The sequence below is a fragment of the Paenibacillus sp. OAE614 genome, assembly GCF_040546645.1.
Classification (GTDB): Bacteria; Bacillota; Bacilli; order Paenibacillales; family Paenibacillaceae; genus Paenibacillus_AQ; species Paenibacillus_AQ favisporus.
In genome coordinates this window covers 6,785,684-6,843,354 of the sequence record NZ_JBEPOD010000001.1, presented here as the reverse complement: position 1 = coordinate 6,843,354, position 57,671 = coordinate 6,785,684, and the positions used below count along the sequence as shown (strand labels likewise).

52 protein-coding genes, 1 tRNA gene, 3 rRNA genes and 2 riboswitches (2 of these 58 running past the window's edge) are annotated in these 57,671 nt (G+C 52.7%); of the genes, 44 read left to right on the top strand and 12 right to left on the bottom strand.

The features are described from left to right. The 23 genes from spoIIE to lysS all read left to right on the top strand — a co-directional run. Positions 1-1,373: the 3' portion of a stage II sporulation protein E gene (spoIIE, locus tag ABIE48_RS31365; RefSeq protein WP_397342889.1), read on the top strand. The gene continues 1,066 nt to the left of window position 1, outside the view; 1,373 of the gene's 2,439 nt are visible here — the last part of the coding sequence; its start codon lies off the left edge, out of view; its stop codon occupies positions 1,371-1,373. Between the two features lie 166 nt (positions 1,374-1,539). Next, positions 1,540-2,277: a vWA domain-containing protein gene (locus ABIE48_RS31360; protein ID WP_145029936.1), complete on the top strand. Its 738-nt coding sequence runs from the start codon at positions 1,540-1,542 to the stop codon at positions 2,275-2,277. Then, on the top strand, positions 2,261-3,208 hold the full coding sequence (locus tag ABIE48_RS31355) for a serine/threonine protein kinase (protein WP_145029934.1): 948 nt from the start codon (positions 2,261-2,263) through the stop codon (positions 3,206-3,208). Before ABIE48_RS31360 ends, ABIE48_RS31355 begins: the two co-directional genes overlap by 17 nt. Before the next feature lie 75 nt (positions 3,209-3,283). After that, entirely contained in the window at positions 3,284-4,729 is a 1,446-nt protein-coding gene (gene tilS, locus ABIE48_RS31350) for a tRNA lysidine(34) synthetase TilS (RefSeq protein ID WP_192717538.1), read from the top strand. A 52-nt stretch (positions 4,730-4,781) separates the two neighbouring features. Next, positions 4,782-5,321 carry a hypoxanthine phosphoribosyltransferase gene (gene hpt / locus ABIE48_RS31345; protein ID WP_076176679.1) on the top strand — a complete coding sequence of 180 codons (540 nt, stop codon included), beginning with the start codon at positions 4,782-4,784 and terminating at the stop codon, positions 5,319-5,321. A 113-nt stretch (positions 5,322-5,434) separates the two neighbouring features. Further along, entirely contained in the window at positions 5,435-7,549 is a 2,115-nt protein-coding gene (gene ftsH, locus ABIE48_RS31340; protein WP_145029930.1) for an ATP-dependent zinc metalloprotease FtsH, read from the top strand. Between the two features lie 442 nt (positions 7,550-7,991). Continuing rightward, on the top strand, positions 7,992-8,930 hold the full coding sequence (gene nadA, locus ABIE48_RS31335; protein WP_076176681.1) for a quinolinate synthase NadA: 939 nt from the start codon (positions 7,992-7,994) through the stop codon (positions 8,928-8,930). Positions 8,931-8,969: 39 nt separating this feature from the next. Next, entirely contained in the window at positions 8,970-10,586 is a 1,617-nt protein-coding gene (gene nadB / locus ABIE48_RS31330) for an L-aspartate oxidase (protein ID WP_192717539.1), read from the top strand. Further along, entirely contained in the window at positions 10,576-11,442 is an 867-nt protein-coding gene (nadC, locus tag ABIE48_RS31325) for a carboxylating nicotinate-nucleotide diphosphorylase (protein WP_192717540.1), read from the top strand. The genes nadB and nadC overlap by 11 nt, the downstream gene beginning before the upstream one ends. Positions 11,443-11,447: 5 nt before the next feature. After that, complete coding sequence (locus tag ABIE48_RS31320; RefSeq protein WP_192717541.1) at positions 11,448-12,215, top strand: type III pantothenate kinase; 768 nt, start codon at positions 11,448-11,450, stop codon at positions 12,213-12,215. Between the two features lie 108 nt (positions 12,216-12,323). Then, positions 12,324-13,208, top strand: coding sequence for an Hsp33 family molecular chaperone HslO (gene hslO / locus ABIE48_RS31315; RefSeq protein ID WP_192717542.1), 885 nt, complete (start codon positions 12,324-12,326; stop codon positions 13,206-13,208). Positions 13,209-13,225: 17 nt separating this feature from the next. Then, positions 13,226-14,182 (top strand): peptidylprolyl isomerase, encoded by a 957-nt coding sequence (locus ABIE48_RS31310; RefSeq protein ID WP_192717543.1) that lies wholly within the window; start codon positions 13,226-13,228, stop codon positions 14,180-14,182. A 250-nt stretch (positions 14,183-14,432) separates the two neighbouring features. Next, on the top strand, positions 14,433-15,371 hold the full coding sequence (gene cysK / locus ABIE48_RS31305) for a cysteine synthase A (protein WP_192717544.1): 939 nt from the start codon (positions 14,433-14,435) through the stop codon (positions 15,369-15,371). 192 nt (positions 15,372-15,563) lie between these two features. Then, complete coding sequence (locus ABIE48_RS31300; RefSeq protein ID WP_192717545.1) at positions 15,564-17,162, top strand: anthranilate synthase component I family protein; 1,599 nt, start codon at positions 15,564-15,566, stop codon at positions 17,160-17,162. Between the two features lie 4 nt (positions 17,163-17,166). Continuing rightward, on the top strand, positions 17,167-17,748 hold the full coding sequence (gene pabA, locus ABIE48_RS31295; protein ID WP_116234450.1) for an aminodeoxychorismate/anthranilate synthase component II: 582 nt from the start codon (positions 17,167-17,169) through the stop codon (positions 17,746-17,748). Next, positions 17,745-18,632 (top strand): aminotransferase class IV, encoded by an 888-nt coding sequence (locus tag ABIE48_RS31290; protein WP_192717546.1) that lies wholly within the window; start codon positions 17,745-17,747, stop codon positions 18,630-18,632. Before pabA ends, ABIE48_RS31290 begins: the two co-directional genes overlap by 4 nt. 35 nt (positions 18,633-18,667) lie before the next feature. Then, positions 18,668-19,492 (top strand): dihydropteroate synthase, encoded by an 825-nt coding sequence (gene folP, locus ABIE48_RS31285; protein WP_192717550.1) that lies wholly within the window; start codon positions 18,668-18,670, stop codon positions 19,490-19,492. Between the two features lie 59 nt (positions 19,493-19,551). Then, positions 19,552-19,914 (top strand): dihydroneopterin aldolase, encoded by a 363-nt coding sequence (gene folB, locus ABIE48_RS31280; protein ID WP_076176691.1) that lies wholly within the window; start codon positions 19,552-19,554, stop codon positions 19,912-19,914. A 9-nt stretch (positions 19,915-19,923) separates the two neighbouring features. Beyond that, positions 19,924-20,472 (top strand): 2-amino-4-hydroxy-6-hydroxymethyldihydropteridine diphosphokinase, encoded by a 549-nt coding sequence (gene folK, locus ABIE48_RS31275; protein WP_076176692.1) that lies wholly within the window; start codon positions 19,924-19,926, stop codon positions 20,470-20,472. Beyond that, a complete protein-coding gene (locus ABIE48_RS31270; protein ID WP_105442414.1) occupies positions 20,424-20,627 on the top strand; it encodes a helix-turn-helix domain-containing protein in 204 nt (67 codons plus the stop codon). The genes folK and ABIE48_RS31270 overlap by 49 nt, the downstream gene beginning before the upstream one ends. Positions 20,628-20,691: 64 nt before the next feature. Next, positions 20,692-21,714 (top strand): tRNA dihydrouridine synthase DusB, encoded by a 1,023-nt coding sequence (gene dusB / locus ABIE48_RS31265; protein WP_089549449.1) that lies wholly within the window; start codon positions 20,692-20,694, stop codon positions 21,712-21,714. Between the two features lie 269 nt (positions 21,715-21,983). Further along, positions 21,984-22,460 carry a transcription elongation factor GreA gene (greA, locus tag ABIE48_RS31260; RefSeq protein ID WP_076176695.1) on the top strand — a complete coding sequence of 159 codons (477 nt, stop codon included), beginning with the start codon at positions 21,984-21,986 and terminating at the stop codon, positions 22,458-22,460. A 200-nt stretch (positions 22,461-22,660) separates the two neighbouring features. Then, positions 22,661-24,175, top strand: coding sequence for a lysine--tRNA ligase (gene lysS, locus ABIE48_RS31255; protein ID WP_192717547.1), 1,515 nt, complete (start codon positions 22,661-22,663; stop codon positions 24,173-24,175). A 46-nt stretch (positions 24,176-24,221) separates the two neighbouring features. Here the strand turns inward: lysS and ABIE48_RS31250 are convergent, their stop codons facing one another. Then, positions 24,222-24,878, bottom strand: a complete 657-nt coding sequence (locus ABIE48_RS31250) for a TetR/AcrR family transcriptional regulator (RefSeq protein WP_192717548.1) — start codon at positions 24,876-24,878, stop codon at positions 24,222-24,224. A gap of 90 nt (positions 24,879-24,968) precedes the next feature. Between ABIE48_RS31250 and ABIE48_RS31245 the strand changes: the two genes are divergently transcribed. The 14 genes from ABIE48_RS31245 (at position 24,969) to ABIE48_RS31180 (ending at position 39,585) form a co-directional block, all read left to right on the top strand. Beyond that, the gene (locus tag ABIE48_RS31245) at positions 24,969-25,508 is read left to right on the top strand and encodes a hypothetical protein (RefSeq protein WP_192717549.1); all 540 of its coding nucleotides are present in this window, start codon (positions 24,969-24,971) and stop codon (positions 25,506-25,508) included. Positions 25,509-25,901: 393 nt separating this feature from the next. Continuing rightward, positions 25,902-27,454 (top strand): 16S ribosomal RNA (locus ABIE48_RS31240). A gap of 200 nt (positions 27,455-27,654) precedes the next feature. Continuing rightward, a 23S ribosomal RNA gene (locus tag ABIE48_RS31235) occupies positions 27,655-30,582 on the top strand. Positions 30,583-30,708: 126 nt separating this feature from the next. After that, positions 30,709-30,825: ribosomal RNA gene (gene rrf, locus ABIE48_RS31230) — 5S ribosomal RNA — on the top strand. Together the 16S, 23S and 5S rRNA genes form the textbook arrangement of a ribosomal RNA operon. A 382-nt stretch (positions 30,826-31,207) precedes the next feature. Continuing rightward, complete coding sequence (gene guaB, locus ABIE48_RS31225; protein ID WP_076176925.1) at positions 31,208-32,665, top strand: IMP dehydrogenase; 1,458 nt, start codon at positions 31,208-31,210, stop codon at positions 32,663-32,665. A gap of 223 nt (positions 32,666-32,888) precedes the next feature. Further along, the gene (locus tag ABIE48_RS31220) at positions 32,889-34,211 is read left to right on the top strand and encodes a D-alanyl-D-alanine carboxypeptidase family protein (RefSeq protein ID WP_145030096.1); all 1,323 of its coding nucleotides are present in this window, start codon (positions 32,889-32,891) and stop codon (positions 34,209-34,211) included. A gap of 117 nt (positions 34,212-34,328) precedes the next feature. Further along, on the top strand, positions 34,329-35,210 hold the full coding sequence (gene pdxS / locus ABIE48_RS31215; RefSeq protein WP_145030090.1) for a pyridoxal 5'-phosphate synthase lyase subunit PdxS: 882 nt from the start codon (positions 34,329-34,331) through the stop codon (positions 35,208-35,210). 19 nt (positions 35,211-35,229) lie between these two features. Next, positions 35,230-35,808, top strand: coding sequence for a pyridoxal 5'-phosphate synthase glutaminase subunit PdxT (pdxT, locus tag ABIE48_RS31210; protein ID WP_145030088.1), 579 nt, complete (start codon positions 35,230-35,232; stop codon positions 35,806-35,808). A gap of 224 nt (positions 35,809-36,032) precedes the next feature. Beyond that, entirely contained in the window at positions 36,033-37,322 is a 1,290-nt protein-coding gene (gene serS, locus ABIE48_RS31205; RefSeq protein WP_145030086.1) for a serine--tRNA ligase, read from the top strand. 67 nt (positions 37,323-37,389) lie between these two features. Then, positions 37,390-37,478, top strand: a tRNA-Ser gene (locus ABIE48_RS31200). Between the two features lie 131 nt (positions 37,479-37,609). Continuing rightward, entirely contained in the window at positions 37,610-37,954 is a 345-nt protein-coding gene (locus ABIE48_RS31195) for a hypothetical protein (RefSeq protein ID WP_076176929.1), read from the top strand. 16 nt (positions 37,955-37,970) lie between these two features. After that, positions 37,971-38,147, top strand: a complete 177-nt coding sequence (locus tag ABIE48_RS31190) for a hypothetical protein (RefSeq protein WP_186326194.1) — start codon at positions 37,971-37,973, stop codon at positions 38,145-38,147. 30 nt (positions 38,148-38,177) lie between these two features. Then, entirely contained in the window at positions 38,178-38,333 is a 156-nt protein-coding gene (locus ABIE48_RS31185; RefSeq protein WP_076176930.1) for a small acid-soluble spore protein P, read from the top strand. A 169-nt stretch (positions 38,334-38,502) separates the two neighbouring features. Next, complete coding sequence (locus ABIE48_RS31180; RefSeq protein ID WP_192717573.1) at positions 38,503-39,585, top strand: hypothetical protein; 1,083 nt, start codon at positions 38,503-38,505, stop codon at positions 39,583-39,585. 61 nt (positions 39,586-39,646) lie between these two features. Here the strand turns inward: ABIE48_RS31180 and tadA are convergent, their stop codons facing one another. Further along, the gene (tadA, locus tag ABIE48_RS31175; RefSeq protein ID WP_256993036.1) at positions 39,647-40,153 is read right to left on the bottom strand and encodes a tRNA adenosine(34) deaminase TadA; all 507 of its coding nucleotides are present in this window, start codon (positions 40,151-40,153) and stop codon (positions 39,647-39,649) included. 286 nt (positions 40,154-40,439) lie between these two features. On the opposite strand from tadA, the gene ABIE48_RS31170 reads away from it, so the two are divergent. Both ABIE48_RS31170 and rluF read left to right on the top strand, forming a co-directional pair. Next, on the top strand, positions 40,440-42,740 hold the full coding sequence (locus tag ABIE48_RS31170) for an ATP-binding protein (RefSeq protein ID WP_354520341.1): 2,301 nt from the start codon (positions 40,440-40,442) through the stop codon (positions 42,738-42,740). A gap of 48 nt (positions 42,741-42,788) precedes the next feature. Beyond that, positions 42,789-43,493, top strand: coding sequence for a 23S rRNA pseudouridine(2604) synthase RluF (gene rluF, locus ABIE48_RS31165; RefSeq protein ID WP_192717571.1), 705 nt, complete (start codon positions 42,789-42,791; stop codon positions 43,491-43,493). Positions 43,494-43,639: 146 nt separating this feature from the next. Here the strand turns inward: rluF and motB are convergent, their stop codons facing one another. Together motB and motA are read right to left on the bottom strand one after the other, a co-directional pair. Further along, positions 43,640-44,455 carry a flagellar motor protein MotB gene (motB, locus tag ABIE48_RS31160; protein ID WP_076176934.1) on the bottom strand — a complete coding sequence of 272 codons (816 nt, stop codon included), beginning with the start codon at positions 44,453-44,455 and terminating at the stop codon, positions 43,640-43,642. After that, positions 44,439-45,239, bottom strand: coding sequence for a flagellar motor stator protein MotA (gene motA / locus ABIE48_RS31155; RefSeq protein WP_076176935.1), 801 nt, complete (start codon positions 45,237-45,239; stop codon positions 44,439-44,441). The genes motB and motA overlap by 17 nt, the downstream gene beginning before the upstream one ends. Before the next feature lie 345 nt (positions 45,240-45,584). Between motA and ABIE48_RS31150 the strand changes: the two genes are divergently transcribed. Beyond that, positions 45,585-45,878, top strand: a complete 294-nt coding sequence (locus ABIE48_RS31150) for a hypothetical protein (protein WP_145030078.1) — start codon at positions 45,585-45,587, stop codon at positions 45,876-45,878. A 186-nt stretch (positions 45,879-46,064) separates the two neighbouring features. Further along, positions 46,065-46,370, top strand: coding sequence for a 4a-hydroxytetrahydrobiopterin dehydratase (locus ABIE48_RS31145; protein WP_076176937.1), 306 nt, complete (start codon positions 46,065-46,067; stop codon positions 46,368-46,370). A gap of 83 nt (positions 46,371-46,453) precedes the next feature. Here ABIE48_RS31145 and ABIE48_RS31140 read toward each other — a convergent pair whose 3' ends face one another. From ABIE48_RS31140 to ABIE48_RS31115, 6 genes are all read right to left on the bottom strand, one after another. Continuing rightward, a complete protein-coding gene (locus ABIE48_RS31140) occupies positions 46,454-46,813 on the bottom strand; it encodes a c-type cytochrome (RefSeq protein WP_089549441.1) in 360 nt (119 codons plus the stop codon). 164 nt (positions 46,814-46,977) lie between these two features. Continuing rightward, positions 46,978-47,466: a GNAT family N-acetyltransferase gene (locus ABIE48_RS31135; protein WP_192717570.1), complete on the bottom strand. Its 489-nt coding sequence runs from the start codon at positions 47,464-47,466 to the stop codon at positions 46,978-46,980. A 221-nt stretch (positions 47,467-47,687) separates the two neighbouring features. Then, positions 47,688-48,179: a C40 family peptidase gene (locus ABIE48_RS31130; protein ID WP_373309650.1), complete on the bottom strand. Its 492-nt coding sequence runs from the start codon at positions 48,177-48,179 to the stop codon at positions 47,688-47,690. Positions 48,180-48,182: 3 nt separating this feature from the next. Continuing rightward, positions 48,183-48,322, bottom strand: a riboswitch (cyclic di-AMP (ydaO/yuaA leader). A gap of 377 nt (positions 48,323-48,699) precedes the next feature. After that, positions 48,700-49,167: a C40 family peptidase gene (locus tag ABIE48_RS31125; RefSeq protein ID WP_116234514.1), complete on the bottom strand. Its 468-nt coding sequence runs from the start codon at positions 49,165-49,167 to the stop codon at positions 48,700-48,702. A gap of 4 nt (positions 49,168-49,171) precedes the next feature. Continuing rightward, positions 49,172-49,309, bottom strand: a riboswitch (cyclic di-AMP (ydaO/yuaA leader). Between the two features lie 273 nt (positions 49,310-49,582). After that, a complete protein-coding gene (locus ABIE48_RS31120; protein ID WP_089549438.1) occupies positions 49,583-50,425 on the bottom strand; it encodes a hypothetical protein in 843 nt (280 codons plus the stop codon). Positions 50,426-50,435: 10 nt separating this feature from the next. Beyond that, positions 50,436-52,424: a M1 family metallopeptidase gene (locus ABIE48_RS31115; protein ID WP_192717569.1), complete on the bottom strand. Its 1,989-nt coding sequence runs from the start codon at positions 52,422-52,424 to the stop codon at positions 50,436-50,438. A gap of 152 nt (positions 52,425-52,576) precedes the next feature. On the opposite strand from ABIE48_RS31115, the gene ABIE48_RS31110 reads away from it, so the two are divergent. Next, complete coding sequence (locus ABIE48_RS31110) at positions 52,577-53,086, top strand: YwhD family protein (protein ID WP_145030068.1); 510 nt, start codon at positions 52,577-52,579, stop codon at positions 53,084-53,086. Positions 53,087-53,216: 130 nt separating this feature from the next. Here the strand turns inward: ABIE48_RS31110 and ABIE48_RS31105 are convergent, their stop codons facing one another. Both ABIE48_RS31105 and ABIE48_RS31100 read right to left on the bottom strand, forming a co-directional pair. Continuing rightward, a complete protein-coding gene (locus tag ABIE48_RS31105; protein WP_192717568.1) occupies positions 53,217-53,882 on the bottom strand; it encodes a DNA-3-methyladenine glycosylase in 666 nt (221 codons plus the stop codon). A gap of 256 nt (positions 53,883-54,138) precedes the next feature. After that, positions 54,139-56,187, bottom strand: coding sequence for a PBP1A family penicillin-binding protein (locus tag ABIE48_RS31100; RefSeq protein WP_192717567.1), 2,049 nt, complete (start codon positions 56,185-56,187; stop codon positions 54,139-54,141). A 399-nt stretch (positions 56,188-56,586) separates the two neighbouring features. Between ABIE48_RS31100 and speE the strand changes: the two genes are divergently transcribed. Then, positions 56,587-57,414 (top strand): polyamine aminopropyltransferase, encoded by an 828-nt coding sequence (speE, locus tag ABIE48_RS31095; protein WP_076176946.1) that lies wholly within the window; start codon positions 56,587-56,589, stop codon positions 57,412-57,414. A 14-nt stretch (positions 57,415-57,428) separates the two neighbouring features. Beyond that, positions 57,429-57,671, top strand: the start of a protein-coding gene (speB, locus tag ABIE48_RS31090) for an agmatinase (RefSeq protein ID WP_089549432.1). The gene runs 627 nt beyond the window's last position; 243 of the gene's 870 nt are visible here — the first part of the coding sequence; it begins with the start codon at positions 57,429-57,431; its stop codon lies off the right edge, out of view.

Genomic DNA, 57,671 nt, shown 5'->3' with positions numbered 1-57,671 from the left:
TGTCCGGCACGGAGGAGGTGAGCAAGCGGAACGAAGAAATGGACCATTTTATGAATGCAGTGACGGAAGGGGCGTGTGCGAACTGCTTCAAGAAAAACCATTGCTGGGACGCGAAGTTCTATCAAACCTATAAATATATGACCGACGTGATGACTTCGGTGGAGGAGAATCCGGAGATGTCGGCTGAGGACGTTCCGGAGGAATGGAAGAGAATGTGCGCCAAAACCGGCGACGTTGTGGATGTCATGAAGCAGCAGTATCATCTCTACCAACATGATATGCAGTGGAAACGGCAAATATACGACAGCCGTCAATTGGTCGCCGAGCAATTATCGGGCGTATCCCAGGTGATGGAGGACCTGGCTAAGGAAATTCAGCGGGAAGGACAAGCGATGTACCGGCAGGAGGAGCAAATTCGGGACGCTTTGGAGAAGCTGGGACTGTCGATCCAGGGGATCGAAATCATCAGTCTGGATCCCGGACATGTGGAAATCGAAATTGTGCATGCGTATACAAGGGGGTACGATGAATGCCGTAAAATTATTGCGCCGCTGCTGTCCGATATATTGGACGAGCATGTAGCCGTGCTGAATGAAACGTTCAGCAGCACCAAAGACGGGCTTGCGACCGTGATGTTCGGGTCGGCCAAAACGTTTGAAATTACGACGGGGGTGGCCGGGGCCGCCAAAGGAGGAGATCTGCTGTCAGGCGACAGCTTCAGTACGGTCGAGTTGGGCAACGGCACTTTCGCTGTGGCGCTGAGCGACGGAATGGGCAACGGAGAGCGGGCAAGGCTGGAGAGCAGCACCGCGCTGAACATTTTGGAGCAGCTGCTGCAGTCGGGCATGGATGAGAAACTGGCGATCAAATCGGTGAACTCCATTCTGATGCTGAGATCCCCGGAGGAGATTTATGCGACAGTGGATATGGCGTTGATTGATCAATATACAGCGGAAACGACGTTTATGAAAATCGGCTCCGCCCCAAGCTTTATCAAACGGGGCAATGAAGTGATTCCCGTCTCGGCCAGCAACCTGCCGATCGGCATTATTCAGGATATTGAGGTGGATCTGGTCACCTTGAAGCTGCAAGCAGGGGACATCGTTATCATGATGACGGACGGCATCTATGATGCGCCGGGTTACGCCGTGAACAAGGAATTGTGGATGAAGCGGATGCTGCAGGAGATCGAAAGTAACGACCCGCAGCATATTGCCGACTGCCTGCTCGAGAAAGTGATTCGTTACCAGCAAAATCAAATTCATGACGACATGACCGTCGTTGTCGGAAAGGTGGAGCATTATCAGCCGGAGTGGGCTACCCTGCATGTGCCGGGCGTCGACCGCATGGAGCGGCCGCGCACGGTCAGCTGACCGCAATGCCGGATCACGATCGGAGGTGAATATGTAAAACTAGTTGTTATCCGTCCCATTGCCCGGGAAATGGGATGGAGGGGCCGGGCAGCCGTTTGAATCTCTCAAAAGTGGAAATACTAGAACCTAAAGGGTGATAGACACTTTTGGGAGGAATGATGCCATCATGAAACAAATTTTATTAATTACGGACGGTTGTTCCAATGTCGGGGCAAGCCCGGTCATGGCCGCGGCTCATGCGCTGCAGGAGGGAATTACGGTAAACGTCGCCGGTGTGATCGATTACGGAACGATTGGGGAGCTTGGCAGCTTGGAAATTGCTGAAATTGCCAAGGCCGGCGGGGGGGTGAGCCGCATCGTGGGGACCAGGCAGCTGGCCCAAACGATGCAGATGATGACGCGCAAAACGGTGGTTCAGACAATACAGCAGGCGGTTAATAAGGAGTTAAAGACGATTTTGGGGGACGGATCCCTGGAGGAGCTTCCGCCCCAGCAGCGGTCTCAGGTAGTTCAAGTCGTGGATGAGCTGACCGAAACGACACCGCTTCAAGTCGCCCTGTTGATTGATGCCAGTGCCAGTATGAAGCCGAAGCTGGCTGCGGTCGAGGACGCCATTCGGGATTTGATGCTCAGCCTGCAGGCCAGGGAAGGCATAAGTGAACTGGCTGTATTCCATTTTCCCGGACGGAACAGCGGAGAGGACGCCGTCATGGACTCCGACTGGATCCAGGATCTTGGCGGAGTGCGTAACTTGTTCCAACGAATCCAAATGAAAGGTGCAACGCCAACCGGACCGGCGATTCTGAAGGTGATTGATTTCTTCCGTTATGGTACACTAGACGGACAAACCTGGCGGGGAAATGACGGAGAAGGAGAAGGGATGCTCGGTGACTACGTCGTCTAGACCGGCATATCCGGCCGGAACGGTAATTACGGGAAAATGGCATAATAACCGCTTTGTGATCCGGCGAGTGCTTGGACAGGGCGGCAATGGCATCGTGTACCTCGTTCACAAGGCCGGATACCGGAATTTGTACGCGCTGAAAATGGGGTATGACACGCTGGATCTGCAGTCGGAGATCAATGTGCTGACCTCATTGCAGTCACAGAGCAGGCGCCAGGACGGGCTGAAGGGGAGCTTCAAAACTCCGTTTCTGCTGGAAGTGGATGATTTTACGGGGATGGGTAAAGAAGTGCCATTCTACGTGATGCGTTATATTGAGGGGAATCCGATCCATCATTTTATCCGCCGGCGGGGCGAGGAATGGGTTGGAATTACAGGGCTGCGGCTGCTCGAAAAGCTGACCGGCTTGCATCGGCTCGGGTTTATATTCGGAGACCTTAAGCCCGACAATGTCATGGTATCGGATTATGGGCAGGTGGAATTGATCGATTACGGCGGCGTCAGTAAAATCGGACGCAGCGTCAAGCAGTTCACAGAGTGGTATGACCGGGGTTACTGGAATGCCGGCAGCCGCAGCAGCGATGAAGCTTACGACTTGTTCGCTTTTGCCGTGCTGATGATCCAGCTTCTGAATGAAGAGGGACTGAAGGCGGCCTGCGCCCAGCTGCTTCCGCAGACGCGGAACCGCTCGGAGCTGCTCACCCTGATTAGCCGGAGCCCGAGGCTGAAGCCGTATGCCCAATGGCTGCGCAAAGCTATCCAAGGTGAATTTTCGGGGTCCAGGGAGGCGCTGGCCGCGTGGAAACAGCAAATTTATGCACCGGCCATTTCCGGCAGAGCCCCGGGCAAGACGCCGAGGTGGCTGATCAATACGTTTGCCTTCTCAGTCATTATGCTGGGAGCTGCGGTGTACTTTGTATTTTTTAAATGAGCAACACCAGATCGGTGAGCTGTATAATAGAAGATATTGATACATAGGCATGAATGCGAAAAAAGGAGAACATGGATGGAGAGCAGGCAGAAGTTCAGCACAATTAAAGAGCAAGTGCTCCGCACGGCGGAAGAGCACCGCTTATGGTCTCCCCATGACACCCTCGTAGTCGCAGTATCCGGAGGTCCGGACTCTGTGGCTCTTTTGCATGTTCTGAAGGACATTTCCGAAACGGCGGTCCCCCTTAACCTCATTTGTGCCCACGCTCACCATGGGCTGCGGCCGGAAGCGGATGAGGAAGCCGAACTGGTCCGGCGGCTGGCCGCGGAATTAGGCATCCAGTTTGAGATGGCCAGAGTAGACGTACCCTCTTATATGAAGGAGAGCGGCAAGGGGGTGGAGGAGGCGGCCCGGTTCAAGCGCTATGAATTTTTGTTTGAAACGGCGCAGGCCTGCGGCGCCAACACTATCGCTTTGGCCCATCACGCCGACGATCAGGCGGAGACGGTGCTGATGCATTTGCTGCGCGGAAGCGGGCCGGGGGGGCTCCGGGGAATCCGGTTCAAAAGACGGGAAAAAAATGTGGAACTTATCCGTCCTTTCTTACGTATATACAAAACAGACCTCGTGGATATGTGTGAGCAGAATGGTTATCCTTATGCTGTCGACCAGACCAACTTCCAGATCGAGTACAGACGGAATGCAATCCGTCTGGATGTCCTGCCTTATTTAGGGCAATATAATAGTCGGATTGTTCAATCGATCAATCAGATGGCTGACATTATCGGCCCGGAAGACGACTTCGTGGAACAGGCAGCGGTGAACGCATACCGCGAACTGGTACAGTGTAATCATGGAAGGCACGCTTTTCGGGCGCCTTCCTTTTTGGCCTTACATGTCGCTTTACAACGGAGGTTGATTAAACTAATATTAAATTATCTGTCGCCGGGTTCCGAAAACACCGATTATCACAAGATCGAAACCATTCGGCACGGGATTCACCAGAAAGACAGCACAACATGGCACCTGGACCTGGGCTGCGGCCTGGTCTGCATACGCGAATACGATTGGATTACGTTTATGCACGGGTTGCCGGAGAAGATGATTGGCTATACATATCGGTTGGATGCAATCGTCCCGGAGTTGTGGTTGCAAGAAATAAGGAAAGTCCTGAGAATGGCGGAGCATACGCCTGAAGTAAATCAATTGTCCAAGATGGCGTTAGACGGTCATCAAGCGGTTTTTGACGCCGATGAGCTGCAGTTTCCGCTCACGATCCGTTCAAGACAGCCTGGGGACACAATGAGAATCATGGGATTAAACGGAAGCAAAAAGGTAAAAGATATTTTCATTGACGCGAAGATACCTCCATCCATGCGCTCCCGCATACCGGTTCTTGTTGACGGTTCAGGCAGCATCGTATGGATCCCGGGTGTAAGGCGTTCGATTCATGCCGCTGTAGGTGCGCATACATCGACAGTGCTTCACTTTTCCCTGGAGGATACGGGGAATGCGGAGTAACTGTAATGGTCATTGTTAGGCTTTCATAGTATAACGTAGGAGGTTCGCTCAGTTGCAAAACGATATTCAAGAAGTTCTGATCAGCGAAGAAGAAATCCAGAAGAAAATTAAGGAACTCGGTGCCGAGCTGAGCTCGGTATATGAGGGTCGCAACCCTCTTGTGATTTGTGTACTCAAAGGCGCGTTTATTTTTATGGCGGATTTGGTTAAAAATATGACAGTACCTATGGAACTCGATTTCATGGCCGTATCCAGTTACGGGGCGCAGACCAAGTCTTCGGGCGTTGTCAAAATCATCAAGGATTTGGATGTCCCGGTTGAAGGACGTGACGTGCTGATTGTCGAAGATATTATCGACAGCGGTCTCACGCTGAGCCATCTGATTGAGCTGCTCAAGAGCCGCAACGCCAAATCGACGTGCGTGGTTACGCTCTTTGACAAACCTGCCCGCCGAACTGTGAAGCTCGAGGCGGATTATACCGGATTCGTACTCCCTGACGCGTTTGTTGTCGGATACGGTCTGGATTACGCTGAGCATTACCGGAACCTGCCCTACATCGGGATCTTGAAACCGGAAATCTATACCCACTAATTGCGCTACTCAAGCCCATGAGCTTAAGCACGCTCATGCCTTTACCACCTCTATTTGAGATGGTCAGACAGGCTATGGTAAAATAATTAAAGTGTTTTGAGAGGAGGTAGGGGATGAATCGGTTCATCCGGAATTCTGGTTTTTATTTGATTCTTTTTTTAGTTGTGGTGGGCATAGTCCAGTTTGTCAGCAACAGCGGTGAATCTGCTGACAGCCCTAGATACGATCAATTGCGCCAGCAAATCGCTGCTGGTAACGTATCGGAAATTACGGTTCAATTCGACGGTTACGCCTATCTGGTAACCGGTAAATATAAGAATAAACCGGCCGACGTTAAATCAGAGAATTTCTCGACCTACACTCCGGCTACAGATGCTGCAATCGAAGAGCTGGTAGCTGCCAGTGACAAAACCGGCATGAAATTCACCCAGAAGAAGATGGAAGGCGAAAGCGTCTGGCTGACGCTGCTCTCTTCCCTGATTCCTTTGGTTATTATGTTTATTCTCTTCTTCTTCCTGTTCAATCAAGCGCAGGGAGGCGGGGGCAAGGTTATGAACTTCGGCAAGAGCCGCGCCCGCCTATATAATGAAGAGAAGAAAAGGGTTACCTTTGAGGATGTTGCGGGAGCTGACGAAGAGAAGCAGGAGCTTGTCGAAGTCGTTGAGTTCCTGAAGGATCCGCGGAAATTTGCCGCAGTAGGTGCCCGTATTCCTAAAGGGGTTCTCCTCGTAGGCCCTCCAGGTACAGGTAAGACCCTCCTCGCCCGGGCCGTAGCGGGTGAAGCCGGAGTTCCGTTCTTCAGTATTTCCGGTTCGGACTTTGTTGAAATGTTCGTCGGGGTCGGTGCATCCCGTGTGCGTGACTTGTTCGAGAACGCCAAGAAAAACGCACCATGTATTATCTTCATTGACGAGATTGACGCCGTAGGTCGTCAGCGCGGTGCCGGACTTGGTGGCGGGCATGACGAACGCGAACAGACGCTGAACCAGCTCCTCGTTGAGATGGACGGTTTCGGCGGCAACGAAGGCATCATCATCGTGGCTGCAACGAACCGTGCCGACATCCTCGACCCTGCGCTTCTGCGTCCAGGCCGTTTTGACCGTCAAATTACGGTCGATCGTCCAGACGTGAAAGGCCGCGAGGCGGTACTGAAGGTTCACGCACGCAACAAGCCGCTGACCAAAGACGTTAAGCTGGATGTTGTGGCTAAACGTACGACAGGCTTTACCGGCGCCGAGCTGGAGAACCTGATGAACGAAGCGGCGCTGCTTGCTGCACGCCGTAACCGTAAAGACATCTCCATGCGAGAAGTTGATGAAGCGATTGACCGTGTCATCGTCGGTACCGAGAAGCGCAGCCGCGTGATCAGCGACCGGGAGAAGCGGATTGTCGCATACCACGAAGCCGGTCATACGATCGTGGGCTACTTCCTGGAGCATGCCGATATGGTACACAAGGTAACGATCATTCCGCGCGGACGCGCCGGTGGATATGTCATCATGATGCCGAAGGAAGACCGGATGCTTGTGACCAAGCAGGAGCTGCTTGATAAGGTGACGGGTCTCCTGGGTGGCCGGGTCTCCGAGGAGCTGTTTATCGGTGAAATCGGAACCGGTGCATACAGTGACTTCCAGCAGGCTACGGGCATCGTCCGCAGCATGATTATGGAATACGGTATGAGCGAGAAGCTTGGACCGCTTCAGTTTGGGTCCTCGCAAGGTCAGGTATTCCTGGGCCGTGACCTCGGTCACGAGCAGAACTACAGTGATTCGATCGCTTACGAGATCGACCAGGAAATGCAACGCATGACAAACGAGTCTTACGAGCGGGCGAAAGAACTGCTGACGAAGTACTCGAAAGAGGTTCACCTCATCGCCAACACGCTGCTTGAGAAGGAAACGCTGGAGCTGGATCAAATCAAGGAATTGATCGAGCAGGGTTATCTTTCCGAAGACGGTCCGAAAGAGGGCGGAGATGGTGAGGGTTCTTCCGAAAGCGGCGCCCCGGTGATCGATAACGTCGGTGACGTGCGTGTACGCATTCAGGGCAAGGATAATACCAGCCTGCCAACGGAAGAAATTCCGAACGATGTTCCATCCAACTTGCCGAATGACCCGCCAAGCGATATCAACACGGATACGCCGGGCGACATTCCAAATAACAATGATGGGACGAATGAGAATCCAGGTTCGGGCAACGGCGGAACACCGCCGGAATCCAGATCCTAATCCCAATACAACAACAGCCCGGAGACGGTTAGCCGTCCCCGGGTTTTTTGTGTCGTTTGCCAGGAAATAAGAGCGGCGGCCATTTGGGGTGTTTAAGCATTGAAGCCGACAGCGTTCCGCCTTAACTCTGTCGCACCAGTTAATTTTTTTTTGAGGCATAGTAGCGATTGGGGCGGCTGCAAGCTCCAAACAGAAGCGAGGCGGCCTAATCGGACGGAATCGAGCGGGAAGCTTTGTTTTCTTTCGGTTAGATAGCATATAAAGATCATTTTAGTCAATTGACAGTATCGTGAACCTTGTGTAAATTAGTTGATAAACAAGATGGTCTCGAGGTTGCAACGGGCAACTTTGGGAGAATTTTCACAAACTATTCATGATGTTATGAGGTTATGATGCCATCAACCGGGTAAAATCATGGGATTTCAGAGGGAGTGGGTTACTGGTGGAAGCTCTGGCACTGGAGCATAAGCAGGAACAAAAGCGGGAACTGACGGAGAAGCTGCTTAAGCTGAAGAAGGAAAGAAACGCCATTATTTTGGCGCATTATTATCAAAGGGATGAAATTCAGGAAGTAGCGGATTTCCGTGGCGATTCCTTCCTGCTTGCCCAGAAAGCGGCTCAAACCGATGCGGAAGTCATCGTCTTCTGCGGCGTTCATTTTATGGGTGAAAGCGCTAAGATTCTGGCTCCGAACAAAACGGTGCTGATTCCGGATGAGCGTGCAGGCTGTCCAATGGCCGATATGGTCAACGTGGACGGACTCCGCAAACTGAAAGCGCAGCATCCTAACGCCAAAGTGGTTACGTATATCAACTCTTCGGCAGAGATCAAGGCGGAAACGGATATTTGCTGTACCTCTTCCAATGCGGTAAAGGTGATTCAATCGGTCGATTCCGATGAGATCATCTGGGTACCGGACAAAAATTTGGGTCACTATGTGCAGCAGCATACCGACAAGAAGCTCATCATTTGGGAAGGGTACTGCAATACGCATGATATGCTGACGGTAAAAGACGTTGTGGAGATGAAAGCCAAATATCCCGACGCCGAGTTTGTCGTACACCCGGAATGCCGTCCGGAGGTCGTAGCCATGGGCGATTTCGTCGGCAGCACCACGGCGATTTTGGAATACTGCAAAAAATCAAGCAGCAAACAGTTTATCGTCGGAACCGAGGACGGTACCGGATACCAGCTTCGTCTCGACAGCCCGGATAAGGAGTTTCATTTCGCCACCAAGTTTTTGGTATGCCCGAACATGAAGGTGAACAATCTGAAAAAACTGGTGAAGTGTCTGGAAACCATGAAGCCGCAAATCTACGTGCCACCGGTTGTTGCAGATAAAGCCAGAACTTCTTTAGAGCGCATGTTACAAGTACAGTAGCATGCGCTACTCTTTCTCTTAAGACAGGTGAACAGGCACATGATTCCACAATATCTGGTTGACTTTGATCTGCAGACTTTGCCCCGGACCAAGACGGATGTCATCGTCATCGGCTCGGGCATAGCCGGGTTGTATACGGCGATTCAGGCAAGCCAGGACCGGCACGTCATCATGATCACGAAAAAAGCACTGCTCGAAAGCAACACCCGGTACGCTCAAGGGGGGATTGCCGCGGTCATTTCGGAGGATGATTCCCCGCAGTATCACCGGCAGGATACGCTGATGGCGGGGGCAGGGCTGTGTTCATCCTCCTCGGTGGACCTCTTGGTCAATGAAGGCCCGGAGGGCGTCAAGGAGTTGATCCGGCTCGGCACGACGTTTGACCTGGAGAACGGGGAGCTTGCCCTGACCCAGGAAGGCGCGCACAGCCACCGGCGAATTTTGCATGCCAACGGGGACGCGACCGGCTACGAAATTGTCAGAGCGCTGGCCGAGAAAGTGGCGGAGCATGATCATATTGAGGTATGGGAGCATCACTTTGTAATAGACGTTATTACAGAAGACGGCGAGTGCAAGGGAGCACTGGTTCAGCGTCCAGACGGGCAGCGGATCTTTGTGCAGGCGAACGCGACCGTGCTTTGTTCCGGCGGCGCGGGACAGCTCTACCGGTACACCACCAATCCGGAAGTGGCCACGGCCGATGGTGTGGCGATTGCCTATCGGGCGGGGGCTGAGGTACGGGATATGGAGTTTATTCAGTTTCACCCGACGGCTCTCTGTTATCCGGGTGCTCCGAGGTTTTTAATCTCCGAGGCGGTTCGGGGCGAAGGCGCCGTTCTGCGGAATATTAAAGGCGAACGTTTTATGGAAAAATACCATGAGCTGCTCGAATTGGCGCCGCGCGACATTGTCGCCCGGGCGATCCTCAGCGAAATGGAAGAAACGAAGTCCACCTTCGTCTATTTGGATATTACCCATGAGCCGGAGGATATGCTTAAGCATCGGTTTCCGACCATTTACGAAACGTGCATGACTTACGGATTGGATATGTCGACGGACTGGATTCCGGTGGCTCCGGCTGCGCATTATATGATGGGCGGCGTCAAAACGGACCTGAACGGCGAGAGCAGCATCAAGCGGCTGTTTGCCTGCGGCGAAGTGTCCTCGACCGGTGTTCACGGCGCCAACCGGCTGGCCAGCAACTCGCTCTCTGAAGCGATCGTGTTTGGACGGCGTATTGTGAACCGCCTGCGGGAACTGTCCCCGATGGACTGGGAACCCAAAGATATCCGGGTCGATGAGGGGCGCCTGGAATCGCCAAGGCAGGCCATTGTAGAGCGTCGGCTCAAGCTTCAGAAGGTGATGGTGCGGTACGTTGGACTGCGCCGGAACAAGACGCTGCTGCTGAAGGGTCTGGATGAACTGAAGCGCCAGCTGCCGATTTTCCAGTCCGGACTGAGCAAACGTGAGGAATTTGAATTTGCCAACATGCTGACCAGCAGTTTGCTGGTGACCAGCGCGGCATTGTCCCGGGAAGAGAGCCGTGGGGCGCATTACCGCGAAGACTTCCCCCTGCGGGATGACGAAGGCTGGCGCAAGCATCTGCTGCAGCGGCGGGATCAAGAAATAGTGGAGGAAATCAGCGATGACGTTTAACGGATATGATGAAAGTCTTGTGGAATCCATCCGGCTGTGGCTGAGAGAGGACGTCGGATCGGGAGATATGACGACGCTGTCGACCATCCCGGCAGGACATGAATCCAAGGGAATCATTCATGCCAAGGAAGATGGCGTGGTAGCCGGACTTCCCGTATCGGAGCTTGTGTTTCAAGTCGTGGACCCGGCGCTCACGTTCACGCCTCAAGTATCGGAAGGCGATTTCGTAAAGAAGGGAACGGTACTCGCTGTCGTGGAAGGCAGCACGCACCGGATTTTGACGGGGGAGCGGCTGGCCTTGAATTTGCTGCAGCGCCTGTCAGGCATTGCGACCCGGACACGTTCGTTCGTGGATGCGCTTGAGGGCCTGCCTACCCGCTTGGTCGATACCCGGAAGACGACGCCGGGACACCGCATGCTGGAGAAATACGCGGTGCGCGTCGGCGGGGGAGCCAACCACCGCTTCGGGCTGTATGATGCTGTGATGATCAAGGACAACCATATTAAAGGCGCCGGCGGAATCCGCCAGGCCGTGGAGCGTGCCCGGGCGTTTATCCCTCATACGATGACCATCGAAGTGGAGACGGAATCGCTTGAGCAGGTCGAGGAAGCGCTGGAAGCCGGTGCGGACATCATCATGCTGGATAACATGAGCCAGGATCTGATGAAAGAGGCTGTCCGGCGTATTAAGGCCAAGTCCCCGTATGTGACCGTGGAGGCCTCCGGCAACGTGTCTTTGAAGACTGTGAAGGGGATAGCGGCCTGCGGCGTCGACGTCATTTCGGTCGGCAGACTGACGTATTCCTTCGACAGCCTGGACATCAGCCTTGATCTCAATGCGGTGAAGGAGGGATAGCCCCCGTGATTCTGGTGATCGACATCGGGAATACGAACATCGTCTTGGGGATATACAGAAACCGGGAGCTATTGCATCATTTCCGTCTCAGCACGGTCAATCATTCCACGCCGGACGAGTACGGCATTATGTTCCGGAACATGTTTCAGATGTCCGGGATCCCGGTTAGCGATATTGAGGGCGTGATTATTTCTTCGGTGGTACCGCCTATGGTCCATGTCATTGAGGAGATGTGCCAAAAATATATCCACCATTCGCCGCTCATCGTGGGACCGGGGATTAAAACCGGGCTCAATCTGCGTTACGAAAATCCGCGCGAGGTCGGGGCTGACCGGATCGCCAACGCCGTTGCCGCCGTGGAGAAGTACCAGGGCCCGCTCGTCGTGATCGACTTTGGCACGGCTACCACATTTGACTGCATCGATCCCAAAGGCGCCTATCTCGGCGGCCTGATCGTGCCGGGCATCGGCATTGCGACCGAAGCGTTGTATCAGCGCGCATCGAAGCTGCCTCGGATTGAGCTGGAGAAGCCCAAAAAGGTCATCGGACGAAATACAGTCCATGCGATGCAGGCAGGCATTATTTTCGGATACGCTGGGCAGGTTGACGGCATTGTAGAGCGGATTCGCGGCGAGATGCAGGTGCCCTCACTGAAAGTGGTCGCAACAGGCGGATTGGCGGAACTGATCGCCAGCGAAACGAAGGTCATCCAGGAAGTGAATCCGCTGCTGACGCTCGATGGTCTCCGGATTATTTATGAACGCAACCGCTGAATTGCCAGAAAGATCAACCGGACCACCAAAAAGGCCTGTTTTGCGGTAAAATAGATAGATAATGGCAGAGCCTTCCCGGCTCATCCAATAAAGGAGGCAGTACACATAATGGAAAACAAACAGGACCGCCTCATCCGGGGCACGGCCATGAATGGACGGGTCCGGGCTTTCGCGGTGAGAACGACGGCTCTCGTGGAGGAGCTTCGCAGAAGGCATGATACGTGGCCTACCGCCACAGCGGCGCTGGGACGCACGCTGACAGCCGCTGGTATGATGGGCGCCATGCTGAAGGGCAAGGAAAAGCTCAGCATTCAAGTCAAGGGCGACGGACCGATCGGACAGATCGTCGTAGAAGCCAACTCCTTTGGCGAAGTGACGGGATACGTCACTAATCCGCATGTCCATTTGCCCAGCAACAGCCAGGGAAAACTCGACGTAGCCGGCGCGGTTGGCCGTGAGGGATACCTGCACGTAACGAAAGACCTGGGCCTCAAAGAGCCTTACCGCGGAAGCGTACCGATTATTTCGGGAGAGCTCGGAGAGGACTTTACGTATTATTTTGCCGTATCGGAGCAAACCCCTACTGCGGTTGGCCTGGGCGTACTCGTCGCTCCCGACAATTCCGTGCTCGTGGCCGGCGGCTTTATCATTCAGCTGCTTCCGGGCCTTTCCGATGAGGAAATCACAGCGATCGAGCAGGCAGTAAGCGCGATTCCGCCGGTAACCACCCTGCTGGACCAAGGGCTGGAGCTGGAAGATATGCTGAAGCAGCTGCTTCCCGATGTAGAGGTTCTCGAAGAGATGGATATCATGTTTCGCTGTCAGTGCTCCCGTGAGCGGGTAGAGCAAACGCTGGTCAGCCTGGGCCAAGCGGAACTGGAGCGTTTGATCGAGGAAGATGGACAGGCGGAAGTGGTGTGCCATTTCTGCAATGAAGCGTATGATTTTGACAGGGAACAACTGCAGCAGATTCTTGAACAAGCCATGAAGTAAGGGGCGGGTTCGATGATATGATAACCAGACAGGAGAAGGGGCTGTGGGCCGCGGTCATTATTTTGGCAGCGGGCGTGTTGTTTATGGGGAGTCTGATTGTCATCCGTGGACTTAAACCGGCAGATGAGCCGTCACCGGCTGAAGACAAGCAAGCAGGTGCGGATGCGGTGGCGTCTTTTAACGGCAGCACCATTACGGAAAGCGATTGGGTCGAGGAGCTGAAACGGACGCACGGGGAGGAAGCATTGACGCAGATGCTGAATCACAAGGCGGTATATGCGGAAGCCCAGTCCCTGAAAATTAAGGTGACCCCGGAGGAAGTGACGGAGGAGATTAACCGGGAAATGCAGGGTTACGCTTCCCCGGACGACTATTATCGGGAAATGGCCGACCAGCTGAACCTGACTCCCGAGGAAATCCGGGCGGAAACCGAGTACCGTCTCACACTGCAAAAGATCGCAACCGCAGGAATTCGCATCACGGATGCGGAGGTACAGCGTTATATCGATCAGCATCAAGAGGAGTTTGCAGCCAAGAAGGCTTATCATCTTGCCTGGATTCAGACGGATACCGAAGATGAGGCGAATCGGGTGCTTGACCGCCTGCAGCAGGGAGAGGATTTCGGCACGCTGGCGGCAACGTACTCCCTGGATGAGTTTACGCGCGATCAAGGCGGCGATCTGGGGACGGTGGAGGAGGATGATCCTTTTATTGCTCCGGAAGTAATGCAGACAGCCTCAACCCTGAAGCCAGGGGACGCAGCGGGTCCGGTACAGCTAAATGACGGATATGCGGTCGTCCAGCTGATCAGCGTGGTGAACGGCAGTACCAAGAGCAGCGAGGAGATCATTCGGGAGGCCCGCAAACAGCTGGCCCTAAGCGAGGCTGTTCCCCTTTCGCAGCTGGAAGAACAGTTGAGAAACAAATATGACGCCAAAATTTTGATCAAAATATCGCCATCCAAAGCATCCTGAAACGACAGAAGCGGCAGGCAAGATGATGAGCCCTGGCTTACATACGTTTTCAGGATGTTTTCTTTGTTTACAACCAGGCCTTACGTCCGGGTTCGTATTGACATTGAGGTGGAAGGTTGATAAGATGAAGGTATAAATACCTACTTATTTACTCGGATATAGTTTGATCCAAGCCAGCCAGATTCTCTTTCTAGAATTTTGTATACAGCAGTTATTCATTAAATTCATTATAAACAGGGAGGATTTACCTATGGCTAAGGTCGTCAACAACGTAACGGAATTAATCGGAGGAACACCCCTTGTCCGGCTGAACCGGCTTGCACCGGAAGACAGCGCGGAAATTTACTTGAAGCTGGAATATCAAAATCCGGGCTCCAGCGTTAAGGACCGGATTGCGATCAGCATCGTCGAACAAGCGGAGAAGGACGGCCTTCTGAAGCCTGGCGGTACGATTGTGGAAGCGACAAGCGGCAACACCGGTATCGGTCTGGCTATGGTAGCTGCAGCCAAAGGCTACAAAGCCGTGATCGTCATGCCTGAAACGATGAGCCTTGAGCGCCGCAACCTGCTTCGCGCCTACGGTGCAGAATTGGTTCTGACACCGGGAGCTGAAGGCATGAACGGTGCCGTTAAGAAGGCCGAAGAAATCGTGAAGGAAAATCCGGATTACTTCATGGCTGAGCAGTTCAAAAACCCGGCCAACGTGAAGATTCACCGCGAAACGACGGGTCCGGAAATTGTGGAAGCGATTGAATCCATCGGCGGCTCCCTCGACGCCTTCGTGGCAGGAATCGGAACGGGCGGAACGATTTCCGGTGCCGGCGAAGTGCTGAAGAACCGCTTCCCTGACATCAAGATCGTGGCTGTTGAGCCTGCGTCTTCTCCAATTCTGGCAGGAGGCAAACCAGGACCGCACAAAATTCAAGGTCTGGGCGCCAACTTTATTCCGGATATCCTTAACCGTGACATCTACGATGAAATCATTCACGTGGAGAACGACGAAGCCTTTGAAACGGCACGCCGTGTCGCCAAAGAAGAAGGCGTCCTGTCCGGTATTTCTTCCGGCGCTGCCGTGTTCGCCGCACTTAAAGTGGCCAAAGAGCTCGGTAAAGGCAAACGTGTCGTGGTAGTCATCCCAAGTAACGGTGAACGCTATTTGAGCACACCGCTGTATAACTTTGAGGCGTAATTAGCGTCTTATACATTGTAAAAACTCTCGCCCCTGCTGCCGGTATATCCGGCTGCAGGTTTTTTTTGTTCATACAGCCGCTCATTAGCAGCCAAATCAGGCATCTTTTTGGAAAAGGTCTTTTCAAACCTGCCGACTCCAAGTATACTGACAACCAATAGACGGGTCTTGTTACTAAAAGGGGATCAGAAAATGAAGAGAAACGAGAGCGGTTTGATCACCTTGGATCAATGGATGACTTGGGCCGCAGAGGGCATTACGATGTTTCCATATGTGCTGTCGTCCGGAGGATGGGACCGGCAGGAAGAAGGGGAGCTCCCGGCGGCTTGGACGTCAGCCTGGGAACAGGCTTCGCCCTATTCCTTCGTACTCGAGAGCGGTAAGGAGGGGCGGTATACCTACCTGGGGCTGCGGCCGGTGTCAGTTCTTCACGGAAAAGATCACGGTGGCGTCGTGACGCACCTGCTGAGCGGGGCGACTGAGAAGGTGGACGGAAGTCCGCTGCAGATGCTGCAGCAGTGGATGGCGCCGTACCGGGCTCCCCAGCAGCCGGATCCAGAATTGCCACCCCTTCTTGGAGGATGCGTTGGCTTTCTAGGGTATGACATCGTTCGTTCCCTTGAAAATCTGCCGTCCACCGCAGCCGATCTTCCGGCATTCCCGGATTATTTGTGGATGCGGATGGAAGAGTTGTGGGTACATGATGCAGACAGCCGGAAGGTGTACTGCACGGTCCATGTGCATTTTGATGCAGAAGGGCTGGACAGGGATCTGATCGGGCAAAGGCTAGGTGTGCTTTACGAAGAGGCTGCCGAGCGTGCCCGGTCCATGCAGTCGTTGTGGCTGTCCATGGTGAACCTGGACGACGGGATCCAGGCCGAAGCGGACCGGCGGCGAAAGCAGGCGGAGGAGCTGTCTCCACGGCAGGAGTGGCCGCAGCTGCGTACCGGATTCCCGCAGGAATCCTTTGAGCAGGCTGTGCGGGCCATCCAGCAGTACATTCGCGAAGGGGACGTCTTCCAGGTGAATCTGTCGCTCCGTCAGGAGCTGGACCTGCATTCGCCGCCGGAGCAGGCCTATGAATGGCTCCGCCTGCTGAACCCTTCCCCTTACATGGGGCTTCTGCGTTCCCCGGGATTCACGCTGGTCAGCGGCTCTCCGGAACTGTTGGTGAAGCTTCAAGGGGAGCGGGTCAGCACCCGCCCGATCGCCGGCACGAGGCGCCGAGGGCTTAACCCGGAGGAGGATGCGGCTATGGCGGCCGAGCTGCTTGGCAGCGAGAAGGAGAGAGCCGAGCATATCATGCTGGTGGATCTCGAACGCAACGATTTGGGGAAGGTGGCGGCGTACGGCTCCGTGCACGTTCCGGAGCTGATGACGGTCGAGCATTACTCCCATGTGATGCACCTCGTTTCTCAGGTGGAAGGCCGGCTCGCTCCGGGCAAAGGCGTGTACGACGTGATCGCCGCCTTTTTCCCGGGAGGAACCATCACGGGCGCCCCTAAGGTGAGGACGATGGAGATCATCGAGGAGCTGGAACCCGTAAGGCGCGGGCCATACACCGGCTCAATCGGCTGGATTGACTACAACGGCAATATGGAATTAAATATTATCATAAGAACGATGGCCGTCCTGGAAGGTACGGGATATATCCAGGCCGGGGCGGGAATCGTCATCGATTCCGACCCTTACCGGGAATACCGGGAATGCCAAAACAAAGCCAAAGGCATGATCCTGGCGGTTCTCGCAAGCGAAGAGGAATCCGCCGCCAAATCTGGGATAAGGGGATGAGCATATGATTTTGGTTATCGACAATTATGACTCTTTTACGTACAATCTGGTGCAGTATTTGGGGGAACTCGGACAGGAAGTGAAGGTATACCGCAACGATGAAATTACCGTATCCGGCATTGAGGAGCTTGCACCCGACCATATTTTGATTTCCCCGGGTCCCTGCACGCCGAACGAGGCGGGGATCAGCCTGGAGACGATTGCGTATTTTAAAGGCAAAATCCCGATTTTCGGCGTATGCTTGGGCCACCAGGCCATTGGGCAGGCATTCGGCGGCAATGTCATCCGCGCTGAACGGCTGATGCACGGAAAAACATCGCCGATCCACCATCACGGCACCTCCGTGTTCGAGGGTCTTCCTTCGCCATTTACGGCGACAAGATACCACTCGCTGCTGGTGGAGCGGGACAGTCTGCCGGACTGCCTGGAGATCACCGCAGAAACCGAGGAAGGCGAGATTATGGGACTGCGTCATAAGGAGTATCCGATTGAAGGCGTCCAGTTCCATCCGGAGTCGATCATCACCGATTACGGGCATCAAATACTGCGTAATTTCCTGAAGCAGACCGCAGGCGCCAAAGCATGAAGAAGATAGGATTGAACGGCGGGATCGTGGATGCCGCCGACGCCGTGGTACCTGTAATGGATCACGGCTTTTTATACGGAATGGGGCTGTTCGAGACGCTGCGGACATACCGCGGCCGGCCCTTTTTGCTGGAGAGGCACTTGAAACGGATGGCAGAGGGCTGCCGGATGCTGGGCATTCCCTTTTCGCCGGAGGATGCCCTCGCGTCCATGCCCGGCTGGATTGAAGCCTTGATGAAGGCGAACGGCCTTGAGGAAGCTTACATCCGTTATACCGTCAGCGCTGGCGTCAATGTTCTCGGGCTTCCCGGGGAGGAGTACAGCCGTCCCAATCATGTTCTGCTGGTGAAGGCGCTGCCTGAGGTGCCTGAGAACCTCTACACCCAAGGAAAAGCCCTGCAGCTGCTGGCCACGCGGCGCAACTCTCCCGAAGCTCCGATCCGCTTGAAGTCGCTCCATTACATGAACAACATTTTGGCGAAAAGGGAGCTGGCGGCTCTGAGTGATCCGCGTTCCCGCCAGGCGGAAGGCCTGATGCTCGATGAGCGCGGACATGTCAGCGAAGGCGTCGTCAGCAATGTGTTTTTTGTGAAAGAAGGGGAACTCTATACACCTGATGCATCCACCGGGCTGCTGCCTGGCATTACGCGCCAAGTTGTGCTTGAGCTCGCCGGTGCGGCAGGCATCCGCTGCACGGAAGGCCTGTATACGTGGGAAGATCTGCTCGCCGCAGATGAGTTGTTCGTGACCAGCTCCATCCAGGAACTTGTGCCCGTTACGCTCCTGCTGGACAGGCAGGGAACGGGTAGAACGGTGGGTCACGGCGCGGCCGGCCCGATCACCAGCAGGCTGCTCGATTTGTACCGACAGAAAGCAGGGATTTGACAGTGAAAACGACAATCTACGAACGTAACTTTACGATGGGCCAAGCCGTGCTGAGGCTCGGACAGTCTACCCAGGTGATGGGCATTTTAAATGTAACGCCCGATTCCTTCTCCGACGGCGGCCGGTATGTGGATCCGGACACGGCCGTACGCCATGCGCTCAAAATGATGCTGGACGGCGCCGACCTGATCGATATCGGAGGAGAATCAACCCGGCCGGGATATACGCCGGTGTCCGCGGAAGAGGAATTGGCCCGCGTGATTCCCGTGATTGAGGCGATCCATAAAGCGGCCCCGCACATTCCGATCTCGATCGATACGTACAAGGCGGAAGTGGCTCGCCAGGCTATATTGGCCGGTGCCCATATGATCAACGATATTTGGGGAGGCAAAGGCGATCCAGATATGCTGAAAGTGGCAGCCGAGCTGGGCAGTCCGATCATTCTGATGCATAACCGGCACGACATGGACTACACCGATTTTGTGGAGGACGTCGTCGCTGACCTGAAAGAGAGCGTGCGCCTCGCCTTGGCGGCCGGAGTTCGTCCGGAACATATTATTTTGGACCCGGGGATCGGATTTGCCAAAAATGGAGAGCACAACTTGAAGCTGATGACCCAGCTGGACCGTTTGAATCAGATCGGATATCCTGTGCTGCTGGCCACGTCCCGCAAAAAGTTCATCCGCAGCGTGCTGGATCTGCCGGTGGATGATCTGGTCGAGGGCACTGCGGCCACGGTGGCATTCGGAATCGCCCAGGGCTGCCAGCTGGTGAGGGTTCATGACGTGAAATCGATCAAACGAACCGTCAAAATGTGCGATGCGATGATATACACTTCGGCGGTTGTGAGCCGAGAATAGACGTTTTAAATACAGGAGTGTTTGGTACGATGTTGATTATTGGGGAGGCGGAGTAGAAAATGGATAGAATGGTCATTCACCGCATGGAGTATTACGGGTATCACGGCGTGTTCGAGGAAGAGCGCAAGCTCGGCCAGCGCTTCTACGTCGATCTGGACATGGAGCTGGACTTGCGCGCAGCCGGAGAGAACGACGATCTCACCCAAACGGTAAATTATGCCGAAGTCCACGAAACGGTCAAAAACGTGGTAGAAACCGAGTCTTTTCGCCTGATTGAAGCTTTAGCCGAACGTATTGCATCTGTTGTACTGGACACTTATACTAGTATCAATGCACTGACGGTCAAAGTGACCAAACCGCATCCTCCATTTGACATCCACTTTCAGGGTGTTACTGTGGAGCTGCATAGAACAAGAAAGTGAGACTCCACCATGAATGCACATTTCACCTCTGAGCTATCAGAGGCTTATATTGCTTTAGGGGCAAATTTGGGTGACCGCGAGCATACGCTGATGGAAGCCATCCGGCGCCTGGATGAAGATCCCCGCATTACGGTAGCCCGCTGTTCCCATCTTTATGAGACGGAGCCTGTGGGTTATGTGGACCAGCCCCTCTTTTTAAATATGGCCGTGTGCGTCCGCACAAGTTTGGATTCCCATGAACTGCTGCACGTGATGCAGGGGATTGAGAACGGGCTTGGGCGCATTCGGGAGATCCATTGGGGGCCCCGGACCGTCGATTTGGATTTAATCTGGATGGAGGGCCGCAGGGAGAACACGGAAGAACTGGTGCTGCCGCATCCCCGGATGGAGGAGCGCGCCTTCGTGCTGGTTCCCTTATCCGATATCGTTCCTCCCGACGAGCCTTCCGGCTTATATACAATCGTAGAGACAGCTCTGGATAAGCTGGATGGAAAGGAAGGTCTGCAGCTTTGGAAAACATGCAGCTGGCGAAGCGCGTCCGCGCCTTCCGGAAGCTAAAAGGCTACACGCAGCAGGAGCTCGCAGCCAAGAGCGGCATATCGCTTGCGGTGCTGGGGGCCATCGAACGGGGAAACCGTCGTGCAGAAGAACAGGTTTTGATCAAAGTAGCGGAAGCACTGGGTGTATCTGTTCAGGAACTGAGGAACGGTTAGACTTTTGAGAAGCAGGAATACTGCTTATGTATATACAATGAATAATAAGGGGGGAAATGATGCGATGCTGAAGATTGGCGATATTGAAATGAAGAACCAAGTCGTGCTGGCACCGATGGCGGGCGTGTGTAATCCTGCGTTCCGTCTTATCGCCAAGGAATTCGGAACGGGTCTGGTCTGCGCAGAAATGGTCAGCGGCAAGGCGATCGTTCACGGCAATCAGCGCACGCGGGAAATGCTATATGTAGATGAGCGCGAGAAGCCGCTCAGCCTGCAGATTTTCGGAGGGGACCGGGATTCCCTGGTGGAGGCAGCCAAAGTTGTGGACCAACAGACCAACGCCGATATCATTGATATCAATATGGGCTGTCCGGCTCCGAAAGTGACCAAAATCGACGCCGGTGCACGCTGGCTGCTCGATCCCCAGAAAATTTATGAAATGGTCTCCGCGGTCGTGGATGCAGTCGATAAACCAGTGACCGTGAAAATGCGAACCGGATGGGACAGCGACCACATTTACGCGGTGGAGAACGCCCAAGCGGTGGAACGCGCCGGAGGCCAGGCAGTCAGCCTGCACGGCAGAACCCGGGAACAGCTGTATACGGGACATGCCGATTGGAGCATTATAAAGCAAGTTAAAGAGTCGGTATCAATCCCGGTCATCGGTAACGGTGACGTGGTTACGCCGGAAGACGCGCGGCGCATGCTCGACGAAACCGGATGTGACGGGGTTATGATCGGACGCGGCGCTTTGGGAAATCCGTGGATGCTGTACCGTACGATTGAGTACCTCAAGAGCGGTGAGCTGCTTCCGGAGCCTGCGGCTGAGGAGAAGATCCGCATCGCGATTCTTCATATGGATCGTCTGATCGCGCTGCGAGGCGAGTTCGTGGCCGTACGCGAAATGCGAAAGCACCTGGCATGGTACCTGAAAGGTCTCAAAGGGTCCGCACGGATCAAGGATGAGATTATGGAAGGAACGAAGCGCGACGAAATGGTCGGAATATTGGAGGATTTTGTGGCAAACCTGAACCAGCGTGCCGAAATGGAAGCCGAGGAAATAGGTGTGGAAGCGGTGGCCCAATAAGATGGGCGGCCGCGGCTGCACCCCTGTCATTGACATTTTGAAACGGTTACCATATAATTTTGCAGTATAAATTCGACTCTTCGTTTAACAAGCAGCAGGAGGATGTTCTGATCCTTCAAATTTTGCATATAGTTTTGCATATATATAGATTGAACTAAAGTAAGCATTGCCATCTCCTGACCACGGAGCAAGAACGTAAGTTTCTTTAGTTCATTCTATGGAAGCAGGATGTTTTTTAATTTATTTACATGACAGGAGAATCGGTTAAGATGAGCGATAAAGAAGTCATTCTTACACAGGACGGACTTAAGAAGCTGGAAGACGAACTCGAGAACCTGAAATCGGTGAAGCGCCGCGAAGTCGCGGAGCGGATCAAGGTTGCCATCGGCTACGGTGATATCAGTGAGAACTCCGAATACGAAGACGCCAAGAACGAGCAGGCTTTTATTGAAGGCCGAATCATTACTTTGGAAAAAATGCTGCGCAATGCCCGGATCATCAATAATGATGAGATCAACACGGACATTGTGGGCGTAGGTGCAACGGTAACGGTGCAGGACCTGGAATTCGGCGATACGATGGAATATACGATCGTCGGTAGTGCCGAATCCGATCCGCTGAACAATAAAATTTCCAATGAAAGCCCGGTCGGCAAAGCAATCATCGGCAAGCAAAAAGGAACCGTCGTGGATGTGAACGTTCCTGCGGGCGTCATTCAATATAAAATCATCGATATCAAAAAGTAATATCCATGCTTTAGGATTGAAAGAAAGCTTCCTTGAGGAAGCTTTTTTTCAAGATTGTTGAATGTAACACTTGAACTAACGTCGAGGCAAAGGAAAGGCCCCACTTGGTGGGGTTATTTTCGGATATAGATGGCAGACTGCATGCCGCTTGGACAAGCGGGAGAGGTATAGCAGTGAAATGAAGGAGATGAAGACTGACCATGTCAGAAGAAGTGAACAACCAGGAACAGGAAATTGAATTAAGCGAGATGCTGAAAATCCGCCGAAGCAAGTTGGACGAGCTGCGTGCACTGGGGATCGATCCTTTTGGCAAGAAATACGACAGAACCAGCATGGCAGGCGATCTGCTGAGTAAATACGACGGCATGACAAAAGAAGAGCTGGACGAGCAGCACGCCGAAGTTCGCGTTGCCGGACGGATTATGGCCAAGCGTGGCATGGGTAAGGCTATTTTTGCCCATATTCAGGATCTCAGCGGCAAAATCCAGATCTATGTGCGCCAGGATTCCGTGCCTGAGCATGCGTTCGAGGCGTTCCGCCTTCTGGATCTGGGCGACATTGTCGGCATCGCCGGAACGATGTTCAAGACGAAGACCGGGGAAACGACGATCAAGGCCAGCGAGGTGGAGGTTCTGTCGAAATCCCTCTATCCGTTACCGGATAAATACCATGGCCTCAAGGACGTGGAGCTTCGTTACCGTCAGCGTTATGTGGATTTGATCATCAATCCGGAAGTACAGCAGACGTTCATTGCCCGCTCGCGGATTATTCAATCGATGCGCCGTTACCTGGATTCACAGGGCTACCTGGAAGTTGAAACTCCGACACTGCATGCGATTGCCGGCGGAGCCGCGGCCAAGCCGTTTATTACGCATCATAACGCGCTGGACATGCAGCTGTATATGCGGATTGCCATCGAGCTTCACTTGAAACGCTTGATTGTCGGCGGTCTGGAGAAGGTATACGAAATCGGACGTGTATATCGTAACGAGGGGATTTCTACCCGCCACAATCCAGAGTTTACGATGATCGAGCTGTATGAGGCTTATGCCGATTACCAAGACATCATGAACTTGACCGAGAACATGATCGCGCATATTGCGCAGGAAGTGCTCGGCACCAAGATCATCAACTATCAAGGGCATCAAGTTGACCTGACTCCGCCTTGGCGCCGGGTATCCATGGTGGATGCGGTCAAGGAAGTCAAAGGCGTAGACTTCGGCGTGCATATGACGGACGAGGAAGCTCACCGTCTGGCCAAAGAGCATAACGTCAAAGTCGAGCCGCACATGACATTCGGTCATATTCTGAACGCGTTCTTCGAGGAATTTGTTGAGGAAACGCTGATTCAGCCGACGTTCGTGACCGGGCATCCGGTGGAAATTTCGCCGCTTGCGAAGAAAAACGAGCAGGATCCGCGGTTTACCGACCGTTTTGAGCTCTTTATCGTTGCCCGTGAGCATGCCAATGCATTCAGCGAGCTGAATGACCCGATCGATCAGCGCCAGCGTTTTGAAGCACAGCTGAAGGAACGCGAGCAGGGCAATGACGAAGCGCATGAAATGGATGAGGATTTCCTCACCGCGCTGGAGTACGGCATGCCGCCGACCGGTGGTCTGGGCATCGGTATTGACCGTCTGGTGATGCTGCTGACGGATTCTCCGTCGATCCGTGACGTGCTGCTCTTCCCGCATATGCGGAATCGTCAGGAGTAGTTTTCAGGTTTTTATGGAAAATAAATAAAAGGAACAGCTGTCGTGATCATGTATCACGTGGCTGTTCCTTTTTTGCGTTTGAGTCAGGCTTCTGTGCCATGGAATGGACATCCGGCCGGCATAAGGATAACAAATGCCGCTTGATGACCGCGACCATGACCTCGGGGGTCACACGCTCCGGACGCATCACGGCATGGATGGCCAGGCCGTCGAGGACGGCGTAGAAGCGTTCCACTTCGATGGCAAAATCCAGACCGGGAAGCAGGAGCTGGCTTTCCGATAAGCCGTTGAATACGGTAACGAAAATCGACCGCAGCTCGTCGTCCACCTGATGGCGCAGCGTACGCAAGGAATCATCCGACAGCGACTTGACGACAAAAGAAAACCACACCTCCATTTCCAGCCGCTTTTCGTTGTCGGTAGGGAGAACCTCATGCAGAAGAGAAGGAATGTCCTGCATCAGGTCACCGGAGAAGACCGTATCATATATTCGCTGCGATACCCGTTCGGATACCCGTTTCATGGAATAGGACAGGAGCTCGGATTGGGTTGAAAAATAATGCCGCATCGAGCCTACGGAGATCCCCGCCTCTTCCGCAATGTTTCGGACGGAAGCTTGCTCGATACCGTACTTCTGAATGACGCGCCAGGTGGCCTCGGCCACTTTGGCTTTCTGGAGTTCATGATCAACAATTTTAGGCATGTCTCCATTATACCACGTGCTTGATTTATTTAGTACGACTGTGGTAAATTGATTTTAGCACATTTGTATTAAATAAGGAGTGGGATAGGTTTGATCGGTATATGGATTGTAGGGTGCGAAATAGCCTTCTGGGTCTTGGTGTTAGCCGGGCTTAGCGTCCGGTATTTGGCAGGATGGAAAAAGGGCGGTGCCGCACTGCTGTTGATGACTCCTGTAGTTGACCTTCTCTTGATCATTCTTACGATTATGGATCTGCGCGGCGGAGCCGAGGCGGAATTTATGCATGGGCTGGCTGCGGTGTACATCGGTGTAACCATTGCTTTTGGCCACCGGATGATTCATTGGGCTGACGAGCGGTTCGCCTATCGTTTTGGAGGAGGGGCTAAGCCCCATAAGGCCCCCAAATACGGGAAGGCACATGCGAGACGAGAGCGGCAAGGGTGGTTCAGACATGCGCTGGCTTGGGTCATCGGTTCGATTCTGATCTTTCTCATGATTGTGGTCGTCAATGACCCTGATCGTACTGAAGCGCTTAAGCGGGTTCCATTACTCTGGGCATGCATTGTTGGCATTGATTTCGTTATAAGTTTCAGCTATACACTTTGGCCCAGGAAGGGCAAAGGCTACTGAATTATCCGTTATCCGCAGGTGCCGCAGTCTTGAAATGTATGATTAGGCAAACGGTCGGCACCTTATATATATAATTAAATTATAATTTCAGAAAAAGACTTGCATAATACAACAATGCGTGTTATATTAATATTCCGGCCAATGATTTGGTTGTTACTTGAATCAAATCACAAGCTTTCATATTAAATCCGAAAAAAAGATTTAAAAAAAGAGCTTGCTAAGTTGAGCCGCACATGATATACTATAAAAGTTGCTGAGGCGATGAGCTTCTGGTAACGAAACGAAGTTTGATCTTTGAAAACTGAACAACGAGTGAGTATAAACGCGATGGTCTTAGGACCGGAGCGATTGAGATTAAATCAATCTCGTCAGATTCAAAATGAGTCACAAACTTTCTTGGAGAGTTTGATCCTGGCTCAGGACGAACGCTGGCGGCGTGCCTAATACATGCAAGTCGAGCGGACTTGATGGAGAGCTTGCTCTCCTGATAGTTAGCGGCGGACGGGTGAGTAACACGTAGGCAACCTGCCTGCAAGACCGGGATAACCCACGGAAACGTGAGCTAATACCGGATATCTCATTTCCTCTCCTGAGGGAATGATGAAAGACGGAGCAATCTGTCACTTGCGGATGGGCCTGCGGCGCATTAGCTAGTTGGTGAGGTAATGGCTCACCAAGGCGACGATGCGTAGCCGACCTGAGAGGGTGAACGGCCACACTGGGACTGAGACACGGCCCAGACTCCTACGGGAGGCAGCAGTAGGGAATCTTCCGCAATGGGCGAAAGCCTGACGGAGCAACGCCGCGTGAGTGATGAAGGTTTTCGGATCGTAAAGCTCTGTTGCCAGGGAAGAACGTCCGGTAGAGTAACTGCTACCGGAGTGACGGTACCTGAGAAGAAAGCCCCGGCTAACTACGTGCCAGCAGCCGCGGTAATACGTAGGGGGCAAGCGTTGTCCGGAATTATTGGGCGTAAAGCGCGCGCAGGCGGTCATTTAAGTCTGGTGTTTAAGGCCAAGGCTCAACCTTGGTTCGCACTGGAAACTGGGTGACTTGAGTGCAGAAGAGGAGAGTGGAATTCCACGTGTAGCGGTGAAATGCGTAGATATGTGGAGGAACACCAGTGGCGAAGGCGACTCTCTGGGCTGTAACTGACGCTGAGGCGCGAAAGCGTGGGGAGCAAACAGGATTAGATACCCTGGTAGTCCACGCCGTAAACGATGAATGCTAGGTGTTAGGGGTTTCGATACCCTTGGTGCCGAAGTTAACACATTAAGCATTCCGCCTGGGGAGTACGGTCGCAAGACTGAAACTCAAAGGAATTGACGGGGACCCGCACAAGCAGTGGAGTATGTGGTTTAATTCGAAGCAACGCGAAGAACCTTACCAGGTCTTGACATCCCTCTGACCGGTCTAGAGATAGGCCTTTCCTTCGGGACAGAGGAGACAGGTGGTGCATGGTTGTCGTCAGCTCGTGTCGTGAGATGTTGGGTTAAGTCCCGCAACGAGCGCAACCCTTGATTTTAGTTGCCAGCACTTCGGGTGGGCACTCTAGAATGACTGCCGGTGACAAACCGGAGGAAGGCGGGGATGACGTCAAATCATCATGCCCCTTATGACCTGGGCTACACACGTACTACAATGGCCAGTACAACGGGAAGCGAAGCCGCGAGGTGGAGCCAATCCTATCAAAGCTGGTCTCAGTTCGGATTGCAGGCTGCAACTCGCCTGCATGAAGTCGGAATTGCTAGTAATCGCGGATCAGCATGCCGCGGTGAATACGTTCCCGGGTCTTGTACACACCGCCCGTCACACCACGAGAGTTTACAACACCCGAAGTCGGTGAGGTAACCGCAAGGAGCCAGCCGCCGAAGGTGGGGTAGATGATTGGGGTGAAGTCGTAACAAGGTAGCCGTATCGGAAGGTGCGGCTGGATCACCTCCTTTCTATGGAGAATCGCTTCCTGCGATGGAAGCATTCAAATACTAAATCTAGCCAGGTCGGCTAGTTACTCACTCGTTGGTCAGTTTTGAGAGTTCAAACTCTCAATTTGATCCTTGAAAACTAGATAACGAAACGAATCTGCGTTTTAGAAATATCCTTTTAGCTGAACTTGTGTCACAACAAGTTAAGTTTTAAGTAGCATGGTTAAGCTACTAAGAGCACACGGAGGATGCCTAGGCGCTAGGAGCCGATGAAGGACGTGGCGAACAACGATACTGCCTCGGGGAGCTGTAAGCAAGCTTTGATCCGGGGATGTCCGAATGGGGAAACCCGGCTGATGTAATAGTCAGTCACTCATAACTGAATACATAGGTTATGGTGAGGCATACCAGGGGAACTGAAACATCTAAGTACCCTGAGGAAGAGAAAACAAGAGTGATTCCGTTAGTAGCGGCGAGCGAACGCGGAACAGCCTAAACCGGTCAGCTTGCTGGCCGGGGTTGTGGGACGTCTCACATGGAGTTACAAAGGAATTGGTTAGGCGAAGAGGTCTGGAAAGGCCCGGCATAGAAGGTAAAAGCCCTGTAACCGAAAGTCAGTTCCCTCCGAGACGGATCCCGAGTAGTGCGGGGCACGTGAAACCCCGTATGAATCTGGCAGGACCATCTGCTAAGGCTAAATACTCCCTAGCGACCGATAGTGAAACAGTACCGTGAGGGAAAGGTGAAAAGCACCCCGGAAGGGGAGTGAAATAGAACCTGAAACCGTGTGCTTACAAGAAGTCAGAGCCCTGTTTATGGGTGATGGCGTGCCTTTTGTAGAATGAACCGGCGAGTTACGTTCCCGTGCAAGGTTAAGGTGAGAAGCCGGAGCCGCAGCGAAAGCGAGTCTGAATAGGGCGAATGAGTACGTGGACGTAGACCCGAAACCGTGTGATCTACCCCTGTCCAGGGTGAAGGTGCGGTAACACGCACTGGAGGCCCGAACCCACGAATGTTGAAAAATTCGGGGATGAGGTGGGGGTAGCGGAGAAATTCCAATCGAACTCGGAGATAGCTGGTTCTCCCCGAAATAGCTTTAGGGCTAGCCTCGGTTTTGCAGTCGTGGAGGTAGAGCACTGATTGGGTGCGGGGCCCGCAAGGGTTACCAAGCTCAGTCAAACTCCGAATGCCATCGACTGATCGACCGGGAGTCAGACAGTGAGTGCTAAGATCCATTGTCAAAAGGGAAACAGCCCAGACCATCAGCTAAGGTCCCCAAGTGTGTGTTAAGTGGGAAAGGATGTGGAGTTGCACAGACAACCAGGATGTTGGCTTAGAAGCAGCCACCATTGAAAGAGTGCGTAATAGCTCACTGGTCGAGTGACTCTGCGCCGAAAATGTAACGGGGCTAAACACACCACCGAAGCTATGGCTTGATGCTTGCATCAGGGGTAGGGGAGCGTTGTATACAGCGTTGAAGGTATACCGTAAGGAGTGCTGGAGCGTATACAAGTGAGAATGCCGGTATGAGTAACGAAAAGATCAGTGAGAATCTGATCCGCCGAAAGCCCAAGGTTTCCTGAGGAAGGCTCGTCCGCTCAGGGTAAGTCGGGACCTAAGGTGAGGCCGACAGGCGTAATCGAAGGACAACAGGTTGAAATTCCTGTACCACCGTAAACCGTTATGAGTGATGGGGTGACGCAGGAGGGTAGTGACGCGAGCTGATGGATGCTCGTCCAAGCAGTGAGGCTGGTGTGTAGGCAAATCCGCACACTTTAAGGCTGGGCTGTGACGGGGAGGGAAAATTATAGTACCGAAGGTCATGATCTCACACTGCCAAGAAAAGCCTCTAACCAGGTGAAGGTGCCCGTACCGCAAACCGACACAGGTAGGCGAGAAGAGAATTCTAAGGCGCGCGGAAGAACTCTCGTTAAGGAACTCGGCAAAATGACCCCGTAACTTCGGGAGAAGGGGTGCCCCGGTAGTGTGAATAGCACGAGGGGGCCGCAGTGAAAAGGCCCAAGCGACTGTTTAGCAAAAACACAGGTCTGTGCGAAGCCGCAAGGCGAAGTATACGGGCTGACGCCTGCCCGGTGCTGGAAGGTTAAGGGGAGCGGTTAGGGAGCAATCCCGAAGCTGTGAACCGAAGCCCCAGTAAACGGCGGCCGTAACTATAACGGTCCTAAGGTAGCGAAATTCCTTGTCAGGTAAATTCTGACCCGCACGAATGGCGTAACGACTTGGGCGCTGTCTCAACGAGAGATCCGGTGAAATTTTAATACCTGTGAAGATGCAGGTTACCCGCGACAAGACGGAAAGACCCCATGGAGCTTTACTGCAGCTTGATATTGGATTTGGGTACGATCTGTACAGGATAGGTGGGAGCCTTTGAAACCTGAGCGCCAGCTTGGGTGGAGGCGCCGTTGGGATACCACCCTGATCGTATCTAGGTTCTAACCTGGTACCGTGATCCGGTATGGGGACAGTGTCAGGTGGGCAGTTTGACTGGGGCGGTCGCCTCCTAAAGAGTAACGGAGGCGCCCCAAGGTTCCCTCAGAATGGTTGGAAATCATTCGAAGAGTGCAAAGGCAGAAGGGAGCTTGACTGCGAGACCTACAAGTCGAGCAGGGACGAAAGTCGGGCTTAGTGATCCGGTGGTACCGCATGGAAGGGCCATCGCTCAACGGATAAAAGCTACCCTGGGGATAACAGGCTTATCTCCCCCAAGAGTCCACATCGACGGGGAGGTTTGGCACCTCGATGTCGGCTCATCGCATCCTGGGGCTGAAGTAGGTCCCAAGGGTTGGGCTGTTCGCCCATTAAAGCGGTACGCGAGCTGGGTTCAGAACGTCGTGAGACAGTTCGGTCCCTATCTGTCGTGGGCGTAGGAAATTTGAGAGGAGCTGTCCTTAGTACGAGAGGACCGGGATGGACGTACCGCTGGTGCACCAGTTGTTCCGCCAGGAGCATGGCTGGGTAGCTACGTACGGACGGGATAAGCGCTGAAAGCATCTAAGCGTGAAGCCCCCCTCAAGATGAGATTTCCCAGTATGTAAGACCCCTTGTAGACGACGAGGTAGATAGGTTGGAGGTGGAAGTGCAGCAATGCATGGAGCTGACCAATACTAATCGGTCGAGGGCTTATCCAAAAAAGTACCCACCAAAGTGAAGAGCAGCGTTGAAGCTGATTCCGAGTACTTTGGCGGGGACCCGATAATTCTTAAAACACAGATTCGTTTCGTATCTAGTTTTCAGGTGATCAAAACACTTGAACGTTTGGTGGCGATAGCGGAGGGGTTCCACGCGTACCCATCCCGAACACGACCGTTAAGCCCTCCAGCGCCGATGGTACTTGGACCGAAGGGTCCTGGGAGAGTAGGACGTTGCCAAGCGAAGGACCACTTTTGATGAATATCAACGGTGGTTTTTTTGTTTTATTCAAACCCTTGGAATGGAATATTGAGCTTTTGATACAATTCAGGGCCTGGCAACCTAAAGGTAGTTCCTCCTCCAGTTTCATGTATGAACCGAAATGATTTTGGACATCCCACCAATGGGATGTCTTTTGCATATCTTGTCCGCTTCAAGTGGACATGTATTTGCCCCTGCAAGACAAGGGCGATTCCTCTCATTTTTACCAGACTGATTACCTTGACAGCTTCGAGTGGGCTTTGCTAAGATGGCAATAATATATTTTCAGAAACGATTTTCAAGCCTTGTTGCATAAGGATTTTAACAAATACATTACATGACAAATGAGGGGGAAATTACGAAGTGTGGGAACAAAAGTTTGCTAAAGAAGGATTTACATTTGACGATGTTTTGCTGGTACCCCGGAAGTCCGAAGTGCTGCCAAAGGAAGTCGATGTGTCCACGAGATTAAGCGATTCGGTTAAGCTGAACATTCCTTTGATCAGTGCAGGGATGGACACAGTGACGGAAGCTGCCCTGGCCATTGCGATTGCACGTGAAGGCGGCATCGGCATTATTCACAAAAATATGTCGGTTGAACAGCAAGCGGAGGAAGTGGATCGGGTTAAGCGTTCCGAGAGCGGCGTTATCACCAATCCTTTCTCATTAACAGCCGATCATCTCGTATCCGATGCCGAACAGGTCATGGCGAAATTCCGGATTTCGGGTGTTCCGATTGTGGACGAGCATAACAAACTGATCGGTATTCTTACAAACCGCGACCTTCGCTTCGTTCATGATTACAGCATTAAGATCTCCGAAGTGATGACTCGTGAAAACCTGGTAACTGCCCCAGTAGGTACGACGCTTCAAGAAGCCGAAGTCATTCTGCAGCAGCACAAAATCGAAAAGCTGCCGCTGGTTGATGAGAACAACACATTAAAAGGTCTTATTACCATTAAAGATATTGAGAAAGCCATTCAGTTCCCGAATGCGGCAAAAGATGCGCAAGGACGTCTGCTTGTAGGTGCGGCTATCGGTATTTCCAAGGATGGTTTGGATCGGGCCGCAGCTCTGGTCAAGGCCGGAGTTGACGTCATCGTCGTCGATTCTGCGCACGGCCATCATATCAACATCTTGGATGCGGTTCGCCATCTGCGCAGCTTGTACCCGGATCTTACGATCATTGCAGGCAACGTGGCTACGGGCGAGGCGACACGCGACCTGATCGAGGCGGGTGCTTCAGTTGTCAAAGTCGGTATCGGACCGGGATCGATCTGTACGACGCGCGTTATTGCCGGTATCGGCGTGCCGCAAGTCACAGCAATTTACGATTGTGCTTCGGTAGCCAAAGAATACGGAGTGCCGATTATTGCAGACGGCGGTATTAAGTACTCCGGTGAAATTACAAAAGCACTTGCAGCCGGCGGCCATGCCGTTATGCTGGGAAGCTTGTTCGCGGGAACGGAAGAGAGCCCTGGGGAATCGGAAATTTACCAAGGCCGCCGCTACAAGGTATACCGTGGTATGGGATCCATGAGTGCGATGAAACAAGGCAGTAAAGACCGTTACTTCCAGGACGACGATAAGAAGCTCGTTCCGGAAGGAATTGAGGGCCGCGTCGCTTATAAAGGTCCTTTGTCCGACACGATTCACCAATTGATTGGCGGTCTCCGCTCGGGTATGGGCTATTGCGGAACGAAAAACCTGCAGGAGCTGCGTGAAGATACCCAATTTATCCGCATTACAGGTGCGGGTCTTCGTGAGAGCCATCCGCACGACGTGCAGATCACGAAAGAAGCTCCAAACTACTCGTTGTAATATTCGACACGGTTTGCACAAAACCAACATCTTCTTGTACAGACAGGCCTAAATTAGGCCTGTCTGTCTTTTTTTGCAGTATACCCTGTGTTAGAATAGACAAGTAAGATTTAAGGGCAAGAGGGGAGTTAACAATTCATTGAGTAAGAAATGGAGCAAGTTGGGGAAACCATCTTCGCACAAACGCAAACGTCACTTTGTCAAAAAGAGCGTAGCCTCGGTTATGCTATTGAATATGTTAATGCTGTCCGCTCTACCGGCCATGGCTTTGGCTGAGGGAACAACAGCAACAACGACCACTACGAATACCGCATCGACTACTACGGCCAGCAAGGTGCCAAGCGTATCGTCTTTGCAGCTTCAAGTGAAATCCGCCGTGTTGATCGAACCAACGACAGGGCAAGTCCTCTTGTCGGTAAACGCGGATGATCCACTGCCGCCGGCCAGTATGACCAAGATGATGACAGAGTATCTCATCGCGGATATGGTTAAAAAGGGCAAGTTTAAATGGGACGATGTCGTGACTGTTGGCGATAATGCTTCCAAGACGATCGGCTCGCGTATTTTTTTAGATGCTAATGACCAACATACCGTAAGAGAACTGTACATAGCGATGGCGGTAGGTTCGGCGAACGATGCTACCGTAGCGCTGGCTGAATATGCAGCCGGGTCTGAACAGGAATTCGTCAACCTGATGAATGAAACAGCCAAGAAGTTCGGGATGAAGACAGCCCACTTTATCAACTCCACAGGGCTTGACCGTGCGGATATGCCTGAAAAGTATCGCCCTACGGCTGAAGGGGAGACGGTCATGTCCGCGATGGACGCTGCCATTCTGGGCAAGCATATCGTTCTTGACCATCCGGATTTTGCTGAGTTCACGGCCATCCAATCCTATAAATTCCGTCCTCGCGACAAAAATCCGATCATCAATTGGAACTGGATGCTTGAAACTAATAAGGATATTCCGAACTTTAAGGCTTACGCCTACCCAGGCTTGGATGGCCTTAAGACGGGTCATACCAATAATGCGGGCAACTGCTTTACGGGAACGGCCGAACGCGATGGGATGCGCCTGATCAGCGTCGTCATGGGAACGAAATCGGAGGCACAGCGCTTTACCGAGACCCGGAAGGTGCTTGATTACGGTTTCAACAACTTTGAGATCAAGCAGGCCGTGGCCGGCAAATCCAAGGTTGAAGGTCTGGACTCCGTTGAGGTCAAAAAAGGCGTCAAAACTTCGGTTGGCGTCGTAACAGATGCCCCGGTCTCCTTTATGGTACCTAAAGGCTCCGATGCCAAAGGCGTTACCTTCAAGACTCAGCTTGAACCGGCGGACAAGCTTGTGGCTCCGATCAAGCAGGGAACCAAGGTCGGTACCATCACTTATACCTATAAAGCAGATGGGATTGAGAAGCCTCAGACGAAAACCGTCAATTTGATCACATCGGACGAAGTGGAGAAGGGCAGCTGGCTGCGCCTGTTCTTCCGCGCCATTAAGGAAATGTTTGGTGATTTATTTGACGGAATCAAAAATCTTTTTTAAGATCAATATAAGATTTTTGCTTTAGTCAACAAAAGCAGCTCTGCAGAGTATGCAACCATCCTGCCATCCATAGGCAAGGGCGGATTACATGATATATATTTCGGGAGGCGTAAACCATTGGAAACGGGAACTTCGAGAGTTAAAAGAGGTATGGCTGAAATGCAAAAAGGCGGCGTCATCATGGACGTCATGAATGCCGAACAGGCAAAGATCGCTGAAGCTGCGGGCGCAACGGCCGTCATGGCATTGGAACGCGTTCCTTCGGATATTCGTGCTGCCGGCGGTGTAGCGCGTATGGCTGACCCTACAATCGTAGAAGAGGTTATGAAAGTCGTATCGATTCCGGTTATGGCGAAAGCCCGTATCGGTCATTATGTGGAAGCGAAAGTGCTCGAATCCCTCGGCGTCGACTACCTCGATGAGAGCGAAGTTCTGACGCCTGCCGATGAAGTATTTCATATCGATAAATGGGACTTCACCGTGCCGTTTGTTTGCGGCGCCAAAGACCTGGGAGAAGCGCTGCGCCGCATCGGCGAGGGCGCATCGATGATCCGTACGAAAGGCGAGCCGGGAACAGGCAACATTGTTGAAGCCGTTCGTCATATGCGTCTGATCAACAGTCAAATCCGCAAAGTGCAAAACATGTCGAAGGACGAGCTGTATGCTGAAGCGAAAAACCTTGGCGTACCTTACGACCTTCTGCTTGGTGTGCACGAGAGCGGCAAGCTGCCGGTCGTTAACTTTGCTGCGGGTGGCGTGGCTACTCCAGCCGACGCGGCGCTGATGATGCATTTGGGAGCCGACGGGGTATTCGTAGGATCGGGTATTTTCAAATCCGATAATCCAGAGAAGTTTGCCCGCGCGATCGTGGAAGCAACAACGCATTACCAAGACTACAAGCTGATTGCCGAAGTATCCAAAAACCTGGGTGCGCCAATGAAAGGCATTGAGATTTCGAAGCTGAGCCCGTCTGAGCGGATGTCGGACCGCGGCTGGTAAGAGAGAGAAGGCTGGACATATGAAAATCGGGGTACTGGCACTTCAGGGTGCCGTAGCAGAGCATATTCGCAGCATCGAGCTGGCCGGCGCTGAAGGCATCGCCATTAAAAAGGTAGAGGAACTGGAGCAAGTTCAGGGCCTGATTATCCCTGGCGGCGAAAGTACGACCATCGGCAAGCTGATGCGGAAATACGGGTTTATTGAAGCGATTCGCCAATTTTCGGAGGCAGGCAAGCCGATTTTCGGGACCTGTGCCGGATTGATCGTACTGGCGAAGTCGATCGAAGGCCAGGAAGAGCCCCACTTGGGGCTGATGAATATCTCCGTGGCGCGCAATGCTTTTGGGCGTCAACGGGAGAGCTTTGAAACAGATTTGGACGTCAAGGGGATTGAGGAGCCGGTTCGTGCCGTCTTTATCCGTGCTCCTCTGATCCGCAGTGTGGGCGATGGAGTCGACGTACTGTCCTCCTATAACGACGAGATTGTGACCGCGCGAGAGGGCCATTTGCTCGCCTCTTCGTTCCACCCTGAACTGACGGATGATTACCGGCTCCATCAGTATTTTGTGGATATGGTAAAAGCCAGTCAAGCGTCTTAAATCAGCAGGATAAACGATCGTAACACGATGACACCTTGACTCTTTTGATGATATCTAAACGCTGCCTCATGGGTAAGCTTTAGGTAAAGGTATTCCTCGGTTGGCGGCCTGAACGGCGGTCTGAGGATACCTTTCAAGGGGTCAGGGTTGTTTTTTGATTCAAGCAGGTCTCATCATGGAAGTACGTCGCACAAGACGTTTTTCTTTTTAGGAGGAATTGTCCAATGTTGGATGTGAAAATATTACGCGGTGATTTCGCGAGAGTGGAGCAGGCACTCAAAAACCGGAACAAGTCGCTGGATTTGATCGCTGGATTTCCCGAGCTGGATACCCGCCGCAGGGAGCTGCTGCAGGAGAGCGAGGCGCTGAAAAACCGCCGCAACACCGTTTCCGGTGAAGTAGCCAAGCGCAAAAAGAACGGGGAGAACGCCGACGAGCTTATTCTGGAGATGCGTCAGGTTTCTGACCAGATCAAAGCGATGGACGAGGAAGTGCGCGAATTGGAGGCGTCTATTTCTGATCTGACGATGGCCATTCCGAATATTCCGCACGAGTCGGTACCGGTCGGCCAGTCCGAAGAAGACAATGTGGAGCTGCGCCGGTGGTCGGAACCGACAACGTTTGATTTTGCGCCAAAAGCCCACTGGGATCTGGCCCAGGACCTGGGCATTCTTGATTTTGAAGCGGCAGCCAAGGTTACGGGTTCGCGGTTTACGTTCTACAAGGGGCTCGGCGCCCGTCTGGAGCGCGCGCTCATCAACTTTATGATGGATTTGCACAGCAGCGAGCATGGTTACGAAGAAATGCTTCCGCCTTATATCGTCAATGGGGACAGCCTGCGCGGGACCGGACAGCTTCCGAAGTTTGAAGAGGATCTGTTTAAAATCCGTGACACGGACTACTATTTGATCCCGACCGCTGAAGTGCCTGTGACCAACTATTACCGTGATGAAATTTTATCGGTGGAGGATCTGCCGAAGCACTTCGTGGCTTACAGCTCCTGCTTCCGTTCGGAGGCCGGTTCGGCCGGACGTGATACACGTGGCTTGATCCGCCAGCATCAATTCAATAAAGTGGAACTGGTGAAGCTTGTGCATCCGGATTCCTCTTATGAAGAGCTTGAGAAAATGACGGCAAATGCCGAGCGCGTTCTGCAGCTGCTGAAGCTGCCGTATCGCGTGATGGCGCTCAGCACGGGAGATATGGGCTTCTCGGCGGCAAAAACGTACGACCTGGAAGTTTGGCTGCCTGAGAGCGGTGCTTACCGAGAAATCTCCTCTTGCTCGAATACAGAGGACTTCCAGGCACGGCGTGCTAACATCCGTTTCCGTCCTGAGCCTAAGGCCAAGCCTGAGTTTGTGCATACGTTGAATGGATCGGCACTTGCCGTGGGACGGACCGTGGCGGCCATTCTGGAGAATTATCAGCAGGCAGACGGCAGCGTGGTCGTTCCGGATGTGCTTCAGCCTTATATGGGCAATGTTAAAGTTATTGTCCCTAAAAGCCAGGGTTGATATTAGAATTAAACTGTGGTAATATATTTTTGTTACGCGTTGCGTGACACTGATGTATTTTCCACGTGGAGGGGTACCGAAGCGGTCATAACGGGGCGGTCTTGAAAACCGTTAGGGCGCAAGTCCACATGGGTTCGAATCCCATCCCCTCCGCCATTTAGTCAAACCAATGACAAAGTCGATTCTGCTTATGCAGGAGCGGCTTTTTTTGTTTTTGCCAAACGCCGTTATCGCATAAAAAGAGCGCATCCTCCGCACATTAACAAAGGCAGGGGAGGTGTTCATTCATGAACCGAGACTTTGAATTGAACCAAAACAAATTGGTCCAAGCTTGGCAATCCCAGCTTCCTCAAACGCTTGACTCATCCGACCAGGCACAGGTGTTTGCCGACGAGGCAAATCCCCAGGCGCTGCGGATCCATATCGATACCGCGGGACGGTCGAAGTATTCATTCGACTTCCAGTGCTCCTACGTGGATACGCGGGAGGTTAAAGTGGATCTGGTGGATGTAGAACGCGAAGGACGCACGGTAGACGAACGCACGGATGTCATTCAGAATATGGCGCAGGATTACACCCGCCAAATTCACGAGTGCGCCCAAGCCCTTCACGATTTGACGCATCACTCTTAAGAAAAGAGGGACGACGATGACCAAAGCCAAACCGGGTGTCGACAAAAATCTCAGCAATGTCGTCGAGGATTTGGATCAAACGGCAGTGAACAGCCATCAGGCAAATCAGTTGCAGCAGAAGCGAAACGATCGCAGGCATGAAGATGAAATCAATCATCAGCACACGGTCGACCTGGAGCATCCGCATTCTTAACCATCCTAACGTATACAGGGGGAATCGCCGATGAGTAAACCAAACGCTGTTCCGGTACCTGAAGCGCAAGAGCAGCAGCCGCGTAACCGGGACCGGGAGCGGTCCGGCATGCAGGAGCCGTTGTCGGGATCGAAGAAGGTCAAGAACCGGAATCATGTTAGTCATTTGAATAGAGAAGGGTCCTAAGGTCCCGTCTAAAAAGGCATCCGGCTAAAAGCCAGGATGTCTTTTTTTGCGTTAAAAATGAAAATTCACAAATGATTTCCAAAAAAGGGTTCCGGTAACGGACGATATCGTTTATGATTACAAGGGGTATTTTTTTGCTTTTTAGAGACGAGAGGAGAGAGAGATTGTGATGAAGAAGAAATGGGCAGCCCTGATTCTTACACTGGTCTTGGCAATGACCGTGGTGCTTGCAGGCTGCAGCAGCAAGAAGGAACCGAAGGAAGCGCTGGAGGCTTCGGCCGTCAACGCGATGAAAATGACATCGTACGAAATGAAGAGCAAGGTAACGATCAAAGATCTGCAGGTTACCAGTGCAAGTGCTGATAACGCCGCAGCCAGCCAAGTGATGAGCATGCTGAAAAATGCGGAATTGACGATCGATGGGGTATATCAGAACGATCCACAACAAACGGAGATGACGCTCGGAATTAACCTGAAGGGCGACATGTCCATGAGCTTTAACATTCCGATGGTAATGACCCAAGATAAATTGTACGTCAAAGTGCCAAGCATCCCGATGCTGCCGCTGCCTGAAGACGTTGTAGGTAAATTCCTGGTACTCGATATGAAAGAGCTGGCGGAACAGCAGGGAACGTCCTTTAACCCCGACATGATGAATCCCGAAAAGACGAAGAAGCTCGCCGGCGAAATTATGAATACCCTATTTACCGAATATGACGGTAAGAAATATTTCAAAGACATTGCGGTTAAAGACGCTAACCTCCCGGATGGCGTGGATGCCAAGCAGGTGGTTCAATTCTATGTGACGAATGACAACGTGAAGGAAGCGGCTGACATTCTGGTGAACAAAGCGCTGCCGAAAATTCTTGATATTATCAGCAAAGATGAATACCGTGAAATGCTCGGCGTCAACCAGGAAGACATCGACGATATGAAGAAGGATCTGAACTCGACAGACAGCAAGGATGAAATCAGCAAAGGCCTGAACGATCTGAAGAACTACCTGAAAGTCAACCAGTTCGAAGTCAACACGGCCATCAATAAAAATAATTTCCCTGCTTATCAGGATGCTGTTATGAACGTAGAAATGAACGATCCGGAAACGAAGGACAACATGAAGCTGTCGCTGCAGGCGACGAGCCAATACAGCAAGATCAACGAGAAGCAAACCTTCAGCATTGGCATTCCAAAAGAAGCGGATGTTATTACGATGGAGCAGCTTCAGGAGAAAATGGGAGCTACGGCTTACTAAGCAAGCCCCGAACGAATTACAACAGCCCGGCCAGGGTTACTGGCCGGGCTGTTTGTTTTTGTCAGGCTTTGCCCCGCAGCTTGCGGAAAAACTGGGTCAGCAGCCCAGCGCATTCCTCCTGCAGCACATCGGCAATGACCTCGGTGCGGTGGTTGAAGCGTGGCTCCTGCAGCAGGTTCATCAGCGTTCCGGCGCATCCCGCCTTGGGATCGTAGGTGCCGTAGACGACCCGCGGGATGCGGGACTGGACGATCGCGCCGGAGCACATCGGACACGGCTCCAGCGTGACGTATAGCGTGCAGTCCAGCAGGCGCCACGATTGTACGGCTATACTGGCTTCCCGGATGGCGACAATCTCGGCGTGGGCGGTCGCGTCCTGGGACGTTTCCCTTAAGTTATAGCCCCGCCCGATGATTTCTCCGTTGCGGACGATGACCGCTCCGATCGGCACCTCCCCCAACTCCTCCGCCAATTTGGCTTGGTGGATCGCCTCGCGCATCCAGTGTTCATGACGATCATTATCCACAGACTCATCCACATGAAGCGGATGTTTCGTTTGATTTTCCAACGTAAATGTGCCTCCCTGTACCGAATTTCGGCTTATTCAGCGAACAAGCATTCTGTTGTTAACATGCTGTGCATAAATTTGTGGATAACTATTTGATTACGCACAGAATTATCCCCAATTTATTAAATAGTGCTGTGAATATGTTGATAAGTTGTGGACATGCTGCGTTATTTCGAGTTAAGCCGATCATTTTCGACAAGCTTTTCAAATATCGGCCTACAGAGTATGATGGAATAGATTATTCCAATTATCGCCAAGGCAAGATTAGAGGTGACCCGATGTGTCAATGAAGAAGAAACTGTCCCTCACCATGGCCGGTTCACTCTGTCTGATTTTACTTTTAAATATTATTCTTAGTTTGTACACAACGCAAGCCAGTTTACGCCGGGAAAGCGAACGCAAAATGCTGCTGGCCGCCAGGCAGGTGGCCGCCTCCATTGAGCAGAGCCAGGAGAGCGCCGGCATGGTCGAACGCCAGATCGGGGAGCTTCTGCATGTGGCTGCCAAATTGGCTGCCAAAGAGCTGGACCCGGATATCCAGAACATTACGAACGAGCAGCTGGCCAAGCTGAGCAAGCAGGTGGGAGTCACCCATATCGCCCTGCTAGTCCGAACCGGTGATGATATTATCATTGCCAAGTCCTCGGAACCTGCTGAGCTCGGTCTCTCCACCAAAGACTGGGGATACTGGTATAAGGCGTTTAAGCAGCTCTTCGAGGAAGAACGCGTAACGATTCCGTACGGAGCGGCTGCCGACCATTTTTGGACCGGACCGTTTGAATATTCGAACTCCAAGCCGAACGTAATCGACAAATGGGGTTATTATTATGACGCCAAACGAAACTATATCATTGATCCGTATATTCGCACCGATTCCCTCCATCAGATCGGCACTCATATCCCGAGTCCGGAGGAGGTGCTCGACAAAACGAAGAAAATCAACGGGGAGATTCTTGAAATCAGCTGCATCAATCCGCAGACCTTTGCGGGCGTCCGAATGTCCGGACAAGGATATGTCCATGATAAGACTAAGCTGCATAATCGGCCGATACGCTACGGTACCTATACATATATCGACCTCGAAAACGACAAACAGGCTGTGGAGAAAGCGGCACAGACAGGAGCGAATGTCGTTTATGAAACGCGCATCGATGGTAAAAAGCTGTTAAAGAGCTTTATCCCTGTGAACAGTGCATCCCAGGCATCCTACATCATCAGCATCGTCATGGATTATGCGCAAATATCCAAGGTATTGCAGAAGCAGCTTGTCTCTTATATATCGATTTCAGCCTTTCTGTTGATTCTGTTCGTCATTGTAAGCTATAAGCAGGCCGGATACTTCATTCGGCCGATCGATGCGATTCTGGGTAAAGTGAAAAACGTCGCCCAGGGGCGCTTTGATACGCCGCTCGTCATCAACAGCAAAGATGAGCTCGGATTGCTTGCCGCCAAAATCAACACGATGACCGATAATCTGAGCAGCTATACCGACCAGCTCAAGCAGGCCGTGGAAGAGAACCGCTCGGTGAAAGAGCATCTGGAGTCTGTTATCCAGCAGACGGCGGATGCGATTCATACGACGGACCTTGAGGGGAATATCCTTCAGGTCAATCAAGCTTTTGAAAAGCTGTACGGCTGGTCAAGCCATGAAGTGGTCGGTAAGCGGATCAACCTGGTTCCCGGCCATTTGGAGGGGGAAGTGCAGGCAAGGCTCGACGCTTTAATGCAGGGCGAACAGCTGCCGGCAGTAGAAACGGTCCGAATCAAGAAGGACGGGACCCCTGTGGAGGTCAGCATCAGCACGTCCGCGGTCAGGGATCCGGAAGGAAAGGTCGTATCGTTCATCAGCATCTCGAGAGACATGACGGAACGCAACCGGATGGACGAGCTGCTCCGCCGGTCCGAGAAGCTGACCACCGTCGGGCAGTTGGCGGCCGGGGTGGCGCATGAGATCCGCAACCCGCTCACGACGCTACGGGGATTCCTGCAGCTGCAGGAGTATAACAACCGCGTCGATCCGAAGCACAACCAGATCATGCTGTCTGAGCTGGAGAGAATCAATCTGATCGTGAGCGAATTTTTAATTTTGGCCAAGCCCCAGGCTGTGCACTTCCGAAATAAAAATGTTCGTGATATTTTAGAGGATGTGCTGTCGCTGCTGAGCAGTCAGGCCAATCTGCACGGCATTGAGTTTGTCATGTCCTCCCAGACGGCCGAGACGGACGTTCACTGCGAGGAGAACCAGCTGAAGCAGGTCTTTATCAATTTGCTGAAAAACGCCATGGAGGCGATGCCTGAAGGCGGCGTCATCCATATCGAACTGTTTCGGCCGGACCCGGACCACCTGGGGATTACGATTACGGATGAAGGTGTAGGGATTCCTGAGCACCAGATGGAGAAGGTAGGAGAACCGTTTTTTACCAACAAGGAAAACGGGACTGGCCTTGGCCTGATGGTCAGCCAGCGGATTGTGGAGGGCCATAAAGGATCACTTCAGATCGAGAGCGCCGTTAACAAGGGCACTCAGGTTACGTTAACGCTGCCGGCGGCACGGCCGGAGCATGGGGAAGGACCAGAACGGGAATGATCCGCACTCTTGTCCGGGGTAAACCATAATGAGATGGGGTTATAAGCTTTGAGAATTAACAAATATATCAGTGAGACCGGGTATTGTTCCCGGCGTGAAGCGGATAAGCTGGTAGAGAACGGGAAGGTGACGATCAACGGCGTTCAGGCGGTGCTGGGCAGCCAGGCGGAGGACGGGGACGACGTCCGCATCAACGGCCGGCCCCTGCAGGCGAAGAAGGAGACGCATGTCTACATTGCGCTGAATAAACCGGTTGGGATCACCAGTACAACGGAGCAGCATATCAAGGGCAACATTGTAGACTTCGTGGGCCACTCTGAGCGGATTTTTCCGATCGGCCGGCTGGACAAAGATTCCGAGGGGCTCATTCTCCTGACGAGCGACGGCGACATCGTCAATAAAATACTGCGGGCCGAAGGCAAGCATGAGAAGGAGTACATCGTCACGGTAGACAAGCCGGTTACGCCGTCCTTTTTAACAGGTATGGCTAGCGGGGTGAAGATTTTGGGCGAAATGACCCTTCCCTGCAAGGTGACACGGATCTCGGAGCGGGTGTTCAAGATCATTCTGACCGAGGGGAAAAACCGACAGATCCGCCGGATGTGCAGCGCCTTCGGCTACGAGGTGCGCCGACTGCAGCGGATCCGGATTATGAATATCCACCTGGGATCCCTGGGCAAAGGGAAATGGCGCGATTTAACGCCGCAGGAAAAGGAAGAGCTTGGACAGCTGCTGAATTACCGCCTAGGGTAGAGAGGGGCCAGGCCTGATACAGGGTAGGGCTTCGACCTATTATAAAAGGCCGGAAGCCCATTCCCTAAGACATGTGCCGTCTACTATTCAAAACAGGCTGCTCCCCTCTGCCGAAGGGAACAGCCTGTCCATTAGTTATCGCTATGCTATTTTTTATTCGTGGTTACCGGGATTTGCTCGCTGATATTCTGGTACTTCCGGATGATGGATACCTCGACGCGGCGGTTTTTAGCACGGCCGGCTGCGGTATCGTTGGAAGCCACGGGCCGGAACTCGCCGAAGGCGGTGGAGGTGAACTTGGCCGGGTCGAGCTGCTTGTTGGTGAGCAGAATCTTCAGGAAGTTCAGCGCTCGGTTGGAGCTCAGGTCCCAGTTGGACGCGTACTCGCTGTTCGAGATCGGCATATTGTCCGTATGACCGGACACGACGACGTCATACGTCGGGAACTGCTGCAGCATGCTGCTGATGGCGAGCGCCAGCTGGCGTGACTCAGGCTTCACCTGAGCGCTGCCTGAAGCAAACAGGGCGTTGTCGCTGATCGTGATCGTAAGCTGCGATTGGTTCAGTTTGGTATCCAGCTGGTTCGTCAGGCCGTTCGTCTTGATATATTGATCCAGCTGCTGCTTCAGCTTCTCCAGGTCTTCCTGTTCCTGCTTGGCCAGCTGGGCTTTCTGTTTCTTGTCATTGTTATTCGTGACGATGCTCTCTTGGGAGTCTTTTTTGCCCTGGTCCATATTTTTATCCATCGGCAAATTCGACCTGAAGTTGAGCACGCCGTTTCCGGTGCTGAGGGCATTGTTGAAGGCCTGGCTCATTTCCTCAAATTTCTTGGCGTCCGTGGCGCTCATGGAATAGAGAACGATAAACAAGGCTAGCAGCAGTGTCAGCAGGTCGGCATAGGGGAGAAGCCAGGATTCGTCGGCATGCTCCTCATGCGGTTCATGTCTAGTCTTCTTGGCCACCTGAACCATCCTCCTTCTCATTCATTTGAGCGCGCTCGGAAGGGGTTAAGAAGACGGAGAGCTTCTGGCTGATCGCAATGGTGGATACGCCGGATTGAATCGACAGCAGTCCTTCCACCATCATGAGCTTGAGCTCCACTTCTTTTTTGGACAGGCGTTTCAGCTTATTGGCGATCGGGTGCCACAGGACATAGCCGGTAAAAATACCGAGCAGCGTCGCAATAAAGGCCGCGCCAATCGCGTGAGCCAGCTCGGCCATATTCTCCATCTTGGTCAGAGCGGCGATCAGGCCGACGACGGCACCAAGCACCCCGAGGGAAGGAGCATACATACCGGCCTGGGAGAAGAGCAGGGCACCTGCACGATGACGCTCTTCCGTCGCCGCAATATCTTCCATCAAGACGTCGCGGACGAACTCCTGGTCGTTACCGTCGATAATCATGCGCATACCGTTGCGCAGGAAGGCGTCGTCGATTTCTTCGACCTTGGTCTCCAGAGCGAGAAGGCCTTCCCGGCGGGTGATGGAGGCCCACTCCATGAACAGGGTGATGAGCTCTTGACGCTGCATGAGTTTTTGTTTGACAAAGGTCATTTTTAACAGCTTCGGGAACTTTTTGATCTCAGACATCGGAAAGCCGATAAACAGCGTAGCGGCGGTTCCGGCGAGAATAATGACATAAGCGGCGGGCGTCAGCAGGCTGACGATCGGGGCGCCCTTCAGCACCATGCCGACTAGGACTGCAACCACACCGAGTATCAGGCCAACAATCGTTGAAATTTCCATTGCACACCTCATCCATGAGAAATAGAATTGAATCCTTTCGGAATCGACCGCGTTTACATCCATGCAACATGGTCGCTTTCACAAAAAACGGTTTATATTATTTATCGACACCATTCTCTTTTTTTTTAAGGGATATTTTCCGGTATAATGAAATGACAAGGTTCATCTGTCCTACAAAATCAAGTCTGAGCACCATACCCTGAAGGGAATAATCACAGCACAAACGGGTGACGAATGGCCCACTAGAGACCCTGACACAGGGGCGCATGGAGCAGGGCGTTCACCATTCACAATAACTGCTTATGGATCGTATGAGTAATTAAACTTCGATATGGAGGGAATGGCATGGGTGTTAAGCATGGTCGTGACTATGACGGCATATTGACCGATTTGACGGCAGCTGTCGGGGAAATTCCGGACAGTTATTTATTTTTTGAAATGTCGGAGCAGGATTGGATGCAGCTGGGCATCGAAGAGAAGCGTGAGGTGCATGAGGCGCTGGCGGAGGATTTGTTCTATGCGCTGGGAGCCGAACCTGTCATCACCGTTGGAAGCGGTGTCGTGATGTATGACAAGGACCATCACCGGATCAACCTCTTGATCGGCGACGAGGAGCTGACCGTAGTCTCACTGATATAGTCCCTGGGGCCGGATGGATTTTTTAAACCTGTCCATGGTAAGATATTATTCGTATGTACTCTCCTTGGAGAAGCATGATTACATTCAGGGATGAATACAATGGGTAAAGGTTTTTCGCCCGAGCATACATTAATGACACATCCTGATGAACCTCGGGGATGTTAGGTTTCAGGGAGGAACGGAAGAATGGTATATACGCAAGAAGAAGTAGAAACGCATTTGTCTAAGCTGGAAGGCTGGGAGCTTGAAGAGGGCCGCTGGATCGTGCGCAAATACGTTTTCTCCAATTTCATGAAGGGCATTTCCTTTGTGGATGAGGTTGCGGCCATTTCAGAGGCTTTTGGCCACCACCCCTTTATTACGATTGATTATAAAAATGTGACGCTGCGTTTGACTTCATGGGATGAAGGCGGGATTACGTCCCTGGATGTCAAGGAGGCTCACCAATTTAACGAACTGTTCGAAAAAATGCGTTCCGGCGAAAAAAGGTAACGAGAATAATGCAGCAAATAAAAACACGCTTTGCGATGAACGTCCCGTTCTTCCAAAGCGTGTTTCTGTATGCGTTACAACCGTTATTTCTTCTCAGCCAACCACTGGGCCACATTGGCGATCTCTTCAGCTTTCAACTTGTCTTTAAAGGATGGCATGCCGCCTTTACCTTTAGTGATAATGGTGTAAATCTCTTCAGCGGACAGTTGGCTTCCGATCTTTTGAAGGTTCGGGCCTACGGCACCCTGAAGCTGATCCCCGTGACAGCTAATGCAGCCCTGTGCTTTAATCGTAGATTCGGCCGCTGCGGCGTCCATCGTAACTTCCGGCATGGTCGGCTTCTCTTCTTCCGCCACCTGCTCTTTGCCTGGAAGCGTAAACATGAGCACAATTGCCATAACCACTGCGATCGTTAATACACCGCTCATGATCCATTTTTGCATCCGTTTTCGTCCTTTCTATGTAAACTGTCATTCTTCATTCCTTCATTATAACGGAACAAGCCATCACATCAAATAGTTTGTGTCAAAAAAGCAAACGAATCCAAACTTGGGGCCACCAAAAATACACAAATTTGTACCATTTTTATGATGATGGAATTTTCAAGTTAGATCCCTTCATAGACCATACAGTGAAACAGCTGTTCACCTTCAGGGGTCAGCTTGGGGTAGGTATCAGCGATGACAAACCCCGACTTCCCGTAAGCCCGGATGGCCCGCTTATTCCATGTATGCACTTCAAGGTCGATTTCGTCCCCAGGCCGTTTTTCACGGGCTGCGCCGACCACAGCCTGCATAAAGCTCTTACCCAGCCCCTGGCCGCATAAATCAGGCCGCATACCAACACCAAGCCGGGTCACGCCTGCCAAGGGAAAGAACTGCGCGAACCCGCACAAGGTATGTTCAGCATCCAGGACGGACACATATTGGCTTTGTCTCACCTCAGGATCACCAGATTCGACGCCAAGCGCCTCCATCTGATCCCACGGCAGCCAGCCGTATAAATCGTATGGAGGTTCGTACACCCAGCCGCAGACGGTCTCAGCATGCTCCCGGGTCATGGGAACGATCATGAAGCTCTCATGTTGGAGGTTCATGTGCAGATCTCCCTTCCAGACCTCCCTGTAGGATTTGAACATTAGAGAAAAAATATTCCGGATTGTCCCAGATATCTGTTTAATTTCGGAATAGCGGGGTAAATGAGGAGTAGCGGGCGGGGATGGAAAGGTTACCCATTTCTGTCCGCAAAAAATCCCGCAAAAGGAGATTTCGGCAAAAATCTCATTCTACGGGATCTCGTACCCTTGCTTTACCTGCATTACTGGACGTCATCTACGTCCTCGGAATCGACGGCGGCGGTTTTGTATTTATCCGTACTCATGATTCGTTTGGCGCCAACGTAGCGGTTGACGTAGTAGCTGTCGCTCAGAGAGCTGATGATCACACCGCGAGAAGTGGAGGCATGTGCGAATTTTCCGTCGCCGACGTAAATTCCGACATGGGATACTCCGGCTCCCGATGTATTAAAGAATACCAAGTCGCCTGCTCTCAGATCACTGCGGGATACGGCCGAACCCATGCTGAACTGGGAACCAGACTGATGGGGCAGATCGATGCCCAATTGATCAAATACGTACATTGTAAATCCCGAGCAGTCAAATCCGCTTGTTGTGGTTCCGCCCGTTCTGTACTTGGTTCCGATCGCGCTGTCGATCACTTTATCCATCTTGGAATCTGCGAAAGCGCTTCCTGTGCCGACCGTGAGCACAATGGCGAAACTCATGACTGCTGCTGCAAGCTTCTTCTTCAAGTAAAATACCCCTTCCGGCGCCTGCGAGGTTAGCTTAAGGATTCGGTAGAAGGCCCCCTATGATCCCTCTGGAGCAAGATCAATTCACCCATAACTGGTTCCCCCGCTTTCCTTAGTGTGAGGAAATTCGGCATGAACTTTTTACACTATGTATAATTCCCTGTTACTTCTTATTCGTTCGCAACTTTGTGTCAGGTAAAGATTACAAAGTTGTTACTATCGCTGGGACTATTGTAACAAAGGAATCGGACTTTGGCAATTGTTTCTAACAGAAAAAGAAGATTTGTAGGAAAATTTATAGGAAATGATGTTTATTTGTTGGACGAGTGGGTAAAAGAAATGACAAGGGTGGAAAAAACAGGAGAAAATCGTGGATTTACTCGTTTAAAAAATTTTTTTGAAATGCTGTTACCTTTTCGGTGGTTCTTACGTCTAATAAGTAACAACAAACCCGCGGGGCGATTTCGGCAAAAATCAGCGGCGCGGGTTGTTCTGGATATGCATTGTTTTCGAGAGATAATCAATTGTAAACCGCAGCTTGGTATTTGGCCGTACTCATGACCCGTTTGGCGCCAACGTAGCGGTTGGCGTAGTAGCTTTGGCTCAGTTTGCTGATGGTAACGCCTTTCGAAGAGGACGCGTGCGCGAATTTTCCGTTGCCGATGTAAATGCCGACATGGGAAACGCCTGCGCCTAGGGTGTTAAAGAAAACCAGGTCTCCTGCTCTCAGCTGGCTTTTGGAAACAGCGGTACCTGTTTTATACTGCGCAGCGGATTGACGCGGGAGGGTTAACCCCAGCTTTTGGTACACGTAACGGGTAAAACCGGAGCAATCGAAGCCGTTCGTAGTTGTCCCGCCGGTTTTGTAAGAAACGCCGATCGTGTTGTTAACGATGTGATTCAGAGATGAATCCGCAAATACGCTGCCGGTGCCCATGGAGAACGCAAGTGTAAGGCCCAGCGCTGCGGCTGCCAACTTCTTCTTCAAAAAAATAAACCCCTTCCAATGCCTGCGAGGTTAGCTTAAGGATTCGGTAGAAGGTCCCCTATGATCCCTCTGTAGCGAGATCAATTCACCCAAAATTGGATCCCCCGCTTCCTGGTGCCTGGGAATTCGGCTCGTGATGATTGCACCGGAAATGGACATGCTGACAAGTTACCTATAATCCTACATACCAATCAAATGAACGGACAAATGATGAAATCAGTTACAGCAAAGTCAAAATCGTTACAGCAAAGATTACAAAGTTGTTACTAAGTTCGTACTCGGATTATTTTAACAGAGGATTTATACTTTGGCAAATGGTTAACAATCATTTTACAACAAAAACCCCGCCTCTTTTCAACAGAAAGAGACGGGGTTCTTCTTTTATCAGCGGATTAAAGTGATGACAAAATTTTAACTATTCCGAAATATTTTTTTTCGTACGGTTCATTTGCTGATGCCACAAATCATATTGGGAGGAGATATTCCATAATTTAAAGATACAGCTGACCATATGATAGCCCTGCTGGATAATCAGAGTGGCAAGCCCTGCCCAGATCAGAGAGACACTGCTGGTAATGCCATACAAGAGCAGGCTGACCGCGCCCAGCAGAACGGATATGCCGATGACCGGCAGCGCGCTTCGCAGGCAGATCCAGAGCGAGGAGAACATGCTGGTTCCACCGGTTTTGCCAAACTGCATGAACAGAATCATCTGATGGACGATGTAGCAGTACAGAAGCCAGACTGCAATGTACGGGATGCAGTGAAGCAGCTGGGCATGGTTTTGGATCGCGCTGAGCAGGATTGGATACATCTTCGGGATCATCCAGTATAACGGAGCGGCGATAAGCACCCATTCGATCAGGTGAAAAAGAAACACCGTTTTGCCGTGCAGCTTCATACCCTGGAAGAAAAACAGTCCGCGTTCCCCCTGATGCTCCCGGTGCAGGCCGTAGAAGATGCCCGCGTGGATAAAAGGGGTCAGCAGCATGCGGAGGGCGACCATTCCCAGGAGAACCCACAGATAGGTATGCACGGTGCTGCTTTGGGTCAAGCTCATTTGTCCCTCCACATAATAGAGGACCTGGCTGAGTTCGGTCGGCGGGGGATCGGGATACCGCATCAGCAGCGGCACAACCGCCGAATCGATCAGACGGTACAGGAAGTAGCCCCAGAGCAGCTGGTACAGGAACATGATGATCATGACATAAAATTGGTCTTTGACGCTTTTCCAACCGTTAACAATATAGGATTTCACTGCTCTCACCTCACCAGGACAGACTTCCAAGCAGGGTTTCAATCAGCTTGGTAATGCTTACGTTCCAGCGGAGGAGCACTTTATGATCCATGTCCGCCTTCAGGTAGTTGTTCACATGTTTGTTTTCCAGCACGATCGTATAGCCGGGATCGATCATGGCCCAGGCCAGCGGGGAGCTGTATGTCAGCTTGAACTGGGTGCTGGCGTTTTTTACGTCCCAAACCTTTTTGATCTGATGCCCGTCCGTAAACGTGAACAGAATCGGCACCTGCGGCAGATCGCCGCCCTTTTTGCTGACCTTCACCAAAGAATCGTACCGGGGCTGCGCCGAATCCTTATCCTTGCGCACCGTAATTTCGTCGACCGAAAAATCGGCCATTTGGCTGCCGTATACATATTGATCGAAGAAGGTCTGCCACGACTTGCTGGTTACCTGCTCGACCACCTTTTGAAAATCAGCCGTGGCAGGATGTTCGAAACGGTATTTCTTCGCATAGGTGGACATGATTTTCTTCATGGTCTGGGCGCCGGTCAGCGTCTCCATTTCTTTAAGGACCATCTTGCCGCGGTAATACACGTTCAGCGCATATTGATTCTGCGACGTATATTTCCAGGCGTCCTGGGTCAGCGGCGCAGGCGAAGCGATGAGCGAGGACTGGATCGGCAGATTGGGGATGACGCCGTATTCCTGCTCCATCAGCTTATCCTCAGCGTAGGAGGTGAAGCCTTCGTCCAGCCAGGCCTCCTCGAACTCGTTGCTGGCGATCATGCCGTAGAAGTACTGATGGCCGATTTCATGGATGACGGTCCGCTCGAGGTCGTAACCCGGGGAGTCGTCCTTGGCCCCGAAGGCCGTAATCAGCGTTGGATACTCCATGCCGCCTGCCCCGTTGCCTGCTTCGGGCGGAACGACGATAGACAGGGTGGAATACGGATACTTCCCGTACCATTTGCTGAAATATTTAAGCGCGGCCTTGGCGGCGTAGAAATAGCGCTCCTTCAAATCCTTGTGGGCGGGATCGAGATACAGCTTGATCCGGACCCCGGGCACCTCCGCTGAAGAGAACGGCTCCTCGGCGACGATAAAGTCGGGGGATGCGGCCCAGGCAAAGTCATGTACGTCGTCGGCGTAGAACTGATAGATCTTCTCGCCGTTCTTGATTTGTGAGTTCTGCACCGGGAAACCGGTTGCGGCCACCGTGTAGTTCTTCGGCACGTGAATGCGGACGCTGTAAATGCCGAAATCGGAGTAGAATTCCGAATTTCCGTGGTACTGGTGCAGGTCCCAGCCCTCGCTCGTCCGGCCGCGCGTTCCTATGGGCTCGTAGACGGCGATTTTGGGGAACCACTGTCCGGCCATGACAAAGTTACCGGCGGTCCCCATTCGGGCGAAGATTTTGGGCAGTTGGACTTCGAATTGCATGGTCAGCGTGATGCTTTCGCCTGGTTTCACCGGCCGCGGAAGACGCACCTTCATCAAGGTCTTGTCCTTCGTATTGCCGTCATCTGGCTGCACGTATTGAATCCGGTGCATCAGCGACAGACCGTCGGCAGTCTTCATTGCAGTCAGTGTCATGGACCCAAAGCCGTCGGCAGGCATCGTGTCATTGCGCAGCTTCCCGCCGGATTCCTTCATAAATGTCGTATCCATGGAAGCGAAGGCGTTCGGATAGAGGTGAAAATACAGCTCGTTTACCGTTTTTTTGCCGGGATGGGTCCAGGTCAGGGTCTGGGTTCCTTTAATTACCCGGCTGTCCGGATCAAGGGTCGTATCGATGTGATATTCCACCACCCGCTTGCTGAGCACCTCCGCGGTCGGCTGCTGGACGCTCTCCATCGGTGACGGAGGCTTGTAAGCCGCTGGAGGCTTGGCCTGATCCGGAGCGTAGGAAGGCATGGACTCGGGCGAATCCTTAAAGACGAACCACAGTGTTCCCGTAATCAGGAGTACAAGAACGAGAAAGGATAAAAAGACGAGTTTGGCGCGTGCTGGGGCCATATACGAATACCTCCCGTTGACAAGCATCTACAGCATGTATATGTTGGCTTTCCAGCGATTATTAGTTAAAATAAAATTAAGTTGGACGGGTATCCACAAATCGCGGAGGCGCAGCGCAGCGTTTCTGTTTTCAAATAGGAGGAACATCGGAAATGGACAACAAGGAACAGGTAGGCAAGAAGCCCATCGCACTGAATATCGTCAGCGGCAAGAGCAAGCACAAGATGGGTTTTGGGGCAGGTTCTATCGATCTGAACAACATTTCTCCGGTCATTATCGACCGCGGCGAAGCCGTCATCGATATCGGAGCGATGCACGCCAAGAGCAAGCCGGAGCGCCGCATTCGCTTTACGCCGAACCGGGAGGAAGTCCCGAACGGACGCCAGGTGTGGATCGTATGGGTCGCGGTGGACCGGAACGAGGATGGACAATTCTACGGCGGTGCCACGGTCAGTGAGATGTGGATCGATGAAGAAGAGAGACGGGGCTGGAAAATCCTTGCCGATCACGTGAACCGGATGGATGCCGCGCTGAAGCGGAAATTTATGCTGGACGAATTGGGATCTGAGGAAAAGACGCTGCTGAAGAACCTGCTGGTGTCGCATAATGAGCAGTGGTGGGAAGCTTCGCCGGATGAGCTGAAGAAGGCGCTGGAGGTATAGCGTAAATCGCGGGCTCTCCTCGTTATAAGAACAAAGGACCTGTTTTCTGCTGACGGTGTTTCGTATCTGTCGGCAGGGCAGGTCCTTTTTGCATGGCATGAAGGGACAGGGACTCGTGTACAGCACGGAACTAACCCCTTAGCGAAAAAGGCAGCGGCTCAGGGGCTTTGACCGACACGTACGGATGGCCGTCGATATAAAACCGCCACGGCTTGAGGGCGTACTCCTCCGCGTAATCAATATTGATCCGTGGAGACTGGATGATCGGGAGCTCATCGGCCCGGTCGCCGGATTCAAGCCGCAGCGGGCTGTCGGCATGACGGAGCGCGCAGCCGTTCAGGCTGCGGTCGATCCGCAGCGCGCGGCACAGCTTGCCGGGGCCGTTGCACAAGTTGGCGGCTTTGCCGGAGACGCTGCCCCGGTACCGGCGCATCAGCTCGGCGTCATGCCCGCTTAGCGGCTCCACCGCCCGGATGAGCACGGCCTGCGGGTCGTCCGCGTCGCCGACGACAACGTTGACGCAGTGGTACATGCCGTAAATTAAATACACGTAGGCCAAGCCCCCGGCGGCAAACATCGTCTCGGTCCGGGCGGTGCGCCGGTTGCCGTAGGCATGGCTCCCTTTGTCTTCGGCGCCGCCGTAGCTCTCGGTCTCCACGATCCGGCAGCGGATTTCTCCGTCTTCGGTCTCCCGGACCAGCGTCTGGCCGAGCAGGCGGGGCGCGGCTTCCAGCGCGGTCATGGCGAGAAGCGAGGGGGAGATCAGCCGGCCGCCCTCGTTACCCGGGTTCATCATCAGGATCACCTCTTCGGGTTAGTTCATTCTATATATATAACCGGAATTCAGTGCGAAAGGCAAAAGGTAACCCCGCAAGCATGACTTGAATCCTTGGTCCGGTGTATTGGGCTCCCTGGGAGAGGGGGCCGCCAAACCGATGCACTTCAATAGAAGGCAAAAAAAAGGAGCGGCTTTACCGGCTCCCTTTTTCAAATATGGTTTTCGGGCGGCACTCAGCCTAGTCTAGCCCCCGTACCTTTATAACGCGCTGCGTTTAGTCGGTCAGCCACCGCTTAAAGTCGGACCACCAGGAGTGTTCCTCGGCCTTGTTCTTCACGTCCGGCTGTTCCTTCTCCCCCCCGTGAAGCGAGCAGTATTCGGTCGGTTCCGTACCTGCAATGAATACCTCAAGCTTCTTATGGGGACAGTCAGCTGTGGCGAGCTTGCCGGATTCTTCATCAATGTAGACACTGACGACGCCGCTAGGAATCGTGAAAATTTTGGGCGGTACGTTCTCCAGCGCCTTCTCGGTGTACTGGGCAAAAATGGGCGCTGCCCGGTGGGCGTCCGTCGTCGTAATCGTTTTGCCCTTGTCAAAACCGACCCATACGGCGGTCGCAAGCTCCGGCGTATATCCGACCAGCCAGGCGTCGGTATCGGTCGTTCCGGTTTTGCCGGCCACGGGACGCTTCATGATGGAGGATACGCGGTTACCGGTCCCGCCGGATTCAAATACGCTCTCCATCAGATGCGTCAGCACGTAAGCCGCCGCCGGATCGACGACCTGCTCGCCGGCGGGCTTGGGAGCCTCGTAGATTACCTCGCCGGCGGCATCGGTAATCTTCAGCACGGCGACCGGCGGGATCCGCTTGCCGTTGTTGCTGATCACCGCAAAGGCGGACGCCATTTCGAACGGGCTGATCGGCGAAGTCCCGAGCGCCAAGGAGGGGACGGACTCAAGCGGGCTGACGATGCCGAGCTTGCGCGCCGTGGCGATCACGTTATCCGCCCCGACCTTCAGCATCGTATTGACCGCGTAGATGTTGTCCGAGGCCGCGATGGCCTGCTCCATGTTGATCTCGCCCAAATATTTGTCTCCATAATTGCTGGGCTGATACGTTTTCCGGTTGTTGTCGTAGTGAAACAGGGTCGGTTCGCTGTTAAACGTCGTGAGACCCGTCATCGTCTTTGAAGACAATGCTGTTAAATACATAATCGGTTTGAAGGAGGAGCCGGGCTGGCGCGTCTTGGCCAGCGCATGGTTGTACTGGCTCTCCTTGTAGTTCTTGCCGCCGACCATCGCTTTAACATAGCCGCTCCGCGGGTCAATCGACACGAGCGCGGTCTCCAAATCGCTGGCTGAATCCATGCCTTTGGCCACCGCCTCCTCAGCCGCGGCCTGGGCATGCGGGTCCAGGGTCGTATAAATGTTAAGACCGCCGTGATCGAGCATGTCCTCGCTGATGCCGAGCTGGCTGGTCACCAAATTTTTTACATAATCCCGAAAATACGGCGCCGTCAGGTTGGACTTCTGCTGTCCCTGCGGTTTGATCGCCAGTTTCTCGGCTGCAGCCTGGTCCGCCTCCTTCTGGGTAATATCGCCGGTGGCCACCATGGTGCCCAGGACGATCTTCTGCCGCTTCTTGGCGTTATCCAGATGGGTGTAGGGCGAGTAATAGGTCGGCCCCTTGGGAATCCCGGCCAGCATCGCGCTTTCCGCCAGGTCGAGCTCCTTGGCCGGCTTGCCGAAATACATCAGGGAGGCTGCTTCGATGCCGTAAGCGCCGTGACCGTAGTAAATTTCGTTCAAATACATTTGAAGGATTTCATCCTTGGTATACTTCATCTCCAGCTGAGCGGTGTACATGGCTTCCTTGATTTTGCGTGACCATGTTTTTTCATGGGATAAATATAGATTACGGGCAAGCTGCTGCGTCAGGGTGCTTGCGCCCTGAACCCGGGCCATATGCTCCAGGTTGACGAGTGCCGCGCGTCCCATGCCCTCCAGGTCAAACCCGAAATGGCCGTAGAACTTGCGGTCCTCCACCGACAGGGTCGCCTTCACGAGCAGCGGTGAAATTTGATTGAGCTTGATGGGTTCGTAGCTGCGCCCGCTGGCCGAAAACGTGGCGATAATGTCGCCTTGACTGTCCAGAAGGCGCGAATTGCGGTCCGTATCGGCAAGCGGAAGGTTTTTTTGATACAGCCAGCCGAGCAGAACGCCCCCCGCGATCAGAAGGAGGACGATCATGCCGGTGAAGAGCTTTAGCATCAACAGGAACCGGTTTTTCCGTTTGGGCCGCCGCGTGAATAGGTTCGCCATGTACTGTAGCCCCTTTCCTTACTTAAGAGAATGGAATGTATAGCTTTTCAGCGGAACTGAGCAATCTGATACTTTCATTATGGGAAATGCAGGCAGCAGATATTCACGCCGGGCCCGGGATTCACGGGAAAAAGCGCTCGGCCTCCCGGTCATACAGGGCGAGGGGGCACACAGGACCACCTGAGGGATAAAAAGCCGGTGCTGACGCGGCCTTAGCCAGGGGACGAAGCGTTAGGAAAGTGTTTCTTTACACGAATTTCTTCTATCGCGTATAATTCAAAGGATGTGTTTATACATCGGCAGTTTGGTACAATAAAGAAGATGTACGTGCTACTCGAGAACATGCGGCAGGGAAGATCAATCCCTCCTTTATCCTGAGAAAGAAAGAAGGTAATGACGATGGAATTGTGGTTCACGGAGAAACAGACGCCCGCATTCGGTATTACTGCCAAAATCAAACAAACGTATGTAAATGAAAAAACCGATTTTCAGGATCTGGCCATGGTAGAGACTGAAGAGTTTGGAAATATGCTGCTGCTTGACGGAATGGTCATGACGACCGAGAAGGATGAATTCGTATACCATGAAATGGTGGCGCACCCGGTGCTGAATACGCATCCGAATCCGAAGCACGTCCTTGTCGTAGGCGGCGGAGACGGCGGCGTGATCCGCGAGATCATCAAGCATTCGAAAGTGGAAAAAGCCGTGCTCGTCGACATCGACGGCAAAGTCATCGAGTACTCGAAGAAGTACCTGCCGTCCATCGCGGGCAAACTGGAAGATCCGAAAGTGGAAGTACTGGTAAACGACGGCTTCATGCACATCCACGAGCACAAGAACGAATACGACGTCATTATGGTTGACTCCACGGAGCCTGTAGGCCCGGCTGCTCCTCTGTTTGAACGCGGCTTCTACCAAGGCATTTATGAAGCACTGAAGGATGACGGCATTTTCGTGGCGCAAACAGACAACCCTTGGTTTAAGGCCGACTTGATCCAAAAGGTGAACAAGGACGTGAAGGAAATTTTCCCGATCGTGCGCGTTTATGCGGCGAACATCCCGACATATCCGAGCGGCTTGTGGACATTTACGATGGGCAGCAAAAAATACGATCCGCTTGAGGTGGACGAGTCGCAAATTCCGGAGATGGACACGAAGTACTACACGCCACGCCTGCACAAGGCGGCTTTCGTATTGCCTAAATTTGTGGAAGATCTGACGAAATAGGGGGAGGCAACATCATGAAACTAGACCAAGCTTATTCGGGCAACGTATTTATTTGCAGCTCGGACGATTACGAAAATTCCAAGGCGGTCATTTACGGCATGCCGATGGACTACACGGTCAGCTTCCGTCCGGGATCCCGGTTCGGTCCGGCGCACATCCGCCAGGCTTCCGTGGGTCTGGAGGAATACAGCCCTTACTTGGATAAGAGCATTCTGGATCTCAAATACTTCGACGCCGGCGATCTTCTGCTGCCGTTC

Excerpts from the sequence above, each read along its gene's own strand:
- ABIE48_RS31300 (WP_192717545.1), top strand. The coding sequence starts at position 15,564 with ATGAAGAGAAACGAGAGCGGTTTGATCACCTTGGATCAATGGATGACT.
- ABIE48_RS31140 (WP_089549441.1), bottom strand. The coding sequence starts at position 46,813 with ATGCAAAAATGGATCATGAGCGGTGTATTAACGATCGCAGTGGTTATG.
- ABIE48_RS31195 (WP_076176929.1), top strand. The coding sequence starts at position 37,610 with ATGAACCGAGACTTTGAATTGAACCAAAACAAATTGGTCCAAGCTTGG.
- ABIE48_RS31250 (WP_192717548.1), bottom strand. The coding sequence starts at position 24,878 with ATGCCTAAAATTGTTGATCATGAACTCCAGAAAGCCAAAGTGGCCGAG.
- ABIE48_RS31105 (WP_192717568.1), bottom strand. The coding sequence starts at position 53,882 with ATGATGAACCCGGGTAACGAGGGCGGCCGGCTGATCTCCCCCTCGCTT.
- ABIE48_RS31220 (WP_145030096.1), top strand. The coding sequence starts at position 32,889 with ATGCTATTGAATATGTTAATGCTGTCCGCTCTACCGGCCATGGCTTTG.
- serS (WP_145030086.1), top strand. The coding sequence starts at position 36,033 with ATGTTGGATGTGAAAATATTACGCGGTGATTTCGCGAGAGTGGAGCAG.
- folK (WP_076176692.1), top strand. The coding sequence starts at position 19,924 with ATGAATGCACATTTCACCTCTGAGCTATCAGAGGCTTATATTGCTTTA.
- speE (WP_076176946.1), top strand. The coding sequence starts at position 56,587 with ATGGAATTGTGGTTCACGGAGAAACAGACGCCCGCATTCGGTATTACT.
- lysS (WP_192717547.1), top strand. The coding sequence starts at position 22,661 with ATGTCAGAAGAAGTGAACAACCAGGAACAGGAAATTGAATTAAGCGAG.
- pabA (WP_116234450.1), top strand. The coding sequence starts at position 17,167 with ATGATTTTGGTTATCGACAATTATGACTCTTTTACGTACAATCTGGTG.
- motA (WP_076176935.1), bottom strand. The coding sequence starts at position 45,239 with ATGGAAATTTCAACGATTGTTGGCCTGATACTCGGTGTGGTTGCAGTC.
- ABIE48_RS31185 (WP_076176930.1), top strand. The coding sequence starts at position 38,178 with ATGAGTAAACCAAACGCTGTTCCGGTACCTGAAGCGCAAGAGCAGCAG.
- nadB (WP_192717539.1), top strand. The coding sequence starts at position 8,970 with ATGATTCCACAATATCTGGTTGACTTTGATCTGCAGACTTTGCCCCGG.
- ABIE48_RS31290 (WP_192717546.1), top strand. The coding sequence starts at position 17,745 with ATGAAGAAGATAGGATTGAACGGCGGGATCGTGGATGCCGCCGACGCC.
- ABIE48_RS31145 (WP_076176937.1), top strand. The coding sequence starts at position 46,065 with ATGGTATATACGCAAGAAGAAGTAGAAACGCATTTGTCTAAGCTGGAA.
- tilS (WP_192717538.1), top strand. The coding sequence starts at position 3,284 with ATGGAGAGCAGGCAGAAGTTCAGCACAATTAAAGAGCAAGTGCTCCGC.
- ABIE48_RS31100 (WP_192717567.1), bottom strand. The coding sequence starts at position 56,187 with ATGGCGAACCTATTCACGCGGCGGCCCAAACGGAAAAACCGGTTCCTG.
- ABIE48_RS31150 (WP_145030078.1), top strand. The coding sequence starts at position 45,585 with ATGGGTGTTAAGCATGGTCGTGACTATGACGGCATATTGACCGATTTG.
- ABIE48_RS31190 (WP_186326194.1), top strand. The coding sequence starts at position 37,971 with ATGACCAAAGCCAAACCGGGTGTCGACAAAAATCTCAGCAATGTCGTC.
- greA (WP_076176695.1), top strand. The coding sequence starts at position 21,984 with ATGAGCGATAAAGAAGTCATTCTTACACAGGACGGACTTAAGAAGCTG.
- ABIE48_RS31180 (WP_192717573.1), top strand. The coding sequence starts at position 38,503 with ATGAAGAAGAAATGGGCAGCCCTGATTCTTACACTGGTCTTGGCAATG.
- folP (WP_192717550.1), top strand. The coding sequence starts at position 18,668 with ATGGGCCAAGCCGTGCTGAGGCTCGGACAGTCTACCCAGGTGATGGGC.
- nadC (WP_192717540.1), top strand. The coding sequence starts at position 10,576 with ATGACGTTTAACGGATATGATGAAAGTCTTGTGGAATCCATCCGGCTG.
- cysK (WP_192717544.1), top strand. The coding sequence starts at position 14,433 with ATGGCTAAGGTCGTCAACAACGTAACGGAATTAATCGGAGGAACACCC.
- ABIE48_RS31360 (WP_145029936.1), top strand. The coding sequence starts at position 1,540 with ATGAAACAAATTTTATTAATTACGGACGGTTGTTCCAATGTCGGGGCA.
- pdxT (WP_145030088.1), top strand. The coding sequence starts at position 35,230 with ATGAAAATCGGGGTACTGGCACTTCAGGGTGCCGTAGCAGAGCATATT.
- folB (WP_076176691.1), top strand. The coding sequence starts at position 19,552 with ATGGATAGAATGGTCATTCACCGCATGGAGTATTACGGGTATCACGGC.
- hslO (WP_192717542.1), top strand. The coding sequence starts at position 12,324 with ATGGAAAACAAACAGGACCGCCTCATCCGGGGCACGGCCATGAATGGA.
- dusB (WP_089549449.1), top strand. The coding sequence starts at position 20,692 with ATGCTGAAGATTGGCGATATTGAAATGAAGAACCAAGTCGTGCTGGCA.
- ABIE48_RS31135 (WP_192717570.1), bottom strand. The coding sequence starts at position 47,466 with ATGAACCTCCAACATGAGAGCTTCATGATCGTTCCCATGACCCGGGAG.
- ABIE48_RS31170 (WP_354520341.1), top strand. The coding sequence starts at position 40,440 with ATGAAGAAGAAACTGTCCCTCACCATGGCCGGTTCACTCTGTCTGATT.
- ftsH (WP_145029930.1), top strand. The coding sequence starts at position 5,435 with ATGAATCGGTTCATCCGGAATTCTGGTTTTTATTTGATTCTTTTTTTA.
- ABIE48_RS31110 (WP_145030068.1), top strand. The coding sequence starts at position 52,577 with ATGGACAACAAGGAACAGGTAGGCAAGAAGCCCATCGCACTGAATATC.
- ABIE48_RS31310 (WP_192717543.1), top strand. The coding sequence starts at position 13,226 with ATGATAACCAGACAGGAGAAGGGGCTGTGGGCCGCGGTCATTATTTTG.
- ABIE48_RS31115 (WP_192717569.1), bottom strand. The coding sequence starts at position 52,424 with ATGGCCCCAGCACGCGCCAAACTCGTCTTTTTATCCTTTCTCGTTCTT.